General features: G+C 53.3%; 54 protein-coding genes and 1 other RNA gene (1 of these 55 running past the window's edge). 43 read left to right on the top strand and 12 right to left on the bottom strand.

Annotated features, from left to right (window positions below; all coding sequences use genetic code 11):
- The 3 genes in view from AN477_RS08130 to AN477_RS08120 are tightly spaced (at most 39 nt apart) and all read left to right on the top strand, a layout consistent with a single transcriptional unit that may run on beyond the window.
- On the top strand, window positions 1-881 hold the 3' portion of the coding sequence (locus AN477_RS08130; RefSeq protein ID WP_054968671.1) for a class I SAM-dependent methyltransferase. Its footprint begins 589 nt before the window's first position; only the last 881 of its 1470 coding nucleotides appear in the window; its start codon lies off the left edge, out of view; it ends in the stop codon at window positions 879-881.
- A gap of 39 nt (window positions 882-920) precedes the next feature.
- Complete coding sequence (locus AN477_RS08125) at window positions 921-1709, top strand: SDR family NAD(P)-dependent oxidoreductase (protein ID WP_245631762.1); 789 nt, start codon at window positions 921-923, stop codon at window positions 1707-1709.
- Window positions 1710-1729: 20 nt separating this feature from the next.
- Window positions 1730-2890: an aminotransferase class V-fold PLP-dependent enzyme gene (locus AN477_RS08120; protein ID WP_054968669.1), complete on the top strand. Its 1161-nt coding sequence runs from the start codon at window positions 1730-1732 to the stop codon at window positions 2888-2890.
- 91 nt (window positions 2891-2981) lie between these two features.
- Here the strand turns inward: AN477_RS08120 and AN477_RS08115 are convergent, their stop codons facing one another.
- The 3 genes from AN477_RS08115 to AN477_RS08105 all read right to left on the bottom strand — a co-directional run bounded on the left by AN477_RS08115 (window position 2982) and on the right by AN477_RS08105 (window position 4813).
- On the bottom strand, window positions 2982-3179 hold the full coding sequence (locus tag AN477_RS08115) for a hypothetical protein (protein ID WP_054968668.1): 198 nt from the start codon (window positions 3177-3179) through the stop codon (window positions 2982-2984).
- 229 nt (window positions 3180-3408) lie between these two features.
- On the bottom strand, window positions 3409-4410 hold the full coding sequence (locus AN477_RS08110) for an SHOCT-like domain-containing protein (RefSeq protein ID WP_054968667.1): 1002 nt from the start codon (window positions 4408-4410) through the stop codon (window positions 3409-3411).
- The gene (locus tag AN477_RS08105) at window positions 4403-4813 is read right to left on the bottom strand and encodes a DUF2089 domain-containing protein (protein WP_083486077.1); all 411 of its coding nucleotides are present in this window, start codon (window positions 4811-4813) and stop codon (window positions 4403-4405) included. Before AN477_RS08105 ends, AN477_RS08110 begins: the two co-directional genes overlap by 8 nt.
- A 278-nt stretch (window positions 4814-5091) precedes the next feature.
- On the opposite strand from AN477_RS08105, the gene AN477_RS08100 reads away from it, so the two are divergent.
- Window positions 5092-6276, top strand: a complete 1185-nt coding sequence (locus AN477_RS08100; RefSeq protein ID WP_054968666.1) for an acetyl-CoA C-acetyltransferase — start codon at window positions 5092-5094, stop codon at window positions 6274-6276.
- 141 nt (window positions 6277-6417) lie between these two features.
- On the opposite strand, the gene AN477_RS08095 is transcribed toward AN477_RS08100, so the two are convergent.
- Window positions 6418-8007 carry a methyltransferase RsmF C-terminal domain-like protein gene (locus AN477_RS08095; RefSeq protein ID WP_054968665.1) on the bottom strand — a complete coding sequence of 530 codons (1590 nt, stop codon included), beginning with the start codon at window positions 8005-8007 and terminating at the stop codon, window positions 6418-6420.
- A 202-nt stretch (window positions 8008-8209) separates the two neighbouring features.
- On the opposite strand from AN477_RS08095, the gene queF reads away from it, so the two are divergent.
- Window positions 8210-8569 (top strand): preQ(1) synthase, encoded by a 360-nt coding sequence (gene queF, locus AN477_RS08090; protein ID WP_157061873.1) that lies wholly within the window; start codon window positions 8210-8212, stop codon window positions 8567-8569.
- Between the two features lie 142 nt (window positions 8570-8711).
- Here queF and panD read toward each other — a convergent pair whose 3' ends face one another.
- Window positions 8712-9116, bottom strand: a complete 405-nt coding sequence (gene panD / locus AN477_RS08085; RefSeq protein WP_054968663.1) for an aspartate 1-decarboxylase — start codon at window positions 9114-9116, stop codon at window positions 8712-8714.
- 124 nt (window positions 9117-9240) lie between these two features.
- On the opposite strand from panD, the gene AN477_RS08080 reads away from it, so the two are divergent.
- Both AN477_RS08080 and AN477_RS08075 read left to right on the top strand, forming a co-directional pair.
- Window positions 9241-10407 carry a YheC/YheD family protein gene (locus AN477_RS08080; RefSeq protein WP_054968662.1) on the top strand — a complete coding sequence of 389 codons (1167 nt, stop codon included), beginning with the start codon at window positions 9241-9243 and terminating at the stop codon, window positions 10405-10407.
- A 153-nt stretch (window positions 10408-10560) separates the two neighbouring features.
- Complete coding sequence (locus AN477_RS08075; RefSeq protein WP_054968661.1) at window positions 10561-11832, top strand: MFS transporter; 1272 nt, start codon at window positions 10561-10563, stop codon at window positions 11830-11832.
- A gap of 49 nt (window positions 11833-11881) precedes the next feature.
- Here the strand turns inward: AN477_RS08075 and AN477_RS08070 are convergent, their stop codons facing one another.
- Both AN477_RS08070 and AN477_RS08065 read right to left on the bottom strand, forming a co-directional pair.
- Window positions 11882-12568, bottom strand: coding sequence for an exonuclease domain-containing protein (locus AN477_RS08070; protein WP_083486076.1), 687 nt, complete (start codon window positions 12566-12568; stop codon window positions 11882-11884).
- 5 nt (window positions 12569-12573) lie between these two features.
- Complete coding sequence (locus tag AN477_RS08065) at window positions 12574-13647, bottom strand: DUF294 nucleotidyltransferase-like domain-containing protein (protein ID WP_054968660.1); 1074 nt, start codon at window positions 13645-13647, stop codon at window positions 12574-12576.
- Window positions 13648-13732: 85 nt separating this feature from the next.
- Here AN477_RS08065 and AN477_RS24980 point away from each other — a divergent pair, with 85 nt between their 5' ends.
- Window positions 13733-13948: a hypothetical protein gene (locus tag AN477_RS24980; protein ID WP_054968659.1), complete on the top strand. Its 216-nt coding sequence runs from the start codon at window positions 13733-13735 to the stop codon at window positions 13946-13948.
- Between the two features lies 1 nt (window position 13949).
- Here the strand turns inward: AN477_RS24980 and AN477_RS08055 are convergent, their stop codons facing one another.
- Window positions 13950-15230, bottom strand: a complete 1281-nt coding sequence (locus AN477_RS08055; RefSeq protein ID WP_211265978.1) for an ammonium transporter — start codon at window positions 15228-15230, stop codon at window positions 13950-13952.
- 299 nt (window positions 15231-15529) lie between these two features.
- On the opposite strand from AN477_RS08055, the gene AN477_RS24365 reads away from it, so the two are divergent.
- Window positions 15530-15742, top strand: coding sequence for a hypothetical protein (locus AN477_RS24365; protein WP_157061872.1), 213 nt, complete (start codon window positions 15530-15532; stop codon window positions 15740-15742).
- 108 nt (window positions 15743-15850) lie between these two features.
- Window positions 15851-17104 (top strand): MFS transporter, encoded by a 1254-nt coding sequence (locus AN477_RS08050; RefSeq protein WP_054968658.1) that lies wholly within the window; start codon window positions 15851-15853, stop codon window positions 17102-17104.
- A 229-nt stretch (window positions 17105-17333) separates the two neighbouring features.
- On the opposite strand, the gene AN477_RS08045 is transcribed toward AN477_RS08050, so the two are convergent.
- On the bottom strand, window positions 17334-17765 hold the full coding sequence (locus AN477_RS08045) for a MarR family winged helix-turn-helix transcriptional regulator (RefSeq protein WP_054968657.1): 432 nt from the start codon (window positions 17763-17765) through the stop codon (window positions 17334-17336).
- A 366-nt stretch (window positions 17766-18131) separates the two neighbouring features.
- On the opposite strand from AN477_RS08045, the gene AN477_RS08040 reads away from it, so the two are divergent.
- From AN477_RS08040 to narI, 7 genes are all read left to right on the top strand, one after another.
- Window positions 18132-19925, top strand: coding sequence for a chloride channel protein (locus tag AN477_RS08040; protein WP_083486072.1), 1794 nt, complete (start codon window positions 18132-18134; stop codon window positions 19923-19925).
- Window positions 19926-20287: 362 nt separating this feature from the next.
- Complete coding sequence (locus tag AN477_RS08035) at window positions 20288-20719, top strand: hemerythrin domain-containing protein (RefSeq protein ID WP_054968656.1); 432 nt, start codon at window positions 20288-20290, stop codon at window positions 20717-20719.
- A 12-nt stretch (window positions 20720-20731) separates the two neighbouring features.
- Window positions 20732-21019 (top strand): hypothetical protein, encoded by a 288-nt coding sequence (locus AN477_RS08030; protein ID WP_245631761.1) that lies wholly within the window; start codon window positions 20732-20734, stop codon window positions 21017-21019.
- Between the two features lie 187 nt (window positions 21020-21206).
- A complete protein-coding gene (locus AN477_RS08025) occupies window positions 21207-24917 on the top strand; it encodes a nitrate reductase subunit alpha (protein ID WP_054968655.1) in 3711 nt (1236 codons plus the stop codon).
- Window positions 24907-26442: a nitrate reductase subunit beta gene (narH, locus tag AN477_RS08020; RefSeq protein WP_054968654.1), complete on the top strand. Its 1536-nt coding sequence runs from the start codon at window positions 24907-24909 to the stop codon at window positions 26440-26442. The genes AN477_RS08025 and narH overlap by 11 nt, the downstream gene beginning before the upstream one ends.
- A complete protein-coding gene (gene narJ, locus AN477_RS08015; RefSeq protein ID WP_054968653.1) occupies window positions 26442-27251 on the top strand; it encodes a nitrate reductase molybdenum cofactor assembly chaperone in 810 nt (269 codons plus the stop codon). Before narH ends, narJ begins: the two co-directional genes overlap by 1 nt.
- Window positions 27252-27277: 26 nt before the next feature.
- Complete coding sequence (gene narI / locus AN477_RS08010; protein WP_054968652.1) at window positions 27278-27961, top strand: respiratory nitrate reductase subunit gamma; 684 nt, start codon at window positions 27278-27280, stop codon at window positions 27959-27961.
- A gap of 57 nt (window positions 27962-28018) precedes the next feature.
- Here narI and AN477_RS24360 read toward each other — a convergent pair whose 3' ends face one another.
- Window positions 28019-28681, bottom strand: a complete 663-nt coding sequence (locus AN477_RS24360; RefSeq protein ID WP_157061871.1) for a hypothetical protein — start codon at window positions 28679-28681, stop codon at window positions 28019-28021.
- A gap of 259 nt (window positions 28682-28940) precedes the next feature.
- Here AN477_RS24360 and AN477_RS08000 point away from each other — a divergent pair, with 259 nt between their 5' ends.
- The 9 genes from AN477_RS08000 (at window position 28941) to AN477_RS07960 (ending at window position 36614) form a co-directional block, all read left to right on the top strand.
- Complete coding sequence (locus AN477_RS08000) at window positions 28941-29714, top strand: SDR family oxidoreductase (RefSeq protein ID WP_054968650.1); 774 nt, start codon at window positions 28941-28943, stop codon at window positions 29712-29714.
- 111 nt (window positions 29715-29825) lie between these two features.
- Window positions 29826-30302 (top strand): PaaI family thioesterase, encoded by a 477-nt coding sequence (locus AN477_RS07995; protein WP_054968649.1) that lies wholly within the window; start codon window positions 29826-29828, stop codon window positions 30300-30302.
- Window positions 30303-30463: 161 nt separating this feature from the next.
- The gene (locus AN477_RS07990; RefSeq protein WP_054968648.1) at window positions 30464-31603 is read left to right on the top strand and encodes an acyl-CoA dehydrogenase family protein; all 1140 of its coding nucleotides are present in this window, start codon (window positions 30464-30466) and stop codon (window positions 31601-31603) included.
- A gap of 23 nt (window positions 31604-31626) precedes the next feature.
- A complete protein-coding gene (locus AN477_RS07985) occupies window positions 31627-32388 on the top strand; it encodes an SDR family NAD(P)-dependent oxidoreductase (RefSeq protein ID WP_054968647.1) in 762 nt (253 codons plus the stop codon).
- A gap of 153 nt (window positions 32389-32541) precedes the next feature.
- Window positions 32542-33759, top strand: a complete 1218-nt coding sequence (locus tag AN477_RS07980) for an acyl-CoA dehydrogenase family protein (protein ID WP_054968646.1) — start codon at window positions 32542-32544, stop codon at window positions 33757-33759.
- A 93-nt stretch (window positions 33760-33852) separates the two neighbouring features.
- Window positions 33853-34293, top strand: a complete 441-nt coding sequence (locus AN477_RS07975; RefSeq protein WP_054968645.1) for a MaoC family dehydratase N-terminal domain-containing protein — start codon at window positions 33853-33855, stop codon at window positions 34291-34293.
- Between the two features lie 24 nt (window positions 34294-34317).
- The gene (locus AN477_RS07970) at window positions 34318-34728 is read left to right on the top strand and encodes a MaoC/PaaZ C-terminal domain-containing protein (protein ID WP_425388140.1); all 411 of its coding nucleotides are present in this window, start codon (window positions 34318-34320) and stop codon (window positions 34726-34728) included.
- Between the two features lie 24 nt (window positions 34729-34752).
- A complete protein-coding gene (locus AN477_RS07965) occupies window positions 34753-35811 on the top strand; it encodes a phosphotransferase family protein (protein ID WP_054968643.1) in 1059 nt (352 codons plus the stop codon).
- Window positions 35812-35855: 44 nt separating this feature from the next.
- Complete coding sequence (locus AN477_RS07960) at window positions 35856-36614, top strand: beta-ketoacyl-ACP reductase (RefSeq protein ID WP_054968642.1); 759 nt, start codon at window positions 35856-35858, stop codon at window positions 36612-36614.
- A gap of 208 nt (window positions 36615-36822) precedes the next feature.
- Here the strand turns inward: AN477_RS07960 and moaA are convergent, their stop codons facing one another.
- Window positions 36823-37869: a GTP 3',8-cyclase MoaA gene (gene moaA / locus AN477_RS07955; RefSeq protein WP_157061870.1), complete on the bottom strand. Its 1047-nt coding sequence runs from the start codon at window positions 37867-37869 to the stop codon at window positions 36823-36825.
- A 152-nt stretch (window positions 37870-38021) separates the two neighbouring features.
- Between moaA and AN477_RS07950 the strand changes: the two genes are divergently transcribed.
- The 7 genes from AN477_RS07950 to trxA all read left to right on the top strand — a co-directional run bounded on the left by AN477_RS07950 (window position 38022) and on the right by trxA (window position 45331).
- Window positions 38022-40106 carry a hypothetical protein gene (locus AN477_RS07950; RefSeq protein WP_157061869.1) on the top strand — a complete coding sequence of 695 codons (2085 nt, stop codon included), beginning with the start codon at window positions 38022-38024 and terminating at the stop codon, window positions 40104-40106.
- On the top strand, window positions 40103-41032 hold the full coding sequence (locus AN477_RS07945) for an ABC transporter ATP-binding protein (protein ID WP_054968640.1): 930 nt from the start codon (window positions 40103-40105) through the stop codon (window positions 41030-41032). The genes AN477_RS07950 and AN477_RS07945 overlap by 4 nt, the downstream gene beginning before the upstream one ends.
- Complete coding sequence (locus AN477_RS07940; RefSeq protein WP_245631760.1) at window positions 41029-41868, top strand: ABC transporter permease; 840 nt, start codon at window positions 41029-41031, stop codon at window positions 41866-41868. The genes AN477_RS07945 and AN477_RS07940 overlap by 4 nt, the downstream gene beginning before the upstream one ends.
- A gap of 208 nt (window positions 41869-42076) precedes the next feature.
- Window positions 42077-42721 (top strand): efflux RND transporter periplasmic adaptor subunit, encoded by a 645-nt coding sequence (locus tag AN477_RS07935; protein ID WP_054968639.1) that lies wholly within the window; start codon window positions 42077-42079, stop codon window positions 42719-42721.
- A gap of 50 nt (window positions 42722-42771) precedes the next feature.
- Window positions 42772-43662, top strand: coding sequence for a hypothetical protein (locus tag AN477_RS07930; protein ID WP_054968638.1), 891 nt, complete (start codon window positions 42772-42774; stop codon window positions 43660-43662).
- Between the two features lie 148 nt (window positions 43663-43810).
- Window positions 43811-44905, top strand: coding sequence for a sodium:calcium antiporter (locus AN477_RS07925; RefSeq protein ID WP_054968637.1), 1095 nt, complete (start codon window positions 43811-43813; stop codon window positions 44903-44905).
- A 108-nt stretch (window positions 44906-45013) separates the two neighbouring features.
- The gene (gene trxA, locus AN477_RS07920; protein WP_054968636.1) at window positions 45014-45331 is read left to right on the top strand and encodes a thioredoxin; all 318 of its coding nucleotides are present in this window, start codon (window positions 45014-45016) and stop codon (window positions 45329-45331) included.
- 117 nt (window positions 45332-45448) lie between these two features.
- Here trxA and AN477_RS07915 read toward each other — a convergent pair whose 3' ends face one another.
- Window positions 45449-46765 carry a glutamate-1-semialdehyde 2,1-aminomutase gene (locus tag AN477_RS07915; protein ID WP_054968635.1) on the bottom strand — a complete coding sequence of 439 codons (1317 nt, stop codon included), beginning with the start codon at window positions 46763-46765 and terminating at the stop codon, window positions 45449-45451.
- Between the two features lie 136 nt (window positions 46766-46901).
- Here AN477_RS07915 and selA point away from each other — a divergent pair, with 136 nt between their 5' ends.
- The 10 genes from selA (at window position 46902) to AN477_RS07875 (ending at window position 57171) form a co-directional block, all read left to right on the top strand.
- A complete protein-coding gene (selA, locus tag AN477_RS07910; protein ID WP_054968634.1) occupies window positions 46902-48326 on the top strand; it encodes an L-seryl-tRNA(Sec) selenium transferase in 1425 nt (474 codons plus the stop codon).
- A 114-nt stretch (window positions 48327-48440) separates the two neighbouring features.
- Window positions 48441-48611 (top strand): hypothetical protein, encoded by a 171-nt coding sequence (locus AN477_RS24355; protein WP_157061868.1) that lies wholly within the window; start codon window positions 48441-48443, stop codon window positions 48609-48611.
- Between the two features lie 445 nt (window positions 48612-49056).
- Entirely contained in the window at window positions 49057-50316 is a 1260-nt protein-coding gene (gene hisS / locus AN477_RS25230) for a histidine--tRNA ligase (protein ID WP_054968633.1), read from the top strand.
- Between the two features lie 6 nt (window positions 50317-50322).
- Entirely contained in the window at window positions 50323-52119 is a 1797-nt protein-coding gene (gene aspS, locus AN477_RS25225; RefSeq protein ID WP_425388138.1) for an aspartate--tRNA ligase, read from the top strand.
- A 59-nt stretch (window positions 52120-52178) separates the two neighbouring features.
- Window positions 52179-52372, top strand: a non-coding RNA gene (gene ssrS / locus AN477_RS23705) — 6S RNA.
- Between the two features lie 187 nt (window positions 52373-52559).
- Entirely contained in the window at window positions 52560-53624 is a 1065-nt protein-coding gene (gene ltaE / locus AN477_RS07895) for a low-specificity L-threonine aldolase (RefSeq protein ID WP_054968632.1), read from the top strand.
- Window positions 53624-54922 (top strand): replication-associated recombination protein A, encoded by a 1299-nt coding sequence (locus AN477_RS07890; RefSeq protein ID WP_054968631.1) that lies wholly within the window; start codon window positions 53624-53626, stop codon window positions 54920-54922. The genes ltaE and AN477_RS07890 overlap by 1 nt, the downstream gene beginning before the upstream one ends.
- Window positions 54923-54979: 57 nt before the next feature.
- Complete coding sequence (locus AN477_RS07885) at window positions 54980-55390, top strand: RrF2 family transcriptional regulator (RefSeq protein WP_054968630.1); 411 nt, start codon at window positions 54980-54982, stop codon at window positions 55388-55390.
- A gap of 126 nt (window positions 55391-55516) precedes the next feature.
- Window positions 55517-56662: a cysteine desulfurase family protein gene (locus AN477_RS07880; RefSeq protein WP_054968629.1), complete on the top strand. Its 1146-nt coding sequence runs from the start codon at window positions 55517-55519 to the stop codon at window positions 56660-56662.
- 317 nt (window positions 56663-56979) lie between these two features.
- Window positions 56980-57171 (top strand): hypothetical protein, encoded by a 192-nt coding sequence (locus AN477_RS07875; protein WP_054968628.1) that lies wholly within the window; start codon window positions 56980-56982, stop codon window positions 57169-57171.
- Window positions 57172-57671 lie beyond the last annotated feature (500 nt).

Genomic DNA, 57671 nt, shown 5'->3' with positions numbered 1-57671 from the left:
AATGGATGCGTCAATCGCTCGAGGAATCGGGCTATCTGGAAAGACGGATCGCCATGTCCTACGTCTATCAGTTCGACACTATCGAGGACTGGGACGCACTGTGCGACATCGTCTGGCCCGATGGGCGGGAGTTGCGCAAATCGTACTTGGAGTGGGTTGGCATTGAGCCGGGGCAGCAGGTTCTCGAGGTCGGATGCGGCACGGGTGTCCTAACCTTCGACGAGGGCTTGGCCGAACGAGTGCTGCCTGAAGGCCATCTGACAGCCATCGATGTTTCAAACGGCATGCTCGATCAAGCTCAATCGAAATACAAAGAGAGAGGTGCTCCGGCACATGTGACATTGACCTTGGCTTCCGTGGAACACTTGCCCTACCCGGAGGACAGGTTCAATGTCGCCTTGGGATCGGCGTTTTTGCACTTCACGAATGCGTCCATAGCTCTCAAGGAAATGGCCAGGGTTGTGGTGAAGGGCGGCATTGTGTCTATCCTGCAAGCCCTGTCGTTCGATCTCAATGTACCGTTTTTTAATGAGTGGTTTCAGCCTATCCTTGAATTGGCGAAGAAGAGCCGCCGAAATCAAAAAGGGACCTATTTGCCAACCATCGACCAACTTCAAGAGTGGTTTGCGGGTGCAGGCTTCTCTCAGATCGAGGTTAGGCAAACGACTGCATCGTGGGTGTTTGACAACCCCGAAGTGGTTGTTCAGCACATCGTACGGGGAGTGAGTTTCTTCCAAGCCGAGTTGGTGTACCTGCCTTGGGATGATCAGCGGACACTGATTATGGAATTGATTGATCGCGGCCGGGACGTGTGTCGAAAGTACTCACGGATAGAACGTCGACTTGAACTGCCGTCGGTTATGGTCCGAGCTCGTAAGTAGATGACATGTGGTATGATAAAACAGAAGGGAGCGAAGACCGTGACAAGGCGCGTTGCATTCGTGTCAGGTGGCGGTAGCGGACTTGGAAAAGCGACGGTGCGGACTTTGCTTGCGGATGGCTGGGCTGTGGCTTTTACATATCATCGCAGCGAACAAAGTGCACAAGCTATCGTAGATGAGAGTCAAGCTCTCGGTTTCGAAGTGTTTCCCATCAAAGTAGACCTGCTGTGCAAGGACAGTGCAGAATCGGCTGCAAAATCTGCGATAGCTCATTTCGGCCAGATTGACGCCTTTGTACATAATTTTGGTCCTTTTGTTTTTGAACGCAAGCGTTTGGCTGAATATTCAGAGGATGATTTCGAAAAGATGTTGACCGGGAACATCCGTGTTTTCTGGTGGCTATACAGACATTTCGTGCCTGGAATGAGGGCAGGGCAGTTTGGTCGTATTGTCACCTTCGGGAGTGACGGAGCTGGTCTGGCCATGGGGTGGAGTCACCGAGCAGCGTACGCCGCTGCGAAGGCAGGCCTCGCTTCCTTAACACGATCCGTGGCACGGGAAGAACGGCAGTTTGGCATCACAGCCAACATGGTATGCCCAGGAGACGTTCGAGGTCGCAACAAAGAGCTCACAGCAGATGAGAGGGCAGGGAACGAACCTGTTGGCGGTGACGTGAGTCGGATGGTGGCCTTCTACTGCCGGGAGTCGAGCCGCGAACTGAACGGGACTGTGACTGAAGTCAATGGCGGGGCGGACATTCGTCTGCGTGACGAAGAGAACTCAGTGCAGGCGGAAAATCAAAATGGAACCAAAGCGGTGGACGCCTAGGGAGAAGAGGGGGTGGAACGATGGCCCACGTAGACAACGTACGCCGTCATTTTGCGGCAGTTCGTACGAGTACATACCTAAATACAGGTACTTTCGGGGCGTTGCCAGACACAGCTGTGGAGAGAATGCAGCAGGTACTGGATTTGCAGTTTCGAGAGGGCCGTCTACAGGGATACTTTGGTCAACTGGCAACTGTCAGGGAGCAGGTACGGGAGCAGTTGGCGAATCTTTTTCGAGTGCCGGAATCTACCCTGGCACTGACAGACAGTACGACACATGGTATCAATGTCGTGTTAAACGGGTTACTGTGGCACGAAGGTGATGAAATTGTATTTACGAATACGGAACACCAGGGCGGAATGATGCCCTTATTCATTCAGAAACAGCGACAGGGCATTGTCCTCAAGCAGTTTGAAGTCGGCAGGACAGTTGAAGAGACGTTGCAAAGAATGAAAGCTGCTGTCTCGTCGCGGACGCGCTTGGTGGTTGTGTCCCATGTCTCTTATGAGACAGGGCAGCGCTTGCCCATTGAGCGGATCGCACGAACGGCACACGAATACAGCGCGCTCTGCCTCGTCGACGGCGCTCAGGGGGCAGGGGCTGAGTGGATCGATCTCGCCAGTACGGACATCGACTTTTATGCGTTGCCCGGACAAAAATGGTTGTGCGGTCCGGACGGCGTAGGGGCTCTATACGTTCGAGAGCGTGCGATGCCGAACTTAGAAATGACGTTCGGGGGGGCCGCTTCCTTGATGGAGAACCATCCCCGAACCATGAACGGGTATTTCCTGCCTGCGGACAGTGCTCGTCGATACGAGTACACCTTTGTTAACCTCACGAACTGGGTGGGCTGGTTGGAGAGCCTTCGCTTTATCCGTGTTCAGGTTGGGTGGGACTACGCATTCTCACGCATTCACGGTCTGTCGGGAACTTTACTCGATCAGCTTCTCGACGTTCCAGGAGTCGAAGTATTTACGCCGCGGGATAGTCGAGCTGGGATTGTTTCGTTTCGTATGAAGGATATCTCAGCGGCACGTGTTGTGGCAGCAGCGGCTGAGCGGGGAATTGCAGTCCGGTCTATCCCTCAGCACGATCTCGTTCGGGTATCTCCGGGTTTCTACAATGCTGAGGATGACATCGATCGTTTGCTCAGTCTCATCCGCCGCCCAGAGTCCCTGTAGATTCGGAAGAAAAGTGGTATTGGAATCGTTGCAGAGGGCTGAATCGAGGCAGACATCGGACATTGGTCTCGTCTAGACATCAGACATTGGTCTAGTTATCGGGTCTCTGCATGTCGCGACTGTTGTCCTCCGTTGCGCTCGTCGTGTGGTAATCGTTTGGTGGGTTCTGTATGGCTGACTGGGCCCGGTCTCCAGGCAGGGTTGCCCGCACTCTCCGGAGTAGAATGGTCAACAGTGCAAGAGCAAAGACAATGACGATGGCAACGTACCATGGGTCAGTTCGGTGCATGACAGATGCCTCCTGACGGATCGATGAGATGACGGATCGATAAAAGTTTGAAGAGGGGTAACTGGAAAGGGCCTTTGGGCATCCTTTCTCAGTCACCCCTCTTTTTGGACGTGACCTCTATGAACAGGTTTTACTTTCTGCCGCCGTTTCATGCAGAGACTTCATGGCGTCAACTGAATGGGCAGAGCTTGGATTTAGTGATCGTGTGCATTACCAAGCCTAGACGCATTCAAGGTTTGATTCGCACCGATCCGTTGCGAGTCTCCAACATCATTCGCACTTCTCCGACGGCAATCACGTCTTCGTCCTCGTTATCGAGCGAAATGCTGGTCTGGAAGCGTGCATGGCTTCTTTTCATCGCATCCTCAAACGTAACGAGAAAGCGTGGGTCGCTGACATCAACACGACCGAACATGGTTTGTGCACGGCCCGACGCTCGTAAATCTGCGGGCAGGGCTTCGATACTGATGCCCCCATTCTTGGTGGAAGCCTGTAACTGTTTGGTTGATGAATTCAAACACTGAACGAGCTCGATCCCGCCGTTTTCAGACGACAGAGACATCCTTTCAGCTGCCGTTCGGTAGAGCGAGAGCCCCCCATTTGTCGTTTCGAAGCGCAGGTCTTCCAGTACAACTCCATCGGCATAGATACGGCCGTTGTGTGACCGTAGATCGACTTCCCGGAAGCCTCTCGGTACAGAGATATCCAACTGAGCACCTACAATTTGGACGCCGGTATCACTGTGCCGGTCGCCATGCGCAATGGTCAGGTGATAGTGGTCATCATGCTCATCGGTTTGCAGTGCACTAACCAATGCCTTTTTGGCTTCTGACAGGTTGTTGGTCTTAGCCTTGGCTCGAACATGGATTTGTACGTACGGCTCATCCCAGCAGGTCACTTGAATGGAGCCATTGATTGTCTGAGCCGTTAGTCGTCCAATCTGCTCTGGTAAATGGATGTCATGGGTGACAGATACGGTCGGTGAAGTAAAGGAAAGGGAATCGAGTTGGCCCTCGAGTGCACGACGTGCTTCGGCCAGAGACTGCGTCACGGTGGCGGAGACCTGTGCGCCAAGGTTCTTTAGGTCTGTGAGTGTGCTTCGGTCGAGAGGTCGAAACCGCAGGCGTTCTCTGGCAGACCGACCTTCCAATGCGGTGAGCAGGGACTCAGCTTGTTCCGCAGTAATTTTACCCTCACTTAACATTTGCAGGATTTTCATGCGTTCATTCATTCGCGTTCCGCCCCTTCTTTGTGTTTGGCCCATTCTGTAAACGCTCTAATGCTTCTTCAAAGGTCAGCGATCCGGTGTCAAGGGCTTCCAACACATCTTCGGCTGGGTCAGTTTCGAGCTGTGACTCATCGTCTGACACAGAATAACCCAGAGATTGGATGACTTGATCCAAGCGGGATCGGACAGTTGGATAGGAAATTTTCAGGTCGCGTTCAACTTCCTTAATGTTGCCTCTGCAGCGAAGGAACGTCTCCACAAACTGCAGTTGGTCGCTGGTCAAACGTTGCAATGCGCTGCCTTCAAAGACACCTTGTACTTTGGTCTGGCACTCCGGACACGCAAGTTCCGTAATCACCATTTGACTCGCACAGGCAGGACATTTCGTCGGTACTGGATATGGCACTCCACATCATCCTCAGGCTAGAGACTTTCGGAACGATAAAATTCATATTCGGTATAGCTCATCTTATTTATATTATTAATATCGATATTCAAAATGTCAATGTCCAAATTCGAAATGTACAAGTAACATGGGGGCGTCCCTTGCAGCGAATGGGGACGTGGGGTTCCTCCGGGCGTCTCACACCAGGACGATTGTCCAGCCACAAGATTTTTCATATACGGCGCTTGGACTTCGTGGGATAATCGTAAGTATATGAGGTTTGAAAGGAGCTAACTGAGATGAAAGCGGTTTATGTATTAGACGGGGCTCGAACTCCGTTTGGAACCTACGGTGGATCACTCGCAGCAGAGACTGCAACCAGGCTTGGAGCGCTTGCCTCGTCAGAAGCCTTGAAGAGGGCAGGCGTCGATCCTCTGCAAGTCGACAATGTCGTATTCGGAAATGTGATTCAGTCCCATGACGGATCGGCATATCTTGCACGTCATGTGGAGTTGACCGCAGGGATTCCGCAGGAGGTGCCAGCACTTACGGTCAATCGACTCTGTGGTTCTGGACTACAGGCGGTTGTTACTGCAGCCAAAGATGTGATGCTCGGTGAAAGCCAGATTGCGCTTGCCGGCGGTGCTGAGTCGATGAGTCTGACTCCGTATCTTCTGCGCGGTGCCAGATTTGGGTACAGAATGGGTGACAACACCGCGGTTGACATGCTCAGTGAGGTCCTCACGGACTGCCACAGCGGTTATCCGATGGGTATCACGGCAGAGAACCTGGCCAAAAGGTACGAGATCTCCAGGGAAGCGCAAGATGAGTTTGCTTTGGTCAGCCAACAACGGGCAGCTGCGGCAAGGGAAGCCGGTCGACTGGCAGAGGAAATTGTTCCTGTTCCAGTGAAATCCCGTAAAGGCGAGGTTCTGGTGGAGCACGACGAGCACATTCGGCCTGAGGCGTCGCTCGAAGCGATGGCTAAACTGCGCCCGGCATTTCAAAAGAACGGTACGGTCACAGCGGCTAATTCGAGCGGGATCAACGACGGAGCCGGTGCAGTTGTCCTTGCTTCTGAAGACGCCGTCGCGCAAAACGGACTACAACCGCTTGCCCGGATCGTCAGTTATGGTGTTGTTGGCGTAGACCCGGCCTACATGGGCATCGGTCCAGTTCCCGCGATTCAACTTGCGCTCAAAAATGCCGGACTTGAAAAGGACAACATTGCCCTCTGGGAAGTGAATGAAGCGTTTGCTTCACAATATCTCAGCGTGGAAAAGGAACTCGGACTGCCGCGGGAACGCACAAATGTAAACGGCGGAGCCATCGCGCTCGGGCATCCTGTCGGTGCCAGCGGTGCAAGGTTGTTGCTGACGTTGATGTACGAACTTCGTCACAGGAAAGAACAGTACGGTGTGGCTTCGCTGTGTATCGGGGGTGGCCAGGGGATTGCAATGGTGGTGGAGAATCTCGCTCGCTAATTGAGCTTAGCGTGCGTCTGGCGTCGGCTCGGGAATACGACATGCGGCAAAAAGTGTTCGAAAGGGGAACGATAGGAACCAGGGCTGTCCAATAGCGGAGACGACCGCCAAGGGACAGCCCTGGTTTTTTGCGCGTGGTGTTTACGTCAGTAACCCTGACCTGCGCAACCCGCGTGGGTAAGCGTTGTTGACTCGACCGGGCACTCCTTTACCCCAACCAACGGGGATTGACCCAGCCGTGGATAACCAGTTCCAGCCGGACTCTGTTGGCCTGTCAAGCGTATTTCCTGCCATGTAGGCTGTCGCCTCATCAGCTGACAGTTCCACCCGCTTTCGGAGGATACCTGGATTGACGGCCATCGCGAGACTATGGTGGGGCCCGAGGCGCTGACCAATCAGCTCGGCCAGACACACGCCTGTGCGCAGGACCTTCAGGCCGGTTGTATCGAGGTCGGGCGGGGCCGGTTCGAACAGTAAGCCTTTTCTGATGACAGGTGTGTTCCAAGCAGCAGGGTGGTCTGTAAACAAATCGTCCATCAGCCCGTACCACATGGTTACAGCTTGATCATTTCCCGCTGACCTGCCCTTTTTGCTCGGTCCGTTTTCACGATTCCCTCGCGCGCGACGATCCATCACCAAAGCTCTCCGTCCTCCGTCAAAGTTCGAAGGTTTGACATCCTGAACTGCTCCAAGACCCGTCGAAGGGTTCAACTCTATTTGATTAGGTACCCGAAAAGCAGCAACGAAGTGTCCCTCGCCTTCGCCGAGATGCGGCCAGAGCCGCCGTGTCAGCGCCACGTCAGGGTTGTCATCCGCCCACTCAGGCCGACCTGATGACCATCCGGGCCAATCAGGCAGCGGTTGTAAGATGAGCCCGAACTCCTGCACAGCCCACGCGGCTACCTGTTCGTTTTCAATGGGATTGAGAGTACAGGTGGAGTAGACCAATCGACCACCGGGACGGACCAATTGAACTGCGTTTCGCAGGATGTCGCGCTGGCGCAGTGCACACACCTTCGGGGCATCGGGGGTCCATTCTGCGCGGGCCGTGTCGTCTTTGCGGAACATGCCTTCGCCAGAACAGGGGGCATCCACCAACACAACGTCAAAGTACTCTGGCCATGCGTGTGCAAGCCGCTCGGGTGACTCGTTGACGACGACAGCAGGCACTCCAAGCCGCTCCAGGTTTTGCGCGAGAATGGTCACGCGCACTGGATGGATCTCGTTTGCCACGAGCACACCTTGTCCGCGCAGGGAACGTGCGAGGGCTGTTGTCTTTCCGCCTGGTGCAGCACATAAATCAAGCACGCGCTCTCCCGGCCTGGCCTGTACGGCAGATGCTACGGCCATTGCAGACGGCTCCTGGATGTAGAACGCACCCGCATCGTGGTAGATTGTCTTTCCAAGGTTGCTGTCCACGTCAATATAGAAACCGTCATCCATCCATGGAACCGGCTTACCAAGCTGCTCCTTGATGAAGTGAGGGAGCAAAGCAGGGTGTGCGATGGCGTAAAGGTCATCGGATCGCAGATGATTGACAACTGCAGGTACATCAGGGAGATTTGCTGCCGGATTTGCAAATTGGCTGTCGTCCTCGATTGTCCAACGATGCAATCGAAGTCCTCGAAGGGCAGGCTTCGTTTCCATCGCTGTACGTAAAGATCGCCACTCATCACCGAGCAGGTACTCCATTTGTCGAGTAAATTCAGTAGGTAAACCGACTTCTGCCACGCTGTGTAGACTCCCTTCTGGACCCAACCATGGATATCTCCGTCCTAGTGTAGCGAAGCCTTGTCAGAATGGAAAGTTTGGGTGGAAGGCTGAGTTCGAGGCGACGGTCTCTGCAAAGACATTTTCGCTTGTCCCGTTGCGCGAATGGAGCATGTTCAGTATAGTGTTGACGGAATGACGAATACCCATGGAGGGATTGCTGGTGTCTACTCAACCAACCAAAGAACTGGTCGTGGTTCCAAACCCGCACCCAGATAAAGTTTACGACGTTGAAATGTCCACGAACGAATTTACGACGCTTTGCCCCATGACAGGGCAGCCCGACTTTGCAACGGTCACTGTGGTGTATCAGCCGGCCGATCACCTGGTGGAACTCAAGTCGCTGAAGCTGTATCTCTGGAGTTTTCGCAACGAGGGTCATTTCCACGAAGATGTGACCAACATCATCCTCAATGACTTTGTTGCTGCAGCTCAGCCGAGAATGGCTCGAGTGACCACAGACTTCACTGTCCGCGGCGGCATTCATACCAAGGTGACAACGGAGTACCGTCGTCCGGAGTAACTTGGGAGGTACATTGGACGCGCAAGTTGGTGGATGTTCGTTACCGAAGCGTTGCAAAGCAATCGGAAGCGGGAAAGCAGTCGGGTAGCCCCGACTGCTTTTTTAGCGAGACCACCGCTCGACAAATCATACATCGCTGCTCTCAATTCAGTACGTCTGGTTTCCAACCCGGTTCGTTTTTCATAGGATGCGACACAACCGATGCAATCTGGTTCTTGTCATCAACAAACACGACGTTTGAAGTCATTTCGGACCATTCCTCATCAGACATCAAGGCAAGTGACAGAATGATGGCTTTATCGCCAGGCTGGAATAATCGCGCGGGTGGGCCGTTCAAGCACAATTTTCCTGAACCTTCCTCTGCTGCCAGGGCGTAGGTCTGCCAGATGACGCCGTTGGACAGATTTGTGATTTGCACCATTTCATACGGCAAAATATTGGCTGCTTTTAGAAGTTGCGCGTCCACGGTTACGCTGCCCATATAATTGAGGTCCGCCTGGGTAACCGTGGCGCGGTGAATCTTGCCTTTGCACACTGTTCGCAGCAATGTAATCACTCCCTTATTTGATCCGGTTATCCACTTCAAAACGTATGCCTATAGACGTTTGCACAGTCGAACAAATTTAGGCTTCATATAATGTGCAAGGTCGAAGGATGAGGTGACATAGGGGATGGCACCAAGACAATTTCTTGTTGGCGTAGCAACAACTGTGCAAGCGAAGGAGAAGACCCTGAAGGGTCGAAAAGCAAAACGCCCCGCGCTACACTATTGTCGCATGGCAGAATCCACTGCCGGACTTGGCGCGAGGATGATTATATTTAATCCTGACGACGTGAACTGGGCGACAGGCTCCGTCTCTGGGTGGAAGCCGGTCAGCGCAGCGCGTCCGTATGGGGACTGGGAGCGCACCACGGAACGGCTGCCAGATGTGATTTACGAGAACGTATTTGTACACTTGGCGGTACAGGGAAAATGTCGAAAAATGAGGGCCGAGGCCAAGGAACGGGGAATCCCGCTTTTCAATCCGCCTTTGCCGAGTAAGTGGCAATCCGTCAGCTTTATGAAGTCTGCAGGGCTTGGCCGATACGTGCCGGATACGTTGCTGCTCAAAGATGTCGATCGAGCCGTTCGCGCGATTGATGAGTGGAAGGTCACGTATGTAAAACCGGTTGGAGGCTATGGTGGATCCGGTGTGATGCGTGTCGAGGCTCTTGGGGGCCAAAAGTACCGGATCAGTGTCGATCGTTCTAATCAGGGTGTGCAAAAACTCCGGCGGGTGGTTGGACGCAGTGACTTGCAGCGTATTCTGCGAAGCCGAACCCGGGTTAACCATCTTGTTCAAAAGGGTATCCCGCTCCTCAACATTGATGGAAGAAGCGTTGATTTCCGCGTGGTGACAGAGCGCGGTGTGGACGGTGAGTGGCATGTGGTTGGCGTTGTTCCCAAGTTGGCAGCCGCTGACGGCGTAGTGACCAACATTGTTGCTGGCGGAGAGCGACTGAGCATGGAACAACTCCAAACACTTGCTTCACGACATGGCGTGACGATTCCAACCAAGGAACTTACGGCCTGTGCACTAGCTTGTTCGAAGAAATTGAGTGACAGAGTTCCACGGGCTGGGTTGGTTGGCTTCGATCTCGGTGCAGATCGCAACGGCCGGGTGTGGGTGATTGAAATTAACCCGAAACCGGCGCGATCACTCCTTGACGACAGCCAGAAGCAGCAGATGGCCAAACACGCAGCAGGCTTTGCAGTCTATCTGGCACGCGTGCGGTTTGGACGAATCGCAAACACCAACGTAAGAGTAACCGCAGCATCGACGCACTCAGAGATGTAACTGGCAGAACATTGTTAAGCTGTATATGACTGTTACGGCACAATTACCACCACGTTGCGAACGGATAAGATGATCACCTTGACTCCCCTATTGTCAATCTTGCGGCATCTGTGTATGCTCAGTGAGGTTGCGCAATAGGGGAGTTGACATCGTATGATAGCCATCCTGCGTGAGTATCGCGATATCCTGACGGGAGCGCACCGAAATGTGCGGCTCTTCTTTTTGGGTTCTTTTCTGGCCCAGTTCGGCACGGGATTTGCCGCCATCCTTTATAACTTGTATATCAAAAGTTTAGGTTTTCCAGATACAGTTGCGGGTTCGTATGTCGCCGCAAGTTCGTTGGCGAGTACGCTGTCACTGGTTCCCGCCGGCATCATCAGCGACAAGCTGGGTCGCAAAAAAGCTGTCCTGTGGGCTGGGTCATTGACCAGTGTTGTGATGATGGCCCAGGCCTTGGTACATACGCCTTGGACGATTGTCATGGGTGCATTCGTTGCAGGGATGGTTGCTTCAGTGATTTGGGTTTCTGCACTGCCCCTGCTCGCAGAGAACACGGCGAAGGAAGAACGATTCCACTTGTTTAGTGTAAACTTTGGCATCACGCTGGTCGCACAGGTACTCGGGAGTGTGGTCTCGGGCGGCATGGCGCAGGGCTTACTCGGACTGCTTGGCCCCATCTGGTCGCTGCGCGCAACACTGTTGTTCGGCGCAGCAGTTGCATTGTTCGGGTTACTGCCGTACTCAAGGATTCATGAGCGCAGCGGGGGCCGTGTGGACCAAAACACCCGTACACAAGGGAGAAAATGGACCCTCTCAGGGCGATTTCATGGTCAGCGCGATCAACTCATGTTGGTCCTGAAGTTCGCTGTTGCATCAACGATTGTCGGATTCGGTGCAGGACTCGTGATTCCTTACTTGAACCTGTATTTTGCCGAGCGGTTTCACATGACGAAAGTGGCAATTGGGATTGTCATCGGCCTTGCCCAGGCCGTAACGGCACTCGCGATGTTTATCGGTCCGCCGCTTGCGCGGAAGATTGGAGCGGTCAAAGCTGCCGTTACCTTCCAATTATCGTCGATCCCGTTTTTGCTCACGACGGCTTACGCGACACACGCTTGGCTTGCTTCGGGAGCCGTGGTCATCAGAAATGCGCTCATGAACGCCGCCAACCCAATTCAGGACTCTGTCATGATGGCGCTGGTCCACGAAGACATGCGTGGATTCGCAGTGAGTGTGGGGCAGACATTATGGAGTCTGGGCTGGGCTGTGATGGGGCCGGTCAGTACCCGGATTGTTCACCACTATGGCTCATACACGGGGTATGCAATTGTGTTTTCGGTCACAGCCGGTTTTTATCTCGTGGGATCGACATACTATTTGCTGACGTTCCTTCGTCACGAGTCTGAGGTCTACGACAATACGTAATCTATTTGTTCAACCCTACGCGAGGCGGACTGGGACCCTAGTGCGCCTTTTAATGTTGGCCAGCAAGGGTCCATTCAACTACCTGTCCAACCGTGGTTAATCCAAGGGCTTTGCACAACTGCGCTTCTTTCATCCATACCATGGCGGTCATCTTGACGTCCTCGTCTGCGCGATGTCGCGCTCCAAGCGGTACATCGAACCAGGAACAGACTTCCTCGAGCACAGGCACAGTGGAACTTCCGGTGAGGGCTTGGGCCACCAGTGCAGTGTCGACGACGATGGGTCGAAGCTGGAGCCGCCAGAAATCTCGTGTTGACTTTTGCAGAAAGGCCAGTTCATGGCGGGCGTGGTGTGCAACCCACACCCTGCTTTGAGCCCTCTTTAGCGTGTTTAGGAGAATATCGCGCCATGCCGCTTGGCCACGCAGAATTTCAGGTGTGAGCCCGGTAAGTGTCCAGATGTGTTGTGGAACGCGTGACAGGTCGGCGTGGCCGACCAAGTCATGGCAGATCTCAAGTGCTGGTTTATTGCTGTGCCAGGACGTTTGGAGTGAAGCAACCGAGAGGACGAGGTCAGTCTGCGGTGAATAGCCGCTGGTCTCAATATCAATGACGAAATAGTCCGCCTCTGTGAGAGGCAGGTCCCACGCGGCAGATCCATAGTGCGCGTCTGAAAAGGCTTGACACTCTAACTTGTCACTATTTTGGCCGTTTGGAGCGGCCCGAAACCACGGCATACGGCTCACCTCAGCTTGCGAAAACGTCTCTCAACCATGCGCTCGAGCTTCTTTGCTGTTTCAGCGTGCTCCATCAGTTCGGCCAACTCTTGCTCTGTTATGCGTATTTGTGAAACCTCGTTAGGGAGAGAGTCTTTGTAAGGGTGCACCACATGCTCTCGAATCCGTATGCGCCAGCAAAACGAGATACACGCCTCAAGCTTTTTTGTCATGTCTCTATCCAGTGCTTGCTGTTCGGTCAGTGCTGCCAAGCGGCGCTCCGTCGCTATCTCTGCCACGCCGTGTGCGACGGAAAGCAGGCGAATGGAGTGTATCACTGGACTCAAGAGTCCGCTCTTTACATTGACCCTGTTCGTCTGCACTGCACCCGTCTTAGGCTTAAACAAACTATTCGTGCGCTTCGGTTGACTGACCGTGTTGTGAATACCAAGATGGGCCATTTCCCAACACAGATAGGGAGACGATTGGATCCGCTGGAGAACGGATCGGCGCAGCGTTTCCCACCGTTGCACCGCGGTCGATTCAAACTGCGGTGTCGGCGAGGGCGACAACGCAAAAAGCGGCTTGCTGTCAAGCAGCATGAACAGGTACCGTACGTTCTCCCAATCGGGAAATTGAAAATAACTGTCGATACGGTCCTGCCAGGTCGGCAGTTCTCCTGCCCAACGCTCGTTTGTTCCCATCACAAACCCCTGGCACGGTGGGAAACCCAGAAGAGCCATGGTTTGAATGAACTCGTACAGATAAGGACGGATTTCCTCCATGGCGACGGCACCGTGGAACAGAAGCGCGTGATCGAGATCGCTGTCAAAAACGTCCTCTCCTCTGGCGCTTGAACCGAGGACAATGTATTCCAACTGACCGAGGTGGTCTCGCGGGATGGTATGGGTCCAGACGTCTGCCAGGAGGCTCATACGCAGTTGGTGATAGGCTGTGAGCCATTCGGTTGTCGAAGCTCCGGCTCTGAACCAGTGGCGGGTAATTTGTCTCAGGTCCTCTTGCCATTTGAGCACAGTAGACAGGGGGGGTTGACCTGCTGCCCAGTCCCAACTCAGATCCGGGAAAACGATCGACGTCACAGTAGCCCTCCTTGATATACTCGTGTTGATGAAATATTCATGGTCGCCTGGCAATTCAACTATAGCGCGCGACGGGGGATTCCATATGAAATACGACAGGGACGCCGTTTTAATGATGGCGCAGTCCGAGAACGTCAGGTACATTCGGCTTCAGTTCACCGATCTCCTGGGAAACCTCAAAAACGTCGAAGTACTGGAGGGACCTGGAGAGCGCAATTTACGCGTGGAACCAGAGCACGGGTCCCGCTCACTTGCAGCCGGACCCGTTTTGGTTGGTGCATACCTTGCCAGTGGGCCTTAAATCACTCGCCGGCCGCTTGACTGGATTTTTGAGCCTTAAAGATTTTTGCCAGTTCGTCTGTCGACAGGGTTTCCGGATATGCGGATTCGCGGTGCAAGGTGTAGTCGAGTCCCATCAGTTCTTCTTCGCGGGTGACGCGAAGCCCCATGACAAGGTCGACGACTTTGAGCAGGATCCACGATCCGATTCCGGAGAACACAACCGTTGCAAGAATACCGATGATTTGGTGCCACAGCTGCACAGCATTCCCTGCGAACAAACCGTTTGCACCGGCAGAGTTGACCACGGTGGTGGCGAAGAGTCCTGTTGCAAACGCACCCCAGATACCTCCGATACCATGTCCACCGAACGCGTCAAGTGCATCGTCATAACCGAGTTTGTTCTTCATTAAATTGGATGCGAAGTAACAGACACCGCCGCCGATGAAGCCGAGTATAATACTCGCTCCAGGAGTGACAAAGCCGGCAGCCGGGGTAATCGCCACGAGACCGGCAACCGCGCCTGCACAAGCGCCGACCAGCGTGACATGGCCGGTTCGGAGTTTTTCGACCAGCATCCAACCGAGGGCGGCTGCAGCGGTTGCAGTATTGGTGGTCAAGAATGCATTTGCCGAGACACCGTTTGCCGCAAGTGCGCTCCCTGCATTGAAGCCAAACCAGCCAAACCAAAGCAGTGCTGTACCGAGGACGACGAAGGGCACGTTGTGTGCTTTGATTTCCGTTCCATGTTCGGCGCGTTTGCCGAGGTACAGGGCTGCGACGAGTCCGGCGATGCCTGAACTGATATGAACAACAGTGCCGCCGGCGAAGTCAAGCACGCCAATCTTTTCAAGCCAGCCGCCGCCCCAGACCCAGTGCGCGAGCGGATCGTAAATCAAAGTTGCCCATAACACAATGAACACCAGAAAGGCAGAAAATTTGACCCGCTCCGCCAGACCGCCGACAATCAGTGCCGGAGTGATAATGGCGAACATCATCTGAAAGATGGCAAAGACTGTGGCTGGCAACGTGGGAGCATAGGAATTTGGAGCTGCACCCACACCGCTGAACAAGGCCCATTGAACTCCGCCAACAATACCGTGGAAGTCCGGGCCGAAAGCCAGGCTGTAGCCGATGAACACCCACTGAATGGATACGACTAAAATGACCGCAAAGACCTGAAACATCGTTGTGATGACGTTCTTTGTTCGCACCAATCCTCCGTAAAAGAAGGCCACACCCGGTGTCATAATCAGTACTAGCGCAGAGGATGCCAGGATCCAGGCGGTGTCACCAGCATTAATGTTTGGAGTGGCTGTGTTAGCAAAGCTGACAACAGGAACACCCAACATAGCCACTAAACTCGACAAGAACAAAGTTAACTGCATTTTTCGTCGTGGTTTCAATGGTTTTCCTCCCTTTTTTGCCTTCGTTTCTTCGTGTTATTTGTAAATTAATCGCTCTCTGGCAATGTCTCAAGGGAGTATGTTAAAAATTCTGACATGAGATGCTTGTGTAAACGAATTCATCTCAAAGTTCTCTCTTCTCGGCTGGAGAGTGTTCGGATCTATTCGTGGGGCGTGTGCAGATGGGGTGCATATGTGTGCAGACGGGGTACGGATATGGGTACGGATATGGGTACGGATATGGGTACGGATATGGAAGCTTCTTCGGTATAACAGCTTTCGAATGCAGTTCTTCATACGGTGCTGAGGGAAGAGCTGTGACTTGGGTCACACCAGAGATATCAAAAAACGAAAATGGGTGGAATGGACTATATACGCTGGTTGCGATGGACCTTTCAAATAGTCTTTGAACTACAAGAAATTAGTAACCTTTAGTCTTAAGCGGATCCGTGTCACCTCTTACCATAAGAAGTAAGCAAAGGGTCGACAGAACGACCCCATTCCAGAGGTGATATACAGTGGCAAACAAGTTTGCAAGTAAAGGGTCAACCGTAATGTATGTGTCCATGGTGACCATGATAGTCGCTTTCGTTGTATGGTCCATGATTTCTCCGATTGCTCCGCAATTACAAAAACAGTTTGGACTCACTGAATTCCAAAAGAGCCTTCTTGTTGCAACACCTGTCTTGCTTGGTTCGTTGTTCCGAATCCCGATTGGTATGTTCACGGACCGCTTCGGTGGACGGCGCGTCTATACACTTTTGATGCTCTTCCTGCTGGTCCCCTTGTTCGGTATCACGACAGCTCACACGTTCCCGCTGTTTGTATTCTGGGAAGTTCTGCTTGGTATTGCAGGTACGTCGTTTGCAGTCGGCATTGGACACGTGTCAGCGTGGTTCCCGCCAAAGAAACAAGGCTTGGTGCTTGGGATTACGGCACTGGGGAACGTTGGTACAGCAGTTGCAGGTTTCACCATCCCTAGTTTGTTTCTTCATCTAGGATTTTCGGGGATGGCTTACGCGTTGATGGTTCCGGTTGTCTTGTCGGCGCTGGTGCTCTGGTTCATGACACGTGACGCAAGACATTACAGTGCTGTATCTGGTGCAGAGGCACGAGACAACGTAACACCGATTTCTTCTTTGGCTGGCAAAGGTGACCAATCAAGTCAGCCTTTCTGGTCTGTGGGGCAATTGTGGCTGCTGTCTTTCTACTACTTCATTACCTTCGGTGGATTTGTAGCATTTGGCAACTACCTGCCGACCTTGTTGCAAGGACAACTGCACCTGGCTCCCGTGGACGCCGGACTGCGTGCAGCAGGATTCGTGTTACTAGCAACAGCGATGCGCCCCATCGGCGGATACCTGGCTGACCGTGTGTCTCCGGCATCATTGCTTTTGATTGCGTTCGCCGTGATTGGAGTTGGCAGTGTCATTTGGGCGTATGGAATCAAGAGTCTCTTCGTGACCACGGCTTGTGCACTGTTGATTGCGGTTGTGCTCGGTATCGGGAACGGCTCTGTATTTAAGATGGTCCCGCAGTACTTCCCGACAGCAACCGGCAAGGCAACTGGTATCGTCGGCGCGCTCGGTGGTATCGGGGGATTTTTCCCGCCGCTCATCATGGGTGCATTCCGGCAGAATACCGGCAGCTTCACAGGCGGCTTCTTACTTCTCACCATCGTAGCAGCTATTGCGTTTGTACTGATTCTCTTCACGGGTGTTCGTCGCAACTCGAACCCAAGCGTGAGAAAGGGACGCGTGGCAGCGTTGTGAACCCATTCGGCGAGACCAGTAATGCGGGTCTTCCGGAACGACTTTACATTCGAAAGTTCATCGGCATACGAAAATGCGTTTTGAAGGCAAGTACAGAGCGATGGCCGCCAACTCCGATTCGTGGTTAGCGGCCATCGTTTTTTGGCACATGTGACTTAGAAACAAGATATCGTACCTGTCATCGTCCAGATAGATTCCGTGAACAAATTCCTCGTGGTATGCCTGCTCGTCACACTGAACTGTCTGTTGTGCCGATAATATCCTTTACCATAAAGTTTCGATGGGAGAGTCCGAGACGTCTGAGTTCGCTTTGATGCCTTATGGTCAGCCGTTCTAAGATTTCCTGACCTGTCTTTGTCAGCTCGACGCAAACACTCCGCCTGTCTGACGGGTTATCAAATCTCCGAACTAAATTTATCTTCTCACATCGTTGAATCAACCCTAGAGCACTATGGTGCCGGATTTGCAGACGTTCAGCGATTTCTGTCGGCGTCATCCATTCTCTGTCTGGAAAGCCCGCGATACTTAGAAGCAGCTGGTGTTGATGAGGCGTTATCCCCACTTCTGTGGCCGCCAATTCGCTGAAATGAAGGAATTTCCGCAGACGATATCGGAACTCTGCCAGCTCTTGATAATCTTCTTTTGAAGGTATTTTATCCATTTCACATCACCATCGTTGAAATTGTGGTACATACGGCAAACGATATATACATTTTGGACATCATCCGTGTTTAATGCCACACAAATATATCGAAGGTACGTTGCGGAACAGAAGTAACATTTAGACTAGCCAACATAGTATGTTCGAACTATTACATAGACGATACATAGTGCCGATCGCATGGATTGTGGCTTCATAGATTGCATCGCATACCGTGATTGCATCGTATGCCATCTTGCTTACGTTGAGTAGTGCCAGTTGCTCTTTTCAATTGCAATAAATATCGTAATACGATATAAATGTGATGTGTAATTTTGTGTTAAGCATCGTCTTCAGTCATCCATGTGGAGAGGGGCACACTTCAGAATGAGTTCTCAATCCGGTAACACAGGGGACTTCACAACCTCGAGTCAGATCCTTAAGTTGTCCGCTGCGGGACTCGCTATCGGTGCCGTGTGCGCATTTATAGCCGTTATTTTGCTTAAGATGATTTACTTATTTACGAACTTGTCTTTTTTTCATCGGCTGTCCGTTGCAAACATTAGCCCAACAGATAACAATCTGCACGTGTGGGCGATGGTCCCTCCAATTGTTGGCGCTGTCCTCATCGGGTTCATTGCGAGATATGGCTCCGATAAGATTCGAGGACACGGCATTCCTGAGGCCATTGAAGCGATGCTTATCAATGAAAGCAAAGTGCAACCAAGGGTTGCATTTTGGAAACCTATTTCGGCTGCGATCTCGATTGGCTCTGGTGGTCCCTTTGGAGCGGAGGGTCCTATCATTATGACAGGGGGTTCGTTCGGATCACTGTTCAGCCAGTTCCTGAAGTTTTCCTCCATCGAACGACGGATTCTGCTTGTTGCTGGTGCGGCCGGAGGTATGTCGGCCACGTTTGCAGCGCCAGTCTCTGCGGTGTTGTTTGCTGTTGAACTCCTTGTTTTCGAATTCAAACCGAGAAGCCTTGTGCCCATTGCCCTCGCAAGTGCCGTGGCAGATGCCATCCGTGTGGCTCTCATCGGTCCAGGCCCGCTTTTCGGTATGCCTGCATTGACACATGTCAGTGCGTCGTTGTTGGGCGCATCTGCGGTCATTGGGCTCGTTGGCAGCATCCTTGCTGTTTTGCTTACGTGGGCGATTTACGGCGTGGAAGACGTGTTCCGTAAGCTGCCCGTGCATTGGATGTGGTGGCCGGCAATCGGAGCGGTTGTCATTGGCATTGGCGGTCTCATCTCACCACGGGCGCTCGGCGTAGGATACGATAGCATTTTTGCCATGCTCAACGTCAAACTGTCTGTGGATACACTTCTGACACTCCTGATTGTGAAAACGGTGATCTGGGTCATTGCACTTGGCTCTGGAACCTCAGGGGGAATCTTGGCTCCAATTCTCATCATTGGAGGAAGTCTAGGTGGGACTGTGGGCGAAATTTTTCATGTACCTCATCCGGGAGTGTGGGCACTGCTCGGCATGTCCGCAATTTTCTCAGGGGTGACCCGTACGCCATTTACAAGTGTTATTTTTCCTTTGGAGTTGACACACAATCTAGGTGCTTTGCTGCCTCTGTTGGTCGCGTCGAGTCTTGCAACTGGGTTGTCATCATTTATACTCCCGCGCTCAATACTCACAGAAAAGATAGCCCGTCGTGGACTGCACCTGACTCGTGAATATCAAACAGACCCGTTACAAATGCATTATTGTCGGGAAATCGTTTGGCGTCCTGTGTCATCTTTCTCTGCTGACATGAAGGTTAAGAGTGTAGCTGAGGCTTTGTTTACGCAGCCCACATCAGAAAATTGGATTGAGGTTCAGGATTCAAACGGAACTTCAAAGGGAATTGTTTCGATTTGGGATATTGCGAAGCACGCGAACACCTCCCCACAATCCCGTGTTCTTGCGTATGTCAGCAACAGCCCGGTGCTGCTTATGACAGACACTGCTAAAGTGGCTTTGAAGCGAATGCTTGAGGCCGATTCAAACTGGGTATGGATTCGTGAACAACAAGGTGGCATCACTGGATTTGTGACGGTGCATCAATTGCTTGAGTTAAGAAAACGCGAATATCAAGAAGAAATGATGAGAGGACGAGTGTTTACCTGGGCCGTACGACGCAGGCAGGTACCAAAGCCGGGGCAAAGTGATACGCAGGTGAACTTATAGAGTTGTAGATTGGAGGGGCGTCAATGAAATCAAAACGCGAACAGCCGCCGTGAGGCGGCTGTTTTTCAGTTCAGGACGTTCATTTACGGTTTTATCCACGAGTTCATCTAACGCGTTCATCGACGCTGTTACACCGATCAAACACGAAAAAAACTTCTGGGCTATGCTCATTCCCTCCTAACGTTCACAACATCCGAACAAACCGATAGTTCATTAAGACTACACCAAAACCATGATTTATGGTCTGCATTGCATTGCTGTTACTAGTCCGCATTGGTCTGTAGTCCTTGGAAGCATTTGTTGTATTCTGCATTTATCGCAATACGATACATCTGGTCGAGGATGACGTGAGGAGGGGACTTATGTCTGGACCAGCTCTACGACAAGCAAATGCACATTACGCCATTCACGAGTCGGCTTACGGTGAGGCTGAAGAGTTGCTGACGCTGTTGCAGCGGGTGATTCAGCTGGGCGAGTGGGAGCAGGGAATGCAGGTGGCGGATGTGCTTGCTGAGCACTTTGAAGCCCGAACACTTGCTCACGCTCATGAAGAAGAAAATGGTCTGTATCAAGAAATCGTGGCCGAGCACCCGGAATTGTCGGTTGTGATTGCCACTCTCACGCACGATCACGATTTGATGCGCCAACTCGTCGATGAGGTTCGCGCGTTATTGCAGAGTACGGGTACCGATACGGAAGATGTTTTGGAACAAGCGGTGAATCGATTTGTGACCTTGATGTGGATCAACCAGAACCACAGCAGAGCGGAAGAGAAAATGGTCGGGAGTTTATAAGGAGTGAATTTGGTGAGTACACAATTTCCTGGACACGACATGGATTTTCAACAGAGATTGCGCGATGGGGCGCTTGACGTGGATAAAGAGGATTTAATCGGGGTCCTCACCCTCCGGTTTGGCGGGGTACCGAAAGACATTGAGGAGGCCATCCGAACCATCACGGACGGGGTCCAACTGGAACGACTAATTCTGGTCGCTGCCAATGTGCCGACGTTCGAACGGTTTGTCGAGGAACTACGGGAAGGAAATCGAGCATTTCGCATGGTTGGAGATGGATTTAATCCGCTTTCAAAGTGATGACATAGACCGTGAGAAACGTCCGTTTGACGGGTCTCTGGAAATGAAGTCTCACGATAGGAATCTCACGATAGGAATCTCACGATAGGAATCTCACGATAGGAATCTCACGATACCAATCACACGAGTTGGAACGTCATGGTAGCAAGCATTTTGATAGTGGAAGCAGCAGAGAGGTGGCAGGCAATTGGCACAGCAAAAAAAGACACTGGGACGTGCATTCAGCCATCTGAAGCGCGGCGAGCGCATCAACCAAAACTGGACTGAGCAGAGCCCTCGACCGCGGGATTGGGAAGATACGTATCGCGCGCGTTGGCAACATGACAAGGTCGTACGCTCGACGCACGGGGTAAACTGCACTGGATCATGCAGTTGGAAAATTCACGTCAAAGACGGAATCGTCGCATTCGAAACACAGCAGACAGACTATCCGTCGACAGGTCCCGATACACCGGATTACGAGCCGCGGGGCTGCCCAAGGGGCGCGAGCTTCTCGTGGTATGAATACAGTCCGCTGCGCGTGAAGTACCCATACATTCGCCAGGAACTCCTGCATCTGTGGCGTCAGGAGAAAGCGCGCGCAGGCAACGCGATCGACGCCTGGAAGCAGATTGTCGAAGACCCTGCGAAAGCAAAGTTGTATAAGGAAGCGAGAGGTAAAGGCGGGCTTGTGCGGAGCACCTGGGACGAGGTCAGCGAGCTGATTGGGGCCTCTATGATTTACACCATTAAGCAATACGGGCCGGACCGCGTAACGGGTTTCAGTCCGATTCCAGCGATGTCGCAGGTGAGCTACGCAGCGGGATCGCGATTCCTATCGATGATTGGCGGCACCATCGTCAGTTTCTACGATTGGTACGCTGACCTGCCGCCGGCATCCCCGCAGATCTGGGGCGAGCAGACGGACGTTCCGGAGAGTGCAGACTGGTACAATGCTTCCTATTTCATCATCTGGGGCACCAACCTCCCGATGACACGGACGCCGGACGCCCATTTTATGGTGGAAGCCAGGTACAACGGTACGAAGGTTGTCGGCGTAAGTCCGGACTACGCAGAATATGTCAAGTTCGCAGACCTCTGGCTCCCAGCGAAGGCAGGAACGGACGCTGCGCTCGCGATGGCGATGACACAGGTGATTCTGCAGGAGTTTTACGTGGATAACCCGACGCCGTACTTCCTTGAGTACGCGAAAAACTATACGGACCTGCCGTTTTTGGTGACCCTGCGTTCCACAACAGATGCAGACGGTAACGAGACTTACGTATCTGACCGCTTTTTACACGCTGCCGATCTCGCTCCGGACACTGCCCACGGCGACTGGAAGACGGTCATTTGGGATGAAGCTGAAGATGTCCCGGCAGTCCCGAACGGCAGCCTTGGCTATCGGTGGGACAAATCAAAGAAATGGAACCTCCGCATGGAGGATGAGAATGGTCAGGGTCTGAAGCCGAGGCTCACTTTCCTTGATGCCTCGGATGACGTAAAAATCGTCGGCTTCCCGGTGTTTGACGAGCGGGCGACGACTGTGGTCCGCCGCGGTGTACCTGTGAAAGCACTCCAGAATGCAGACGGCGAGACCGTTTATGTCACAACTGTGCTTGACCTGATGATGGCACATCACGGTGTGAGAAGAGGTCTGCCTGGTGCTTATCCGGTCGACTACGACGACAACGTGCCGTACACCCCGGCCTGGCAAGAGGCGGTGACTGGTGTGGACAGGGCTCTTGCGATTCGCGTTGCGCGTGAATTCGCCGACAACGCAGCAAAGACGCAGGGCCGCTCGATGATAGCTCTGGGTGCTGGCACGAACCACTGGTACCATAGCGATCTGATTTACCGCGCCATTATCAACCTGGTTCTGCTGACCGGTTGCCAAGGGGTAAACGGCGGCGGTTGGGCGCACTACGTGGGTCAGGAAAAGGTTCGGCCGCTTGAAGGTTGGACGACTGTCGCGTTTGGTCTTGACTGGATGCGGCCCTCAAGACAAATGAACGGCACATCGTTCTTCTACTTTGCCACCGATCAATTCCGCTATGAAGAAAAGGACGTGGCCACAAAGGCCTCGCCACTGGCTGGAAAGTTTGGTGACATGCATCCAGCTGACGTGAACACCTTGGCTGCACGACTTGGATGGCTGCCATCGTTCCCGCAGATGACGGAGAACTCGCTTGAGGTGATTCAAGAGGCTCGCGCTGCCGGAGCACAGACACCTGAGGAAGTCTCGGCTTGGGTTGCAAATGAACTGAAGAGCGGACGTTTGAACTTCGCGATTGAGGATCCAGATAATCCGAAGAACTTCCCGCGCGTGATGTTCGTGTGGCGGTCAAACCTGCTCGGTTCCTCGAGTAAGGGTCATGAGTACTTCTTGCAAAACCTGCTTGGCACGTCAGGTCATCCGCTCGCATCGGAAAACAAGGACTTTCAGCCAGAGTCGATGACCCTCAGTGACGAAGTGCCAAAAGGGAAACTTGACCTTCTGATAGATATCGACTTTCGGATGACCGGCACGGGGATTTACTCGGACATCGTGTTGCCTGCTGCGACTTGGTATGAAAAGCACGACCTGAGCTCAACCGACATGCATCCATACATCCATCCGTTTAACCCGGCGGTGTCGTGTCCATGGGAAACGAGATCGGACTGGGCAGCCTTTCGGACACTCGCCGAAACGTTCAGCAAGATGGCGGAGGAACACCTGCCTGCACAGGAAGACCTCGTGATGGCACCGCTCGCACACGACACCCCGGATGAGATTTCCCAGGTCAGCGGACGCGTGCTCGATTGGCGCAGCGGTGAAGTCGAAGCGATTCCAGGCAAGACGATGCCAAAGTTTATTGTCGTGAACCGCGACTACCCGAACGTCTACAACCAGATGGTCTCGCTTGGGCCGCTCGCGGCGAAGTCGATGAGCATCAAGGGTATGACGGTATCGACCGAGCAGGCATACAAGGAGTTCGCGCATCGCGTCGGGACGTACCCGAACAGTGCCAACGAAATTGTCCGCGGTAAGCCGAAGCTGCACGATGAACAGCAGGTGGTCGAAGCGATTCTTACGTTGTCTGGCGCATCGAACGGACACAGAGCGTACGAAGAGTGGACCGCGCTCGAAAGTTCGACAGGGCTTGAACTGGCCGATCCGATTGCCGGCGAACGGCGCGGCGAAGCGATGACGTTGGCCGATATCACGGCGCAGCCGAGGCTGTCGCTGGCGACGCCGGTGTGGAGCGGGCTGGAAGGCGAGGGACGGCGCTACTCACCGTTTACCTCAAACGTGGAATTCAAGATTCCATGGCGGACCCTGACAGGCAGACAGCACTTCTACGTCGATCACGAGATGATGCTCGACTTCGGCGAAGGCTTGCCGCTCTACCGTCCGCCGATTGACGAGATCCCGTTTTCGGATACGGACAAAGAGGTGGTGGGGAACGGTGAGCAGACCTTGGTCGTGCGCTACCTGACACCGCACCAAAAGTGGGGGATTCACTCCACCTATTCAGATAACCCGCGGATGCTCACTTTATTCCGCGGCGGCCAGACAGTGTGGATGAACGAAGAAGACGCAAAGACCATCGGAATTAAAGACAACGACTGGGTCGAGGTCTACAACCGCAACGGTGCCATCTCGGCGAGAGCCGTGCTGACGTACCGGCTGCCGCGCGGCATTGCGATGATGTATCACGCACAAGACCGGACCATTGGCGTCCCAGGCAGCAAGGTCACCGGTGACCGAGCCGGTACGCATAACAGTGTCACGCGCATTATTCCCAAGCCAACCCACATGATTGGCGGTTACGCGCAGCTGAGTTACGGATTCAACTACTACGGCCCAACCGGACATCAACGGGACGTTGTGGCTGTGATACGGCCCCTTAAGGAGGTTGATTGGCTTGAAGATTAAAGCGCAGATTGCAATGGTGATGAATCTTGACAAGTGCATCGGGTGCCACACATGCAGTGTGACCTGTAAGAATACATGGACCAATCGCCCGGGAACCGAGTACATGTGGTTTAACAACGTGGAGACTCGTCCCGGCCCTGGCTTCCCACAGCGCTGGGAGGACCAAGACAAGTTTCGCGGCGGTTGGGTGCTGAAAAACGGCAAATTGAAGCTGCGCGCCGGCGGTGCGGCGAAGAAGCTGGCAAATATCTTTCACAACCCGGATCAGCCGACGATTGACGACTACTACGAGCCATGGACCTATGACTACGAAAACCTGACCGAGAGCCCGCGCCGCAAGCACCAGCCGGTCGCACGTCCGCGTTCCGCCCTGACTGGCGAGTGGATGGATGCACCAAAGTGGGGCCCGAACTTTGACGATGACCTCGCAGGCGGCTCTGAAGTCGCACCGCGCGACCCGAACCTGCGCGGGATTGAAGAGCACGTGGCGTTCACGTACGAGCAGACGTTCATGATGTACATGCCGCGCATTTGCGAACACTGCCTCAATCCGTCCTGCGTGGCGGCCTGTCCGTCTGGTGCGCTCTACAAGCGGGACGAAGACGGTGTCGTGTTGGTGGACCAGGATGCTTGCCGCGGCTGGCGCTTTTGCGTAAGTGCTTGCCCATATAAGAAGGTCTACTTTAACTGGAACACCCACAAGGCGGAGAAGTGTAACTTCTGCTACCCGCGCATTGAAGCGGGTCTGCCAACGGTTTGCTCTGAGACCTGCGTCGGCCGCATCCGCTACCTCGGCGTGATTTTATACGATGCAGACCGGGTGCATGAGATGGCGTCTGTCGAGAATGAACAAGACCTGTATGAAGCGCAGTTGAGCCTGTTTTTGAACCCGAATGATCCAGAAGTCATCGCACAGGCTCGCAAAGACGGTATCCCAGACGCATGGCTTGAAGCAGCGAAACAGTCTCCGGTCTACAAGATGGCGATTGAGTGGAAGGTTGCACTGCCGCTGCACCCGGAATACCGCACCATGCCGATGGTCTGGTACGTGCCGCCTTTAAGCCCAATGATGAATCATATCGAGAACGAAGAGGTGCTCTCTGCAGACGGATACCTGACGGCTGTCGACTCGATGCGCATTCCGATGGAGTACTTGGCATCGATTTTGACGGCTGGCGACACAGAGGTCATTCGGAAGGTACTGCTTCGCCTGACTGCGATGCGCGCTCATATGCGCGGCAAGAACCTCGGTGATATCGCCGACTCTCGCCTGATTGAAGAGGCAGGCCTTGACCTCGAGCAACTCGAAGCGATGGCTCGGATGTTCGGCGTAGCCAAGTACAACGAGCGCTTCGTGATTCCGACCGGCAACCGCACGATGGATGCAGACCTCTCCTATGAACAGGGTGCATGCAGCCTCGAAGGTATCGCACCGCCGGAAGGTGTCATTGCTCCTGTGCCGCACGGTGCAGGTGCGTCCAGCGGATCGAGTGGACTGGTCGGGGCAACAGGGGGGAACGCCTGATGGAGACAACGTTGAACCAGGCTGCGATCGGCCAGAATACGCCCGGCCAAAAGACACTCGGCCAGAACACGCTCAACCAGAACACGCTCAACCAGTTGATGGCTGAACGTCAGTTGGCCGATGGCGGTCACTTGGCGGAAGCGGGTCAGTTGGCCGACGAGATGGAATCGACGGAAGCGGGTCAGTGGACCAATCCGACGTGGAAGATTGTCGCGACGTTCTTCGCATATCCGGGCAGCTCCGAGTTTCCACAGTTACTCGAAGCTGCGGGGGACTGGTTGAGGGAGCTCATCGGATCGGACCAGGATGGAGCTTCTTCACGACCTTTGGAGAGCTGGGGGTCAATGTCGGTGCTGATCGAGCAGATGAAGAAATGCAGCCAGGAAGCGCTTGAAGGCGAGTACACGCGGTACTTTGATTTCCAGTCCTCGACGTGCTTGTACCTGACTGCGCACGAACTCGGAGACAGCAGGAAACGCGGGTTGGCGTTAGTGGCCTTGCGACGAATGCTTGGCACAGCCGGGTTTGAGGAAGACGGGACGGAGTTGCCGGATTATCTGCCCCTCCTGTTCGAGTTTCTTGCGGCGAAGGCACCTGACTTTGACACGACGGATCTGGAAATACGGCTTGCACGAGTCGTTCATGTGATTGTTCAGGCTCTGCCCGAGAATAGCGTCTATCGCGGGGCCCTCTCTATTGCGGCGTCGCTATTACCGGACGCAAGCCTGCCAGAGGGTGGTTTTGTCTTTGCCAATCGTGAAGCCGCAGACCTGGATGAACTGCCGTATCCATTGCAATATAACGACTAACCTAGGCGGCGAAAGGGTGATCAAATATGAGCCAATTCTGGTGGGTAGTCTTTCCATATCTGACACTCGCTGTGATGATTATCGGCATGCTGTACCGATTTGTGTATAACCAACGCGGTTGGGGATCGAAGTCGAGTGAAATTCTCGAGAAGAAGTGGCTTCGGTGGGGGAGCCTGATGTTTCACTGGGGAATTCTCTGCGTCGTAGCAGGCCACGTGATGGGACTCTTGGTTCCCATCTCTGTTTACAAAGCCCTTGGCGTCTCCACGGAGTTCTATCACACAAACGCCGATGTATTTGGCGGGCTGGCCGGCCTTGTGGCGACAGCAGGGATTGTGATCCTCCTTGTGCGGCGGACGTTCAACGTCCGCGTCCGAATGAACTCGAGTACATCCGATTTTGTAGCGCTCGTTCTGCTGCTGATTGTCGTCGGTTTGGGTGTTCTCGTGACGGTAGGCTACAACAACATTTACGGACCGTATGAGTATCGCACCACGGTTGGACCTTGGATTCGTGAACTGATTGTTTTCCACCCGAATGCTGCGTTGATGAAGACAGTTCCGACGTTGCTCAAGGTGCACATTGTTGCGTCGTTTGCGCTGTTCGCTGTCTGGCCATTTACGCGTTTGGTCCATGTGTTCAGTGTGCCGATTCGATACCCGTTTCGCGCGCCGATGCAGTATCGTTCACGTGTACAGTACAAGCGATAATGTTGAGGTCCCCTTGCTAGGGGGCCTTGTTTGTTTTCGGCCGCGTACATAGAACGTTCAGGCTGGAGCGACTCGAGGCGGAGACGGAGACGGAGACCATTTAGCGGAACTGAGTTCCTTTGTGGCGCCTCGGAACCGGAGGAGCGGTGAGATAGCGGAACTGAGTTCCGCTATGGGGCCTAGGAACCGGAGGAGCGTCGAGATAGCGGAACTGAGTTCCGCTGTGGCGCCTCGGAACTGGAGGAGCGGTGAGATAGCGGAACTGAGTTCCGCTGTGGCGCCTCGGAACTGGAGGAGCGGTGAGATAGCGGAACTGAGTTCCTTTGTGGCGCCTCGGAACCGGAGGAGCGTCGAGATAGCGGAACTGAGTTCCGCTGTGGCTCGTAGGAACTGGAGGAGCGTCGAGATAGCGGAACTGAGTTCCGCTGTGGCGCCTCGGAACCGGAGGAGCGTCGAGATAGCGGAACTGAGTTCCGCTGTGGCGCCTAGGAACCGGAGGAGCGGTGAGATAGCGGAACTGAGTTCCTTTGTGGCGCCTCGGAACTGGAGGAGCGTCGAGATAGCGGAACTCAGTTCCTTTGTGGCGACTTTGAACCGGAGGAGCGGTGAGATAGCGGAACTGAGTTCCTTTGTGGCGCCTCGGAACTGGAGGAGCGTCGAGATAGCGGAACTCAGTTCCTTTGTGGCGCCTCGGGAACCTGGCCTCAGACCCCGTTCCACGACCCGGTCAGCAGCTAAGCAGCTAAGCAGCTAAACAGCTAAACAGCTAAACAGCTAAACGACCCTCGCCACCCATTCTCTACTTTCTCGCACAAGTTTAAAGAATCTACACCGAAGTCAATAGTCAATCGTGCAATCTTTCTCGTATAATTGAAGTGTCCGACATTACGGTGTTCGATGAGAACAGGAAGTTCGCAGGTTATCAGAAATCTGGTACACGAGAAATTCGGTCAACGAGAAACCTAGTAGAGGTGATGACATGGACGTATTCGATTTATTCCGACTTAAAGACAAGGTGGCCGTGATTACGGGCGGCGGTAGAGGTTTGGGACAACAGATCGCTGAGGCCTATGTGGAGGCTGGTGCAAAGGTCGTTCTGTGTTCACGTCGCGTAGAAAACTGCAAACAGGTCAAAGAACAACTCGAGGCCGCCGGCGGAGAGGCTTTAGCAGTCCAACTTGACGTGACCGATCCCAACTCAGTGAATCAGGCGGTGCAGCAGGCACTCGATCACTTCGGAAAAATCGATATCCTCGTTAACAACAGTGGAGCTTCCTGGGGGGCACCTGCACTAGACATGCCATACGATGCGTGGCAAAAAGTGATGCAGACAAACCTGACAGGCAGCTTTTTAATGTCTCAGGCTGTCGGAAGGTTTATGAAAGAGAACGGCGGCGGCAAGATTTTGAACATCGCTTCCGTTGCAGGGCTTCGCGGCTCAGAACCAGAAGGTCTTGACGCAGTTGGATACAGTGCCAGCAAGGGTGGTATCATTGCATTAACGCGTGATCTTGCTGTGAAATGGGCACGCTACAATATCTATGTCAACGCAATTGCCCCTGGATTTTTCTTGACGAAGATGACCAAAGACGTGCTGGCCTACGGCGGAGACCGGATTATCCAATCGACACCTTTGCATCGTATTGGCGGAGAGAGAGACCTTCAAGGGGCAGCACTCTATTTTGCATCCGCCGCATCTGATTACGTAACAGGCCAGGTCCTGGCTGTTGACGGCGGTGGAACCGCAAAGTAAACAAAAGCTTTTAATCTCGCATTTGATCTACCAAACGGTCGGATGCAGCATCATATGAAAACGCTTCAAAGCGAAAGATTCCACATGGAGTGGGGAAAGAGTGAATAGATAGTGACCAAAGCCGAGCTATTGAATGAACTGGCGAAGTACGACACAGAAGACCTGGAGATGGCACTGCGGGCGGCAGATGCACAGAAGCGGACTCGTGAAGAGGGACTCTACTTCTTGCACTACTTTTTAAGCGAAGACCGCATGGCTGCCAACGAGCAAGAATCCAGCATTGTCATTCCGGTCGCTCCGATGGTAATGAACCCTGGGAAGATGGTACACGGGGGTATCACTGCATTTCTGTGTGACAACGTGATGGGCATGGCGAGTTACACACATGCCCAGAGACCAGGAGTTACCTTGGACTTATCCGTTCGGTACCACTTGCCTGGACGTGGAAGCCAGCTCATCGCGCGAGGCGAAGTTGTTCATGCAGGCGGTCAGGTGAACTCAACGCGCTGTGAGGTGCGGGATGACCAAGGGAACCTGGTAGCGACCGGAACGGGCACGTTCTATCACAGGCGTCCCCGAAACTCCTGACACGAAACACGAAACAGGCCGTGCATGCTTTAAAGAATCCTGTCTTCTTGCGTGGTAAAACCGCGGCTCTCCCAGAGAGACGCTATGCCAGACGCTATGCCAGACGCTCAAACCGCGGCTATATCCGCAGATGACACTGAGGAAAATGGATGTGATGAGGTATGGATTTTCGACTCGATCCCGATGTTGCAGCCATGAAAGAGACTGTCCGCGACTTTATCGCCAACGAAGTTGAACCAAAGGCCATGCAGATTGAACAGGAAGATCGTGTTCCTGACGATATCCTCGAGAAATCGAAGCGTATTGGATTGTTTGGCATCTCGATCCCCGAAGAATACGGCGGTATGGGCCTGAACATGGTCGGTAAGTCAGCAGTCTTTGAAGAACTCGGCAAGACCATAAACGGCTACACCACCATTCTCGGGGCGCATAACGGTATCGGATCGGTAGGCATCGTCGAACTGGGCAACGATGAGCAGCGATCCCGTTACCTTCCCAAAATGTCCTCTGGTGAGTGGATTGGGGCGTTTGCGTTAACCGAGCCGCAAGCAGGTTCGAACGCTGCTGCCATTCAGACGACAGCCGTGAAGCAGGGTGACCGTTATATCTTAAACGGTCAGAAAATCTACTGCACGAATGCTCCCATTGCAAATGTCTTTACCGTCATGGCCGTTACTGACAAATCCCAGGGCAGCAAAGGCATCACGTCGTTCATCGTCGAGAAGACGTTCCCTGGATTTCATGTCGGCAGTGTCGAAAAGAAGATGGGACTCCATGGGTCACAGACAGCCCAACTCTATTTTGACAACCTGGAAGTTCCAGAGGAAAACGTGCTTGGCACCGTCGGCATGGGATACGTCAATGCGCTGAAGATCCTCGCCAACGGACGAGCAGGTCTCGCAGCAAGATGCTTAGGCTCGTCAGAGTACTTACTCGACATGTCGATCCGCTACGCCCATGAGCGGAAACAGTTTGGCAAGCCCATCTTTGAGCAGCAAGTCATCCAGCACTACTTGGCTGACATGGCGGTCGAGGTGGAGACACTCCGATCACTCTTATACCGCGTGGCCTGGATGATGGACGAGGGCATGCCGACGATTAAAGAAGCCGCGATGTTGAAGTTGTATGCATCTGAGGTTTACAACCGCGTTGCAGACAAGGCCGTACAGATTCACGGCGGCGTTGGTTACATTGCGGAGTACCCAATTGAGCGCTTCTATCGTGATGCGCGTATCACCCGAATCTACGAAGGAACCTCGGAGATTCAAAAGAACATCATTGCTAGCCGTCTTGGCAAGTAGCTCAAAACGAGAGGAGGATTTGCATGCGATTTGAAGGCAAGATCGCGGTGGTGACCGGCGCAGGAAGCGGTATTGGGCGAGCGAGCGCACTTCGTTTGGCAAGCGAAGGTGCAAAGGTGGTTGTTGGCGACATCGTGGATGAGGGCGGTGTGGCAACGGTCGCTGAAATCGAAGAGGCAGGCGGAACGGCGTCCTTTGTCCACGTCGATACCGCATCGTACGAGAGTGTCGAAGACCTCGTGCAAGAGGCTGTCCGGCAGTACGGTCGGATCGATATCATGTTTAACAATGCAGGGGTAGGGAACCAGCAGGTCTCGGTCATCGATATGCCAGTGGAGGAATATCATCGGACTGTCAGCATTAACCAGCACGGCGTCTTCTACGGCATTAAAGCAGCAGGAAGGCGACTGCGTGAACAAGGCGGCGGCGGAGTGATCATCAATACCGCGTCGGTCTACGGCGTCATCGCCGATCGATTGCAGTTTCCCTATCACGCCAGCAAGGGGGCCGTTGTCATGATGACGAAGGCTGCCGCACTGGAGTTGGCACCGTACGATATTCGCGTCGTAGCGATTGCGCCCGGCCTGATTGAAACCGGAATCATTGCGGGATGGAAGGAAAACCCCGCGCTGTGGAAGGAGATTCAAAAGGCGCAGATGCGAAGGCGGGTTGGCCAGCCTTCCGAGGTAGCAAACCTGGTCGCTTTCCTTGCAAGCGATGAGGCCTCATTTTGCAACGGCCAGGTGTATCACGTAGATGACGGCGTGACATCGTTTAAGCGGTAATCATCGTTCGCATGACAGTTGCCAGTTGAACAGGGCGCATCAATCATCGTTTTCAGGACAGTTGTCATTTGAACGATGGTTATTGCGTTAAACAGTAATCATTGCGACTGAACGAGCAGGAGATTGCGACTGAATGGACAGGAGATGGAAGATGTGGACTTTGAACCTTCGGAGAAGGTAAAGGCACTGGAAGCCAAGTTGAAGGCGTTCATGAGCGAGGTCGTCATTCCAAACGAAAAGGTCTATCAGGCACAACTGGAGGCAGGGGAATCCAGGTGGCAGATTCCACCCATCATGGAGGAAATGAAGGAGCAGGCCAAAGCCGCTGGACTCTGGAACCTGTTTCTTCCAAACGAGCGGTATGGTGCAGGTCTGACCAATCTCGAGTATGCCCCTCTCGCCGAGATTATGGGCGGCTCCCCGATTGCTCCTGAGGTATTCAACTGCAATGCGCCGGACACTGGCAATATGGAAGTACTCGCAGAGTACGGCAATGAGGAGCAGCAACAGATGTGGTTGCTGCCGCTGCTCGACGGCTCCATCCGTTCCTGTTTCTCGATGACCGAACCCGAAGTCGCATCTTCTGATGCGACCAACATCCAAGCGAGCATTGTCCGCGATGGAGATGAATATATCATCAACGGGCGGAAATGGTGGTCATCCGGGGCGGGGGATCCCCGTTGCAAGATTGCCATTGTGATGGGCAAGACCGACCCGACGGCCGCGCGTCACGAGCAGCAGTCGATGATTCTGGTCCCACTTGATACGCCAGGGGTCAAGATCGAGCGCGTTCTGAATGTGTTCGGGTACGATCACGCTCCACACGGTCACGCTGAAATCTCCTACAACAACGTGCGTGTTCCGGCGAAAAACATTCTGTGGGGTGAGGGAAAAGGTTTTGCTATCGCACAGGGCCGTTTGGGACCAGGTCGGATCCACCACTGCATGCGCTCTATCGGTATGGCAGAAAGAGCCCTCGAGCTCATGGTCGATCGCGTTTCGAACCGTGTTGCGTTTGGCAAGCGCTTAGCCGATCAAGGCGTCATTCGGGAGTGGATCGCCGATTCGCGCATCGAGATCGAGCAGGCGAGACTTCTGACCCTGAAAGCCGCCGACATGATGGACAAGGTTGGCAATAAGGCAGCGCGTAAGGAGATCGCCATGATTAAGGTCGTGGCTCCAAACGTGGCGCTGCGCGTCATCGACCGGGCGATCCAGGCGTTTGGTGGGGCCGGCGTGAGTGATGATTTCCCGCTGGCGGCAGCTTGGGCCAATATCCGGACTTTGCGCCTAGCAGACGGGCCTGACGAGGTTCATCGCGATTCCATCGCACGGATGGAACTGAAAGCGGCTGCCAAGAAGGAGCAGTAGTCGAGTTACGGCACTCTCGTCAACACAGACGTGTAGAAATTCTGCCAAGTCTATGAGAAATCTGCCGAATCTATAACGAAGGAGTGAGCTGTGATGACTTCTGATGAGTTTCGAGCGTTTCTGAATAAGGCCTCGAAGCCGGTGAAGAACGAGGTCGAAAAGGGTGCTATCCGCAAGTTTGCGCAGGCTATCGGGGATGCTAATCCGCTTTACTTGAATGAAGAGGCGGCCGCGGCGAGTCGGTATGGCAAGATCATTGCACCCCCGACATTCTCCCGCACCTTTGACTACGGCGCGATCGAAGGGATGAAGTTTGAAGCTAAAGGACTGATCCACGGCGACGAACGGTTTCGTTACTTTCGACCCATTTTCGCGGGGGATGTCTTGTATTGTTCACGAAAGCTGGTGGACGTGTTTGAACGGAGCGGGAAGCTTGGGAACATGACATTCCTCGTGTACGAACAGACGGCAGCCGATGAAGCCGGTAATCCTGTTGTTCAGTCAAAGTCCACGATAATCTACCGGGGAGCTTAAGAGAGGAGGCAGATTGAGATGGCGATGCAGTTTGCAGAAGGCGATACACTACAGGCTTTGACAAAACCGCCAGTCACTAAAACTCAATTGGTGATGTACTCCGGCGCATCTGGGGATTTTAATCCGATTCATACAGTTGAAGAGTTTGCTGTGAAGGCGGGTCTTGGCGGCGTGATCGCACATGGCATGTTAACGATGGCGTTCGTGGGTCAAATGCTGACTGACCTCGTCGGTACCGAAGGAACCCTCGTCGACTTTGGCGTTCGCTTTAAGCAGATGGTTCGTCCGGGGGATACCATCACCTGCAGCGGTACGGTAACGAGAGTGGAAAATGAGGCTGGCGGTCAACGTGTGTTTGCCGAGATTTGGGCTGCAAATGACAAGGGCGATCAGGTTGTCTCGGGTGACGCAGAGTTTTTGACGTATCACAACTGACGGGCAGCAAAGGAGGTCGAGGTCTTGAGCAGTCACCATTCTGAACTCATCTCCGTACGTCCTGGAGAAGAACTGAACCAAGATGTGCTCGCTCGCTACTTACAGTCTCAGTTACCGAAGATGTTCGGTACAGACATCGAAATTGAGCAGTTCGCGGCTGGACATTCAAACTTGACCTATCTGGTTCGCTCGGGCGGGACGGAGGCAGTATTGCGTCGGGCGCCGCTTGGCCCGGTCGCCGCGAAGGCGCACGATATGGCTAGAGAGTTTCAGATTTTGCGAGCTGTCCATCCCGTTTTTCCGCTTGCACCGGAGCCGATTCTGTTTTGCGATGATGACGGCATCATTGGAGCTCCCTTCCAGTTGATGGAGCGTCGGCAGGGAATTGTCATCGATAGAGAGTGGCCGGATGTGTTCGAGCCTACTCCGGAGAATGCCCGACGGATTTCAATGAGCCCCATCGATACATTGGCCAAACTCCATGCAATTGATTACAAGTCGACACATCTCTCAGAGATGGTTCACCCGGATGGGTACCTGGAGCGTCAGGTCACCGGGTGGATAGGCCGCTACGAGAAGGCGAAGACAGACGAGATTCCGGCTGCAGATGAGGTGAAAAGGAAGTTAACCGCTTCGATTCCCACCTCACTCAGTCCAACCGTCGTGCACAATGACTTGAAGCTGAACAACATGTTGTTGGCACCGGGGGCACCGGGCCAAGTGACCGCAGTTGTTGACTGGGAAATGGCTACCGTTGGCGATCCGCTGACAGACCTCGGAACGACCTTGAGCTACTGGGCACAAGCTGGGGATCCAGAAGTCATGCTGCACTTCACGGGTGGACTAGAGCACATCAAAGGCATGGTCACTCGCGAAGACATGATTCAGGCATACGCAACGCAAACGGGCCGCGATGTCAGCAAGATGGGTTATTACCTCATGTTCGCGACGTTCAAAGTGGCGGTTATCTGTCAACAGATCTACTTCCGGTGGAAGCGGGGGCAAACGAAGGATGAGCGTTTTGCGTCCCTAGGGCAAGTTGCGAGAGGTCTGATTGAGCACGCCGTCGAAATTGATTCGTAGAAGAATGCTAGATTGCAGACAGTTCGATAAAAGGAGGATTCAACATGGGGAATTTGACAGGAAGAGTAGCAATCGTAACAGGTGCAGGCCGCGGCATTGGTGCAGCAACTGCAAAACGTTTAGCGGCAGATGGAGCGGCCGTAGCGGTGATTGATCTCCGTGAAGCCGATACGGCTGAGACTGTGGCAGCCATCCAGCAGGCTGGCGGAACTGCAGTTGGCATCGGTTGCGATGTCAGCCAAGCCGATCAGGTGCAGCAAGCAGTCAAGAAGGTCGCCGATGACTTTGGCCACATTGATATTCTCGTCAACAATGCAGGTGTCATTCGGGACAACCTGTTATTCAAAATGACCGAGTCCGATTGGGATACTGTTATAAATGTTCATCTCAAAGGAGCATTCCTGTGCAGCAAGGCAGTTCAGTCCTACATGGTCAATCAAAAATACGGCAAAATTGTGAATACCAGCAGCACCAGTGCACTTGGCAACCGTGGACAGGCGAACTACTCCGCTGCGAAAATGGGTCTGCAAGGGTTTACCCGCACGTTGGCGATTGAACTTGGACCATTCAACATTAATGTCAATGCTGTGGCACCAGGGTTCATTGATACCGAAATGACCAAAGCTACCGCAGAACGCGTTGGCGCGGACCCGGAACAGTTCAAGAAGATGGCTGCCGAGCAGATTCCGTTGCGTCGGGTAGGCAAACCGGAAGACATCGCGAACGTGGTTGCATTCCTGGTAAGTGAAGATTCGAGCTATGTCTCGGGTCAGGTCATCTACATCGCGGGCGGCCCTCGCTAATCATCGACTTGGTAGAGAAGTTGATGGGAAGCTGACTTGTAGACGACTTAACAGGAACTTGAGTAGTATAGAAGTCGATGGACATTTCATAGAAATTTGATGGAAAGCAAGGCAGTGTCGTTGGTTTGAGACCAGCGGCACTGCCTTTTTTCAAATCGACTCAAGTACGGGTACGAGTCGCTGAGCGATGGATTCACTGAGGTGAAGCTCAACCCCCAATGTGGGACATCTCTACTTTTTTTCGGCGATGAGTTGCTTCGGTTCTCATTTCCGAGTAGCGGTCTCGGCGGATATTCCAGATTGACGCCAGATAGTCAAACAGTTGCTCGTCCGTTTCGCCGCGACGGAGACGTGCGCGGAAATCGTGCCCGCGACCACTAAACAGACATGTGAACAACTGGCCTTCCGGCGATAGGCGTGCCCGCGTGCAGGTTCCGCAGAAGGCTCTCGTTACGGAGGCAATAATTCCAATTTCGCCGCCGCCGTCATCGTAGACGTACCTTGTTGCCACCTCGCCCGGGCGGTGTGGAGCAATGGCATGCAGAGGCCATTTTGCATGGATCCGTTCAAGAATTTCGCTCGCAGGGACCACATCGTCCATCCGCCAGCCATTGCTGTTTCCTACATCCATGTATTCGATATATCGGACGATGTGTCCGGACCCTCGGAAATATTCAGCCATTTCCAGAACGTCTTGCTCATTGACTCCCCGTTTCACTACCATATTGATTTTTACGGGAGCCAGACCGGCTGCTTCTGCTGCTCTTATGGCCTCAAGGACTTTCTGTACCGGGAACCGAACATCATTCATCGCCATAAAGACTTCGTCTCTCAAGGAATCCAGGCTGACTGTCACGCGGCGCAGGCCCGCTTCCTTAAGGTCCTGTGCACGCTTTTGAGTTAACAGAGACCCGTTTGTCGTCAGTGCGATATCCTGAATGCCTGGCGTTTTCGCCAGCATGGCAATCAGCTGTTCAAGGTCTCGGCGAAGTAGAGGCTCGCCGCCAGTAATTCGGAGTTTCTTGACGCCAGCCTTAGCAAAGACCGAGGAAAGTCTGACAATTTCCTCAAACGTGAGGAGGTCTTCATGAGGCAAAAAAGCAAAATCCGGTCCGAACACTTCCCGTGGCATGCAGTAACGACAGCGAAAATTACAGCGATCGGTCACGGAAATCCTGAGGTCGACGAGTGCACGCCCCAAGGTGTCCATGAGAGGTCGCGCGGTGAGTCCTGTGGTTTCGTTTGAGGGCGACATGGTCAGGCCTCCTTTGACGAATATTGTACCGTAAACAACTCGAGGGCGCAGTGGAAAAGATCACGCATCAACTGCAAAGACAAAAGCTGCAAGGACAAAGAGTTGGTCAAGATAGGCGAGAAACGTTACAATTCAGTGTGATGAGTCATGCTATGAGATTATCAGTCTCGTGGGACGACAAGACGAGAGGGCGGATGGAAAGCGTGAACCGTAGTGCAAGGCACCACTCCTTCCGTACATATATAACACGCAAGACAGTTCGAGTTTTGTGGCGAGTGGTGATGGCTGCAGTTGCTGTTGTTTTTTCCATCAGCGTGTTTTTGCCTGGTGTCGTGAGCGCGAGTGCAATACCCGTACCGTCTGTGAAAATGACGGCCGCTGTAGGGTTCAACGGTTTTTATGATCGTTATGGATGGGTGCCAATTAAACTGACGTTCGACGACGTTCAGACAACAGAGGATGTCGTGGTTCAAGTTGTCGTTAATGATGCGTTTGACGCAACCCGCAATGCAGTTGGTGCACTGGAGTGGGGTGTCCATCTTGAAAAGGGCAGGGTCACGACAAAAGACTTAGCCATTCCCGGTTGGGTTGTATACCGCAATGGAGTCGTGAACTGTCTGGTGAACAATCAGGTTGTGTCACAAACACGTTTATCGGGAAATGAGCTTGGACAGGTTGCGTTTGTTGGCGTTTTGTCCAACAGAGCAGAAGCAGCTCAGTTTCTGACAGGCAGTACAAATGGGACGGGCGGACTGCCTGTATTGCCCATGACCTTTGCACCGAACGCGTTGCCAACATACGCCAATTTGTTGGCTACGTTCACAGCGATTGTATCGACGCCTGATGAGTTGGAACAAATGAACAATGTAAACCGCCAGGGTTTACTGGAGTGGGTAAAACTCGGCGGACTCTTGGTAGTCACTGGGACAACCCCGGATCCACCGCCATGGGAAGCGTCGATTTTACCGCTTTTGCCGGGCACATCGCACAAGGCACCGGGCGCCTTATTTGCTCGGTTTGCCGGCACAACGACGGCTCCGGCAAAGGCCGTATCCGTCTCCACGGCAGGACTCAACACAGATGCACAACTTTTGGCAGGGACACAGACGATACCACTCGTGGCGGAAATCACGATGGGGCGGGGTACTGTCGTTGAAACAGCGTTCTCACCGTCCGAACCAGCGCTTTTGACGTGGTCCAACAACGCGTCATTGTGGACCCAGGTTCTTGGTCGAATTCATGTGCAGCCGCTGAGTGCATTGCCGCCAAAGTTGACGGCACAGCCCATCGACAGTCTCGCATCAGCCAGTGCCGTGCTCGCGCCGCTTCGCGTGCCTTCGTTGCCTTTTTGGGGCATCATGTTTGCTGTTTATGTTTTGGCTGTTGGCCCGTTGTTGTTCTGGGTACTGCGCCGGTTCCGCCGAGAGCCTTGGGGATGGATTGTGTTGCCTGTCGTCAGTCTTTTCACAACGCTCACCATGTACGGCTTCGGTGTCCAAGAGCGGCCGCAAGGCTTGCTCACGGAAGGCGTAGGTGTGTTCGATCTCGTTGGTGACGGCGCTGCCGAAGGCTACGGAGTACGGAGTTTTATGTCCCCGTCCATCGGGCCTGTTGACGTCTCGAGTAGTGCTCAGATGCTGGTCTTGCCGATGTCGCAAAAGGACGTTCATTCTCTGTCCCAGGGTCCAAGCGTCATCCACGGGACGTACACCGTCGTCCATTACCCACAGGTCGGGCGCTGGACGGTTCATGACGTCATTTCATCTGGGGCCGTAGTGAATCAGGGGCAGGTTGACATGCAGCTATGGTCATCTGGAAAACAGTTAACAGGGGCAGTGGCCAATGAGACTCCCTACCAACTTCATGATGCTGCGTTGTGCTGGAACGGCAAACTGATTATGCTCGGAGATCTGAGCCCCGGTGCTGCGGTGAATGTCAGTCAGAGTACCTCCAATACGTCTGTGGACGGGTCTTACCTTGCTTCCTATGGCAGCTATAACCGCGATCTGACGCGCGGGATTGGCCGTTCTCTCAGTAATTACGCTGCCCAGGTCAACCTTCTCGCAGGTTCCAGAGATAGAGGTGATGTGTTGTTGGTTGCAACGACAACGGATCGGACACCCGGTGTTCCGTCGATTACGAGTGACATTCGAACATCTTCAGACCATACACTCGTTCTAGTCCGGGAGTTTGGTAACGTGGCCATTTATCCCGTTGCGGGGGCGATTACCCAGTGATTGTGACACAGAACCTGTCCAAAAAATACGCAAAGCAGCTCGTGGTGAATCGATTGAATTTAAATGTTCGCCAAGGCACCGTGTTCGGTATCATTGGCGAAAACGGCGCTGGCAAAACCACCGCACTATCGATGTTAGTTACGCTCACAACACCAACTTCAGGAAAAGCATACGTCAACGGTTTTGAGGTCTCGACCGACCCGGTGGGTGTCCGGAGGTCCATCGGATATATGCCAGACTCGTTTGGTGTATTTGATGACATTCGCTGCGAAGAATACTTGTTGTTCTATGCTGACTGCTACCGAGTGCCTAGGGATATTGCCCGGCAGCGTTGTAATGAGTACCTTGATTGGGTCGGTTTGGCGGCGAAGCGAGAGGCATACGTCAACACGCTGTCGCGCGGAATGCAGCAGAGACTCGAGGTGGCGCGTTGTCTGATGCACGATCCGCCAGTGCTGATTCTGGATGAACCCGCTTCAGGCCTTGATCCTCGTTCTCGGATTGAACTGCGATCCGTGTTACAACGACTGAAAGAGATGGGGAAGACAATCCTGATGACCTCACACATCCTGCACGAACTTGTCGAGGTCGCGGATGAGCTCGCTATCATGCGGGCTGGCGAGATGATGGCGGTAAGCTCTGTCAATGTGTTAAAAAATCATTCAACTGCATATCGGACCATCCGGATTGTCGGAACTGGGTCAGACGACCTTTGGAAGTCCGCTCTCACTGAGGACAAGCATGTACTGAACTATCACATCGGTCCTGAATTTGTGGAAGTCTTTTACGGCGGTACCGTGGACCAACAGGCGCGGCTTTTGGAGGAGATGGTACAGAGGGGGATTTCTGTTCATCAATTCTTCGAATATGAGACAGACGTCGAGGAACTGTTTTTGCGACTGACAGGCGAGGTGATGACAGAGTGATACACAATCCGTTGTTAAACAAGGAATTCCGTCAGCGGATGCGAACAAACCGGGCGCCGATTGTCATCACTGCGTACTTGTTAAGTATGGCCGCCTTAACGTTTTTCTTGCTCTACGAAAATGTCCAAGGTCAGTTTGCGCTTTTACTGCCTGCTCGAAGCGAGCAGGTTTTCCTTGTCGTCAGTCTGCTTCAAATGATAGTTGTGACGTTTTTGACGCCGGCGTTTGCGGCCGGATCCATCAGCGGCGAACGTGAGCGAAGGACGCTCGCGGTTTTACTGACGACACCGCTTAGCCCGGTAGAGATTCTGATTGGAAAGATTATCTCGTCGAGCGCTTTGCTGGCTTTGCTCGTCGTTGTCACGCTTCCACTTTACAGCCTCGTGTTCCTGTTTGGTGGTGCAGTACCGCAGGAAGCGCTGGCTGTGTTTGGGTTTCAGTTGTACACCATATTAGCGATTGCCGCATTGAGCGTTGCCTGGTCAACGTTGGCTTTGCGATCCGGATGGAGTACAGTCCTGTCCTATTCCACAGTGACATTTATGACCCTGGTCTCAGGGATCCTCGGCTATGGGTTACAGTTTGCCGCTGGACGTTTTCCAGTAGATGCGTTTTTGGTGCAATGGGGTTCCGACGTCCTGCAACTGAATCCTCTATGGGTAGAAGCACGGCTTGAAAACGCGGTTCAAGGCACTGCACATTCGTGGGTCATTTTTATCGTGTTCTACACCGTTTTGGCTGCTGTTTTGTTGACGTTTGGTGTATGGCGGCTGCGGCCTCAAGTCCTCTCCTTCATGCCCGGTGTTTCGCGCAGTGACGAAAAAAACTACCAATAAGTGAGCTGTTGGTCTAAACATGAGTCCCTCTCGGCCGCGGTATGGTCAATGGCGTGCATTGTCGAGAGAGATGTGGGTCATCCTGTAAGGAGTTTCCCTCGGTCGGGACTTCCATTTTGGGTCTGCCCATATTACAATAAGATTGTTTTGCGATTGAAAAATATGCTGAGTAAAGTTTTCGTACAATCAGTGAGAGAGAGGGAAGGACATGCGAGCGAGGCAGATTATTCTTGTCAACATCATTATATTCATTGTCCTCATCGCGGCGGTGCTCGGAGGCGTATGGTACTTCTATAACCGGCACAACTATATCACCGTGAATGACGCGCATGTGGATGCTGATATGACATACGTCGTTGGATTAACGCCTGGAAAGTTGACCAAGTGGACCATGTCGCAAGGCGCAACAGTCAGCTCAGGAGACGTCATTGGTGTTGAACAGTTGCCGACTGGGCAAACCATTAACGTTACAGCTCCTGCGAGCGGACAGGTGTTGCAGAACGCAGCCACAGCCGGGGAAGTCATTGGCCAAGGCACTATGCTTGGGGCAATTGCCAACCTGAACACAGAATACATCACTGCCTATGTTCCTGAGACAGAAGTCAGGAATGTCGCCGTGGGTCAGATAGTAGACATTTACATTGACGCTTACCCTGGAGACTCTTTTACGGGAACCGTCGTGAACATCGGAAACCAGTCTGCCGCAGCGTCATCGCCGTTGCCGACGGGTGCCTCGACCGGATCATTCACAAAGACCGTACAGCGGATCCCGATCAAAATCTCATTTTCGGGACGAGACGGAAAGTATATCATTCCACAGATGAATGCAACGGTTCGAATTCACAGACATTAAAATACCAAACTGGGTAAACCAGAGAATCGGCAAGGAGAGGAGGCGGGCGTATGCAGGGTTCCATGCTTGCTGTGGTAGCCGTTGTACTTGTCCTAATATGCTTGCTGATTTGGATGAACGTGCTGATGGTCCGGCGCAGCCGGTCAAATGCCAAAAAGGTCCAGAAAAATTCCGATGTCGAGACGACATCCACTGAACCAAGTCGTCCTTTACCAGACACACAGTTAGCCGTAAGCACAATGGAGGCACCGCAGGCCACTGCGGCAGCCGCATCTGAAGAATCCACAACAGCGTCGCCAAACAGGGAGTACTCGCGACGCAGAGATCGGCGAGAGACTGCGGCTGAGACACGTGATACCGGCCTCCATGTTTCAACTCAAGATGAGACTAAAACATGGTCTGATGATGCCGAGGCAGTGCGTGCGGATGCAGGGAAAGCCGCTGAAGTGACCAAAGAGACGCCGCGGAATGAGGCGGAGCTTGAACCCCACCGAGACGTCGAGGTTGTCCCTTCTGAATATCGGACGCGCCAATCGCAAGGGAAGAAAGTATTTGACCGCAATCGACTTCCGTATTTTTTGCATGGAGCTTCAGTGCCGGAGTTTGATTCAGCGGATTGGCATGAGGTGTTTTTACGGTTGTCAGAAGACGCGAATGTCATGGGATGGGTGGCATTCCACAACGATACCGCTGGGGCATCTGACAGAGAGTATGAGTACGGCTTCCTCGAAGTTCTTCGCAACTATAAAAAGTCAGTCACCAACCTTCAACGTGAGGTCGGGTTGTCCCATGTCATTGAGACCTCAGTGATTGGTGATGAGGGAAAGATTTGGTTCTTAACAGGTAATCAGGACAACTGGTTTGCTCTCTTCGTCGATCGCAAGGCAGACGTCCACGAGATAGCCAAACCGTTTATCAGTCGATTGTTGTCCGGGGATTAAACAAGAGTTGGAGGCGTTTAGGTTGGCGTGCAGACCGAGTGGTCTGGCACGCCATTCGTCGTTTTTGGTGTCCGCGTTCCGCTATCCCTTCGCATAATCGGACGGGCTTGTGCGTAAAGTCTATGGACGGTGTTTTGGGGGGAAGGCTATGCGGGTTGCGGCATTGATGATTTTGGCACTCTTGTTAGTGTTGTTTGGCGCTGAGCTGTTCACCAATGCTGTTGAATGGCTCGGTGTGAAGTTAAAGCTGGGACAGGGCGCTGTTGGCAGTGTGCTCGCAGCCCTCGGAACGGCGCTTCCGGAGACAGCGGTGCCAGTGACGGCAATCCTCCTCGGTCGGGGCAATCAGGCTTCACAAGAGGTCGGCATAGGGGGAATACTTGGAGCCCCTTTTTTATTGGTCACACTAGGTTCTCTCATTATTGCCTTGTCACTGCTTTTAACGAGAAAAAAGGTCAGGAATCCAGCGCAGCTGATGATCCAGAATCGAGCTTTTCACAGAGATATGGGGACTTTTCTCGTTGCTTACTCGTTCGTTCTGATCAGCGGCATTGTGCAGGTGCCGTTGCTGCACAGGGCAGCGCCTTTTTTACTGCTCCTCGTCTACGGGTGGTTTGTTTGGCAAACGATTCGAGCAGGAGGGTCAACAGAGTCTGAGGAATTGCATCCACTGTATCTGCAGTGGAAAGCCGAGACGCCGAGCGGCACAGCAGTCGGTTTTCAGTTAACCTTGTCACTGCTCGCAATTGTCGGTGGGGCACATCTGCTTTCTCAAGGGGTTGAGGAGATTGCAACGATTTGGAACCTTCCTCCGTTCGTTTTGTCAGCAATTCTGATTCCGTTAGCAACAGAGCTTCCGGAAACCCTGAACAGCGTGGTATGGATTCGACAGGGCAAGGACGGCCTTGCGCTGGGTAACATTACCGGAGCGATGGTGTTTCAAAGTACAGTGGTGCCCGCGATTGGAATCTCGTTGACAAGATGGCAACTGAATGGAGAAGCACTCCTGACAGGCGGTTTAACATTGGCTGCAGGTGGGTTGATTTACGGGTTCTTCCGTCTGCGACACAAACTCGTTCCGGGTATACTAATCGCAGCTTCGCTGTTATACTGGCTGTTGCCATTGCAGACTGTGGCCATACGGTACAACTTGATTGTGGCCTGGTGGATTGCGGGTGCCTTGACTCTGATTGCGCTGATGTTGTCTCTCCAGGTGAGTCGGCAGGTGCGCAGCGCCCCATAGGTACAGATCGTTTCCCGCTGTCGGTAAAATGGTTTGGTGTGGTACAATAACCAAGTGAAGAGAAACGTGCCAAAAGGTACGACTTGATGCTGGGAGGTTCGATAGAATATGGCAACACAACAAGTAACGGATGATACTTTTGCTGCATTTGTGCAGTCTGATAAACTGGTGCTCGTGGACTTCTGGGCAACGTGGTGCGGTCCTTGCAAAATGATGGCCCCAGTGTTGGAAGAGGTTTCCGATGAGTATCAAAACCAATTGGTTGTCGGGAAGCTCGACGTAGACCACAACCCTTCAACTGCACAACAGTTTGGCATCATGAGCATTCCAACGATTTTGGCGTTCAAGAACGGCCAAGTCGTAAAGCAAATTATCGGTTATCGTCCAAAGGGCGATCTCGTTGGTCAACTCGCGGACGTCATGTAATTTGACGCTCGCACCAAAACAAAAGGGCTGTCCACCGCGTCGATAGACGTGTTGGACAGCCCTTTTGATGCCTGTGTCATCAGATGGGTATTGTTCAGTTCACGGTCAGGGACTCGGTCAAGTGACAGGTGTCTGCGAGTGTTGGGCCATCTCCATAAAAGTATCGTCTACGGCCTTGAGGGTTGCGACCACATCAGCTTCTGTATGAGCTGTCGATACGAACCATGCCTCGTATTTGGAGGGAGCCAACAACACTCCCCGTTTCAGTAAGCCGCGAAACATTGCTGCAAAGCGCTCAGAGTCCGAAGCCTTCGCATGCGAGTACTGTGTGACTTTACGGTCCGTAAAATAAACGGTGAAAGCTCCGCCAATCCGATTGAGGGTGACAGGAAGACCCGCCTTCGCAGCGCTGGCTAAGATGCCCTTTTCGAGCGTTAAACCAAACTGTGTCATGCGTTCGTAGACCTTGGGGTCCATCAGTGCGTTTAGGCATGCCATACCAGCGCGCATGGAGGCTGGGTTACCGGCCATCGTGCCCGCTTGATAGACTGGTCCAAGGGGAGCCACCTTCTCCATGAGGTCCTTGCTCCCGCCGTACGCTCCGATTGGCAAACCACCGCCGATGATTTTTCCGAGCGCATAGAGATCGGGGTGAACGTCGTACAGTTGCGCTGCCGAGCCATAGTGGAACCGAAACGCCGTGATGACTTCGTCAAAGATAACCAATGCACCCGCCTGATGAGCGACTTTAATGACGTCTCGCAGATACGTGTCACTTTCAGGGGGAACCATACCAAAGTTGCCCACAATCGGTTCAACAAGGACAGCAGCCACTTCTGAACCGTGAACCGCGAGTGCGTCAACCAGGGCATTCAGGTCGTTGTACGGAACGGTAATCACATCCGCTGCGGTGGTCTGTGGAACGCCAGCACTGTCCGGAACACCTATCGAGGAAGGGCCCGAACCAGCGGCCACCAACATTGCATCCGAGTGACCATGGTAACAGCCTTCAAATTTAATCAGTTTATTTCGGCCGGTAACCCCGCGCGCCACCCGAATCGTCGTCATGACAGCTTCGGTCCCGGAGTTGACAAACCGAATGCGCTCGAGATCCGGAATGGCCAACCTCAGCATCTCAGCAAATTCGACTTCCCATTTCGTTGGAGTTCCATAGAGTATGCCATCATCTGCTGCAGCCTTTAGTGCCTGCATGACTTGCGGATGAGCATGACCGTGAATCAAAGGGCCGTAAGCCGCCAAGTAGTCGATATAGTTGTTGCCATCGACGTCCGTAAAACGCGAACCTTCGCCTTTTGCCATCACAATGGGATACCCGCCGCCAACGGCTTTAAAAGCACGGGACGGGCTGTTAACGCCCCCGAGGATGACGGCCTGTGCTCGTTCGTACCACAGGCGTGACTGAGTTGTATCCATGATTTCATTCCTTCCTGAATCTCTATCAACGAACATGGTACCACAACCCAATATAATGATTGACATGCCGCTGATATGTAAAGCTTGTGATAGAGTGAAGGGGAATTGATTTGGACCGTACGACGGAGGATTCGACATGAATAATCAAAACCGCTTGCGTTCTCTTCCTGCCATTGGAAAGCTGCTTCATCACGACCTCATCAAGACAAGGTTCTCAGAAACCAGTCATCAACTGTTGGTTTCCGCTCTTACGGATACACTGTCACATATTCGCAGGCAAGCCCAGAGTTGTGATATCGACGACGACGCATGGGTGGAGATGGCTTCTGTTGAACGGATCGCAGATATGACAGAGCACTGGTTGCAACGAAGGCTTTCGCCGCAGCTGCGACCGGTTATCAATCTCACCGGGACAATCATTCACACGAACCTGGGTCGCGCTCCGCTGAGCCGACGTGCACTTGAAGCAGTTGTAAATGTCGCGCAGGGGTACAGCAACCTTGAATTTGACATCCCTTCCGGAGAGCGCGGTTCTCGTCATAGTCATGTCGAATCACTTCTTTGTGAGTTGACTGGGGCCGAAGCAGGCATTGCAGTCAATAACAACGCTGCCGCCGTGCTGTTGGTACTGAGTACGCTAGGGGCAGGCGGCGACGGAATCGTTTCACGCGGACAACTCGTTGAAATCGGCGGTTCGTTTCGGATTCCCGACATTATGGCGCTTAGCGGCGTCCGTCTCGTTGAAGTCGGGACAACAAACAAGACTCGAATCGATGATTATGTGCAGGCGATATCAGATCAAACGAGGCTCATTCTTCGTGTGCATACGAGCAATTACCGAATCATTGGCTTCACAGAACAACCCGAACGGGAAGCACTGGCGGCGGCCGCTCAAGATCACGGGGTGGTTTTTTACGAGGATCTTGGAAGTGGTGCTCTCTTCGACTACACGGAGCGGGGCATTGGGGACGAGCCAACGGTGCCCGAATGCATCCACTCCGGCGTTGATGTCGTTTCGTTTAGCGGCGACAAGCTCCTTGGCGGACCCCAAGCAGGCATGATTGTTGGGCGTAAGAAATGGATCGATGCGATGAAAAAGCATCCTTTAGCTCGGGCTCTGAGACTCGATAAGATGACGCTCGCTGCGCTTGAGAATACGCTGCTAGACCATTTGGACGAAAAACTCACAGAGAGGGAGGTCCCCGTGGTCCGGATGATCACAGCTCCGTACGCTGAGGTTGCCGCGAGAGCAGAGCAGTTGGCACAGGTGATTCGTTTGCACTCGCAACTAGGGGTGTTGATGGACGTTGAAGTTGGAGACAGTGAATCGACCATCGGAGGGGGGGCGTTCCCGGGAGAAACACTGCCAACGCGCATTCTAACGGTTCAGGTGTCTGGGATCTCAGCGGAGGACCTTGCTGCAGAACTCAGAACCCTTCCCGAGCGGGCAATCATTAGTCGGGTTCACCGAGGACATGTCACGTGGGATGTAAGAACCTTATTGCCTGGTCAAGAGGACCTGCTTGTCGAAGCACTGCTCCAATGGGCGCAACGTCGTTGACAAAGGCTGACCGTTTTGTTTGTCGAGATCTTACGCCTCGCTCTGGATTCGTTGCATAATCCCTACCGAACCTCGGCAATCTATCCTCCATAAAACAAACAAAGGGGGATGGACATGCACGTATGTGAGGCGGATCAACAGCGTGCGTATCTCGCTTGGGACCTGTTTGAGTCTACAAAGTCAGATTTGTCTGCACTGTTGCGCCTTGAAGACAGCGAGATAAGTCCCATGGATGTCTCTCCAAGCGTGTGGCGTTTGCTGTGGGACAAAAGCGGGAAGAACTAGATAAAAGAATTGACGGGCATACGGTGATACAAGTATAATATCGCCCATAAATTATTTTCGTGATTCGATGCCAAGGACAGTAACTGTCTCAACCGGTGTACAGAGAGGCTTGCCGAGGCTGGAAGCAGGCTCACCGTGAACAGCGAAGGACCCCTTGAAGAACCCATGTAAACGCGCATCTGTGCGCCGCATGTCAGAACTGACTCTGATTTGCGTTTTGCAGTCGCAAAAGCATGTGGCGCTGGCGCACGTTACGCGCGATGAGTGGAGCTTATAGGAATCTCTACGAGCTCAATCAGGGTGGCACCGCGGAGCGCGCTTTTCCGTCCCTGTCGAAGTGACAGGCGGAGGCGCGTTTTTTGATTGGTGTCACTTCTTTTTTCGCGTGTAATTTGGAGGCTCGTTTACGTTTGTACAAGTTTGTCTTTAGAGAGGAGCACAAGAGATGTTAACCCAGCGTCCACGGGGAACGTCGGATATTCTGCCCGGTGTTTCGGAACAATGGCAGCGTCTCGAGCAGGCTGTTCGAGATACCTGCAGACTCTACAATTTCAAGGAAATTCGAACGCCTGTATTTGAGCACACAGAGTTGTTTGCTCGCGGTGTCGGAGAGACCACAGACATTGTCGAGAAGGAAATGTACACATTCACTGACCGAGGAGACCGCTCGTTGACCCTGCGGCCGGAGGGAACGGCAGGGGTTGTGCGCGCATATGTCGAGAACAAGCTGTTTGGATCGCCAGATGCGGTGAAAATGTATTATGTCGGCCCCATGTTCCGCTATGAAAAACCGCAAAAAGGGAGAGATCGTCAGTTCCACCAATATGGGTGTGAGGTGTTCGGCTCAGAAGACCCGGGTGTGGATGCAGAGGTCATTGCGTTAAACCTGCACATCCTCGACAACCTTGGCGTGAAAGGTGTCACTGTTGAACTCAACAGTGTTGGCTGCAGTGTTTGCCGACCATTGCACAAAAAAGACATGATCGAGCGTCTGCTCCCCGTTGCGGACAGACTGTGCAAGGACTGCCAAGCGAGGCTTGAGAAGAACCCGCTGCGCATTTTTGACTGCAAGAACGAATCCTGCCAAGCACTGCTGAAGGAAGTCGGGGCCCCAACCATCGCAGAATCCCTTTGCGACGAATGTCAGACGCATTTTAGCGGGGTTCAAGGTGCACTTGATGCCATGGATGTGGATTACCGCCTCAATCCATACCTCGTTCGCGGCCTCGACTACTACACCAGAACGGCTTGGGAGTATGTAGTTGAAGGATTCAGTTCGATTGGCGGCGGTGGACGCTACAACGGCCTTGTGGCACAGGTTGGCGGCCCAGAAACACCTGGGATCGGATTTGCAGGTGGAATGGAACGTGTTCTGATGGTTCTTGCGGAGCAGTCCAAAGAAGCGGTAGAACTACCGCTGCTTGACCTCTACGTGGTTGGAGTAGATGCAAGTGGGCAGCTGGCGGCAGCGAAGCTGTTGCAACAGGCACGAAAGTCCGGGGTGTCGGCTGACAGGGACTATCTGCAACGAAGCGTGAAGGCTCAGTTTAAGGCTGCGGATAGGTTGAATGCCAGATATGTGGCTGTGCTTGGCGAAACAGAGGTCGCCCAAGGGCGCGTTGCACTAAAGAACCTTGCGACCGGAGAACAGGTTGACATGACTTGGGCCGATGCCATTTTGCAGGTCCAACAGAGAGGGGTTTGAACGCTTATGCAAACCATGACAAGAACCCATCGAGCAGTTGAAACCGTCAATGTTACACCAGGCACGACGGTCGTGCTCGCAGGCTGGGTGAGTCGCAGGCGGGACCTCGGCAGTCTCATCTTCGTGGACCTGCGGGACAGAAGCGGGATCGTGCAGCTCGTATTTGACGCCGAGCGCGGAACAGCAAAGTCCGCAATGGAACAGGCCAATCAACTGCGCAGTGAATACGTTCTGACGGTGCGGGGTACAGTCGCAGCTCGGGAAGAAAGGGCGGTCAATCCGAAACTTGCAACTGGCAGCATTGAAGTTGTTGTAACGGAGGTCGAGATTTTAAACGGGTCAAAGACACCCCCATTTTACATTCAAAATGAAGTCGATGTGGATGAAACCGTCCGCTTGCGCTATCGGTATTTGGATTTACGCCGACCTGAGATGCAGCACATGTTGATGCTTCGTCATCGGGTAAATCAGTCGTTGCGTTCTTATCTGAACGGGCAAGAATTTGTGGAGGTTGAAACGCCGATTTTGACCAAAAGCACCCCCGAAGGGGCACGCGATTATCTGGTACCAAGCCGGTTACAGCAAGGGTCTTTTTACGCACTTCCACAGTCTCCGCAACTCTTCAAACAGTTGCTGATGGTGTCTGGGTTAGAACGGTATTATCAATTCGCCCGCTGTTTCCGAGACGAGGACCTGCGTGCAGACAGACAACCGGAATTCACGCAGCTCGACATTGAACAATCATTTATTCCACTGGATGTGTTTCAGTCCATGATGGAGCAGATGTTGCAGGGGCTGTTCCGAGATGTGCTCGGTGTCGAAATTGCTGGTCCGTTTCAGCGGATGTCGTATGCTGAGGCGATGGACAGTTATGGTTCGGACAAGCCGGACCTTCGCTTTGGCATGCCGATTGTGAATCTCGAGGAGGCTGTTCGCGGAACTTCGTTCCGAGTGTTTGAAGACGCCTTGGCAGCCGGGGGCACTGTGAGGGCACTCGTTGCACCAGGGTGCGCGGGGTACTCTCGGAAACAAGTGGACGAGTTGACCAAGTTTGTTGCTACTTACGGACTCAAAGGCCTTGCAACAGTCGCGGTTGCAGAAGAGGGCATCAAGTCATCGATTGCGAAGTTCCTGTCGGAAGATGAGCTGCACAATTTGGTTGGAGCCGCTGGCGCGAAGACAGGCGATTTGATTTTAATCGCGGCGGCAGGTATCAGCGTCGTGAGACAAGCACTGGGTGCCCTTCGACTCAAGCTTGGTGAGGACTTGGCACTGATTGATGAAAATACGTTCAAGTTCCTTTGGGTGGTTGACTTTCCGCTGCTTAGTTACGACGAAGATGAGGGACGCTATGTCGCCGAGCATCATCCGTTTACGATGCCAAAGTGGGAGGATATCCCGCTGCTCGAGACTGAACCAGGCCGTGTTCGAGCTCAGGCGTACGATCTCGTTTTAAACGGCTATGAAATCGGCGGTGGCAGCATGCGTATTTTCCAACGCGAGCTGCAAGAGCGCATGTTCAGAGCCCTTGGTTTTACGATGGAAGAGGCGCGAAAACAGTTTGGTTTCTTGCTTGACGCCTTCGAATACGGGACACCGCCGCACGGTGGTATAGCCTTTGGACTGGACAGACTGGTGATGATTATGGGACATGGCAAGTCACTTCGGGACTGCATTGCGTTCCCGAAGACGTCGAGCGGAACAGACCTGTTGATGAATGCGCCGTCTGCAGTGAGCACGTCGCAGATGGATGTGCTTGGCCTCAACCTGCGGAAACCGAATCCAGAGCAACCAGTGGTTTAAGCTTGCTTGAGACCCTCTCCGGTGGTAACATAAGTTCACAAGCAAGAGCGAGTTTGAAGTACTCCCTGCGCTGTTGGTGTAAGCCTTAGGTGTTTTGAGCCAACACCTTTTTTACGGGAGTCCGGACGTCGCAGATGCACGCACATGCCACGCCAACACTTGTTGGAAGTGGACTTGCAAGCAGTCTGCGCAGGACACCCACCTGCGAGAGCAGGTTCAAAACGGAAGGTTTCACGGCAGGTGCGGGGTAGCCTACATAAGAATGTTTAAAAAGACGGCCAGATGGGCCGTCTTTTTGACGTTTTTACATCCTCTAACACTGCCACGTTGCGCTTTGTGGCTGGATTCAAAGCTCATTGTCTAGGACTTGACCGACTGAATTACTCGGATTTATACTCGTAACATTCACGAGATATTACGGGCGTGAAGTACTGCAGTTGATGGGAGTGGAATTTTTGACGGGGAAAATAGATCTGCGCAGTGATACAGTGACGAAACCGACAGAAGAAATGCGAAAGGCAATGTATGAGGCTGAGGTTGGCGACGACGTCTATGGCGAAGACCCGACGGTGCTTCGACTTGAGGAACTTGCGGCTGAGTTATTGGGTAAAGAAGCTGCATTGTTTGTGACAAGTGGTACTCAAGGAAACCAGGCTGGTATCGCCACCCATGCGAGTACCGGTGAAGAAGTGATCGTTGAGGCACAAGCTCATGTCTTTTACTACGAAGCAGCTGCGATTTCGGTCTTCGCAGGGGCGCAGGTGCGTCAGATTCCGACGGATAACGGGATCATGACACCTGACCAGATTCGCAGAGCGATTCGTTCAAAGGATGTACATCAACCTCGGACGGCGCTGATTGCCGTTGAAAACACGCACAACCGCGCAGGCGGTACAGTTTGGCCGCTCGAGGACTTGGCCGCTGTGGGTGAGCTTGCGAGGCGTTCGGGGATCCCCCTTCACATGGACGGGGCACGTGTGTTCAATGCGGCGGCTGCCCTTGGCGTTCCTGTGCGTGACGTGGTTGAGCATGTCGATACGGTTTCGATTTGTCTCTCTAAAGGGCTGTGTGCCCCTGTGGGCAGCGTCCTTGTCGGACCACGCGATTTTATTGAACGCGCGCGACAATGGCGCAAACGCATGGGCGGCGGCATGCGGCAGGCCGGCGTCATTGCGGCGCCTGGGATTATCGCACTGACGAAGATGGTTGATCGATTGGCAGAAGACCATCACAACGCTCGGTACTTGGCTGAACAACTGGCATCGATGAATGGGATTACGGTTGCACTGGACAAGGTGCAGACGAACATCGTGATCGCAGACATTGGAAACTCCGGCATAGAAGTTCCCGAGTTTGTGCGTGAATTGGCGGCGGAGGGGGTCCTGGCGTCCTCATTTGGGGAAACACTGGTTCGCTTTGTAACTCACCACGATGTCTCCCGAGCTGATATTGAGAAGGCTGTCGACGCAGTACAGCGGGTACTCCATGGAGCGAGGGTGCACTGATGGATCTGTTTGACATGGCAGCTGAACGTGAACAAACGGATTCCGCTCCACTTGCGTATCGAATGCGGCCCGAGACGCTCGACGAATTTGTCGGGCAGGAGGAGGTTGTCGGTCCAGGGACGTTGCTGCGACGGGCAATCGAAGCTGACAGACTGTCCTCGGTGATTTTCTACGGTCCGCCGGGAACCGGGAAAACAACCCTTGCACAAGTCATTGCAAAATCCACGAAAGCCAGATTCGCGACCTTGAATGCGGTTTCCGCCGGTGTCGCTGATATTCGGGAAGTTGTGCGCAGTGCCCAGGATGAACGCTCGATGTATCATCGCAAGACGGTGTTATTTATCGATGAGATCCATCGTTTTAACAAGGCACAGCAAGATGCGCTGCTGCCATACGTTGAGCAGGGGTTGCTGACGCTCATCGGTGCGACAACCGAGAACCCGTACTTTCAGGTCAATCCCGCTTTGGTGTCGCGCTCGCATGTGTTCCGGTTGCAGCCGCTCGGTGAACAGGAGCTGCGAAACTTGCTGCGTCGCGCTTTGGGTGATGAGGATCGCGGACTTGGCTTGATGCGCGCATCGGTTACCCCGGAGGCTGAAGAGGTGCTCGTTCGTGGAGCGTCTGGGGATGCGAGACGCCTTCTCAACACCCTCGAGCTGGCTGTTTTGTCGACCGGTATGCAAGCAGATGGATCGGTCGTTGTGACACGTGAAGATGCGCTTTCTTCCATCCAGTCAAGGCAGGTCGTGTATGATACGAGCGGCGACGAACATTACGATACCATCTCCGCGTTTATTAAGTCAGTCCGTGGTTCAGACCCTGACGCGGCGGTGCTCTGGTTAGCGAAGATGTTGGCAGCGGGCGAGGACCCCCGATTCATCGCCAGGCGGCTTATGATCTCCGCTTCAGAAGATGTTGGGAATGCCGATCCGATGGGTCTTGTCATCGCCACTTCAGCACTCACGGCAGTCCAGCATATCGGTATGCCAGAGGCGCGGATTATCCTGGCTCAAGTGACGACGTATCTCGCTTCAGCTCCAAAGTCGAATGCCGCCTACAATGCGGTAAACCGTGCGCTCGGTGACATTGAGCAGGGGTTAGCGCTCAATGTCCCGCCGCATCTTCGCGGAACAGGGTACCAGGGGGCTGCGGCGCTTGGCAACGGGGTGGGTTATAAGTATCCGCACGATTATCCTGGGCATATAGTTGAGCAAAATTATTGGCCTGTCGGCGTTGAACCGCGGAAATACTATCAGGAACGGACAGACTTGCAGGAAAGACCGGACTCTGGTGAATAGACACGGGTCGTGCGTGACTCAGCCCGTGCACGAGAGGAAGAAGAGAGGAGGACACACATGAAGATTTCTACGAAAGGTCGATATGGTTTGATGCTGCTTGTCGATCTGGCTCAAAACGACACCGGATCACCCGTAGCCTTAAAGACGATTGCAGAACGGCAAGGGTTGTCCGAACACTATCTTGAGCAACTGATTGCGCCGCTTCGCAATGCCGGATTTGTAAAGAGCGTACGGGGCGCTTACGGAGGGTATATTCTTGCTCGGTCGGGCAGTGAAATTACGGCCGCGGATGCCATTCTGACGCTCGAAGGCCCGCTTGAGATTGTAGATGAAGAAATTGATGACGGGTTTCAAGAACTTTGGGACCAGCTTCGAGAGGCTATCCAGAGCGTGCTTTCAGGTGTCACGCTGCAGGATCTTGCGAATATGCGTGACCGCCACGCCGGAAGCTACATGTACTACATCTGACGTGCGGTATATCTGACGTATCATGCGGGGCGGACTTGTCAGGTTGTGGACAATTCCATTAACAATTCAGTTAACGATTCCATTAACGATTCCATTAGCGATTCCAGCAGGAAGAAGTGTGAACGTTTGATTTACCTAGATCACGCAGCGACCACGCCGATCCGAGGAGAAGTGATGGAGGCGATGGTGCCTTTTCTAACCGAAGAGTACGGCAATGCCTCCAGCATCTACGGGTTGGGCCGTGGCGCGCGATCCGCTGTCGACAAGGCACGGCACTCGGTTGCACAGTTTTTCGGGTGTGCGGATAGCGAGATCGTGTTCACAAGCGGGGGGACAGAGTCGATTCACAGTGCACTGCTTGGTGCGTGGCTTGCCCGACCGGATCGCAAGCATATCATTACAACGGCTGTTGAACATCATGCCGTTCTCCATACTTGCGATCTCCTGCACGAAATGGGCCTCGAGGTCACCATCCTAGACGTCGATGAGAACGGACGGGTGTCTGTAGAAGATGTGATTGGGGCAATTCGGGGGGACACCTTGTGTGTCTCCGTGATGATGGTCAACAATGAACTTGGCTCAGTGAACCAGGTTGCCGCCATCGCCGAAGCGGTTCATCGTGCTTCTCCGGATGTTTTGGTGCACTCAGATATGGTACAGGCTGCAGGTGTGTTTCGGCTGGAGCTTGATCGTTCAGGCGTCGATCTCGCCAGCATGACCGCGCACAAACTGGGTGGACCAAAAGGTATCGGAGCGCTGTATATTCGGCGGGGGACTCAGTGGAAGTCTGTTTTACGCGGCGGAGCTCAGGAGCGTGAGCGTCGAGCCGGTACGGAGAATACGGCCGCTATTGTGGGATTCGGTGCGGCCGTTGACTGGCTGAGTCGTCACTTTGAAGAACATACGGAAGCAATTCGCGTACGCTCGCAAGCTCTTCGTGAGGGATTATCCAAGATATCCGCTATCACTTGGAACAGCCCGCCTGACGGAGTTCCTCATATATTGAATGTCCGCTTTCATGGCATTCGTGCTGACCGTTTGTTGATGCGCCTTGACCTGGAGGGTGTTGCCGCTTCAGCAGGATCAGCCTGTGCCGCAGGAAGTTTGACCCCGAGTCATGTGCTTTTGGCGATTGGACTAGACCCGAAAGCAGCGCGAGAATCGGTTCGCTTCAGTCTGTCCGACGAGATGACAGAAGAGGAGATCTCCCAAGCGCTGGAGATTATCGAGCGTACTGTGTCTCAGTTGCAATCGACAACCCGACCTTCGTAAGTGAAAATGAGGGGCAGAATTCGAAAAATCTGTAGCACAATGAAATTCATCTGTTGCGTCAAATACCCACATGGGTTACGATAAAGATTGTAAGTTTACCGTATATTTTACCCTTCAAAATTTCTGTGAAGATGGTTTACAGCCAACTGCACAGATCCTTTTGTGTGTCCTACACGGCAGTCATAGAGGAGTTTATGAGAAGTACTCCACTGGTACCTTCCTCTATGATCTTTGCTTTCACGTTCTATTCTAGCGTTTAGCGATCCTGTCATCTGGACAGGCTAGATGTGAATCTTTCTCGTAAAGGAGACGAAAAGATGCGATGCCCGCACTGTAATTCTCGTGATTACGGCAAAATTGGCGCCAACCAGTTCTATTGCTGGGGCTGCTTTATGGAATTTAGCATTTCAGGTGATGATGTAAGAATGTTTGAAGTGGCTGAAGATGGGTCACTTGTTGCAGTCGATCCGCTTTCCCCGACGATGGAGTTCGAGGCCGGCACAGCGTAACGAGAGCGCCCGGTGGGCGCATGCCGTTCAGATACACTTGTTCAGATGTTGAGATACCTGTTGAGATACCTGTTCAGATACTTAATGATAGTGAGACTGTCGCCCCTTGGGATGCCCCCGAGGGGTCTTTTATGGTTGCGGGACGGCTTGTTTGCAGTACCTTATCTTGTTCCTGGTATCCTGTGTCCGTGTCGCGTGCTGTTAAGCCTCGCAGCATCGGTACATGTACCACTTGAAAAAGAAAATACGCGAAGGAAGAAGATTCCACTGGATCTCGGTTTGGAGGCGTGATATATTAGTCGATGTCGCCGCGAGGCGGCTGCGATGAAAACCTGATAACAACGCTGATATTGAGGCGAGCTATCAGGCATCAAAATGAAGTTGGTTCCTTGAAAACTAAACACACGCAGAGAGTGAAACGTACAGATTCGAAGTGAGCATCTTCGGCAACGAAGAGAGCAAACTTCTCAACTTTGAGAGTTTGATCCTGGCTCAGGACG

Origin of the sequence: Paenalicyclobacillus ferrooxydans (genome assembly GCF_001399675.1) — a bacterium.
Lineage (GTDB): Bacteria > Bacillota > Bacilli > Alicyclobacillales > Alicyclobacillaceae > Alicyclobacillus_B > Alicyclobacillus_B ferrooxydans.
This window is presented reverse-complemented; position numbering and strand designations above follow the sequence as displayed.

Bases quoted from the DNA above. Each gene is read 5' to 3' on its own strand.
- AN477_RS08120 (WP_054968669.1), top strand. From the start codon at position 1,730: ATGGCCCACGTAGACAACGTACGCCGTCATTTTGCGGCAGTTCGTACG.
- selA (WP_054968634.1), top strand. From the start codon at position 46,902: ATGAATAATCAAAACCGCTTGCGTTCTCTTCCTGCCATTGGAAAGCTG.
- AN477_RS08080 (WP_054968662.1), top strand. From the start codon at position 9,241: ATGGCACCAAGACAATTTCTTGTTGGCGTAGCAACAACTGTGCAAGCG.
- ltaE (WP_054968632.1), top strand. From the start codon at position 52,560: ATGGGAGTGGAATTTTTGACGGGGAAAATAGATCTGCGCAGTGATACA.
- AN477_RS07890 (WP_054968631.1), top strand. From the start codon at position 53,624: ATGGATCTGTTTGACATGGCAGCTGAACGTGAACAAACGGATTCCGCT.
- AN477_RS08110 (WP_054968667.1), bottom strand. From the start codon at position 4,410: ATGAATGAACGCATGAAAATCCTGCAAATGTTAAGTGAGGGTAAAATT.
- AN477_RS07970 (WP_425388140.1), top strand. From the start codon at position 34,318: ATGCAGTTTGCAGAAGGCGATACACTACAGGCTTTGACAAAACCGCCA.
- AN477_RS07875 (WP_054968628.1), top strand. From the start codon at position 56,980: ATGCGATGCCCGCACTGTAATTCTCGTGATTACGGCAAAATTGGCGCC.
- AN477_RS08100 (WP_054968666.1), top strand. From the start codon at position 5,092: ATGAAAGCGGTTTATGTATTAGACGGGGCTCGAACTCCGTTTGGAACC.
- aspS (WP_425388138.1), top strand. From the start codon at position 50,323: ATGCAAACCATGACAAGAACCCATCGAGCAGTTGAAACCGTCAATGTT.
- moaA (WP_157061870.1), bottom strand. From the start codon at position 37,869: ATGTCGCCCTCAAACGAAACCACAGGACTCACCGCGCGACCTCTCATG.
- AN477_RS07950 (WP_157061869.1), top strand. From the start codon at position 38,022: ATGAGATTATCAGTCTCGTGGGACGACAAGACGAGAGGGCGGATGGAA.
- AN477_RS08045 (WP_054968657.1), bottom strand. From the start codon at position 17,765: ATGGATAAAATACCTTCAAAAGAAGATTATCAAGAGCTGGCAGAGTTC.
- AN477_RS07930 (WP_054968638.1), top strand. From the start codon at position 42,772: ATGCAGGGTTCCATGCTTGCTGTGGTAGCCGTTGTACTTGTCCTAATA.
- AN477_RS07985 (WP_054968647.1), top strand. From the start codon at position 31,627: ATGCGATTTGAAGGCAAGATCGCGGTGGTGACCGGCGCAGGAAGCGGT.
- AN477_RS07990 (WP_054968648.1), top strand. From the start codon at position 30,464: ATGGATTTTCGACTCGATCCCGATGTTGCAGCCATGAAAGAGACTGTC.
- hisS (WP_054968633.1), top strand. From the start codon at position 49,057: ATGTTAACCCAGCGTCCACGGGGAACGTCGGATATTCTGCCCGGTGTT.
- AN477_RS08000 (WP_054968650.1), top strand. From the start codon at position 28,941: ATGGACGTATTCGATTTATTCCGACTTAAAGACAAGGTGGCCGTGATT.
- narI (WP_054968652.1), top strand. From the start codon at position 27,278: ATGAGCCAATTCTGGTGGGTAGTCTTTCCATATCTGACACTCGCTGTG.
- narJ (WP_054968653.1), top strand. From the start codon at position 26,442: ATGGAGACAACGTTGAACCAGGCTGCGATCGGCCAGAATACGCCCGGC.
- AN477_RS07915 (WP_054968635.1), bottom strand. From the start codon at position 46,765: ATGGATACAACTCAGTCACGCCTGTGGTACGAACGAGCACAGGCCGTC.
- AN477_RS24355 (WP_157061868.1), top strand. From the start codon at position 48,441: ATGCACGTATGTGAGGCGGATCAACAGCGTGCGTATCTCGCTTGGGAC.
- AN477_RS07975 (WP_054968645.1), top strand. From the start codon at position 33,853: ATGACTTCTGATGAGTTTCGAGCGTTTCTGAATAAGGCCTCGAAGCCG.
- AN477_RS07960 (WP_054968642.1), top strand. From the start codon at position 35,856: ATGGGGAATTTGACAGGAAGAGTAGCAATCGTAACAGGTGCAGGCCGC.
- AN477_RS08040 (WP_083486072.1), top strand. From the start codon at position 18,132: ATGAGTTCTCAATCCGGTAACACAGGGGACTTCACAACCTCGAGTCAG.
- trxA (WP_054968636.1), top strand. From the start codon at position 45,014: ATGGCAACACAACAAGTAACGGATGATACTTTTGCTGCATTTGTGCAG.
- AN477_RS07885 (WP_054968630.1), top strand. From the start codon at position 54,980: ATGAAGATTTCTACGAAAGGTCGATATGGTTTGATGCTGCTTGTCGAT.
- AN477_RS07935 (WP_054968639.1), top strand. From the start codon at position 42,077: ATGCGAGCGAGGCAGATTATTCTTGTCAACATCATTATATTCATTGTC.
- AN477_RS24980 (WP_054968659.1), top strand. From the start codon at position 13,733: ATGAAATACGACAGGGACGCCGTTTTAATGATGGCGCAGTCCGAGAAC.
- AN477_RS08115 (WP_054968668.1), bottom strand. From the start codon at position 3,179: ATGCACCGAACTGACCCATGGTACGTTGCCATCGTCATTGTCTTTGCT.
- AN477_RS08075 (WP_054968661.1), top strand. From the start codon at position 10,561: ATGATAGCCATCCTGCGTGAGTATCGCGATATCCTGACGGGAGCGCAC.
- AN477_RS08035 (WP_054968656.1), top strand. From the start codon at position 20,288: ATGTCTGGACCAGCTCTACGACAAGCAAATGCACATTACGCCATTCAC.
- AN477_RS08070 (WP_083486076.1), bottom strand. From the start codon at position 12,568: ATGCCGTGGTTTCGGGCCGCTCCAAACGGCCAAAATAGTGACAAGTTA.
- AN477_RS07925 (WP_054968637.1), top strand. From the start codon at position 43,811: ATGCGGGTTGCGGCATTGATGATTTTGGCACTCTTGTTAGTGTTGTTT.